This is a genomic window from Clostridium sp. CTA-17 (assembly GCF_054767895.1).
Window position 1 is genome coordinate 403,700 of record NZ_BAAABF010000002.1, and the last position, 57,671, is coordinate 461,370.

Sequence of the window (57,671 nt, forward strand, 5' to 3'; positions counted from 1 at the left end):
ATTAGGAATACCTAAAGTTGGACAAGAAGTTTTAGAGGATATAAATAATAATCTTGGAGAAATTGTTACTTTTAAAGATTTTAAGATTTTAATAGATGATAAGAGTGTTAAAGATATATTACCTATTGGATCAAAGGGGATTATTCACGAAATAAGTGAATTAGAAAAGAGTAATAAAATAAGGATAAACTTATCCTATGAAGGCGATTATTTAAGAAAATCAGCAGGACCTGCTACAGCTTTATTATTTATTTGCAAAAATAATTCTTTAGAAGATATAAAGAACAAAATAAAGACTTCTATAATGGAAATAGGAAATATTATTTAAATTAAATATAAAAATAGTAAGGGCATTTATCAAAGATTAATAAAACTTATGAAATATTCTTAGAATCAGTAGATTTTTCTAAGAATTTTTGTGAGAGTTTTATTAAAAATTATTTTGGTATATGCCTTTCTTTTATAATTAGCTAAAATTTTAAATTATTGAAAAATAATTTTATTTGATGGATAATTATATAAGAAAGGTTAAAAGATAAAAGTGAATAGATTAGAATTAGATAATTTTAGGTGATATATATATGTTAATGGATTTTAATTTGAATTTAACTCAAGAGCAAAAGCTTATTATGACCCAGCAAATGCAACTTTCAATAAAACTTTTGCAAATGTCAACATATGATTTAAGAGAATATATTGAAAAAGAATTTTCAGAAAATCCTGTATTAGAAGCTCAGTATGAGGATACTAAAGAGGTATCAAAAGAGCAAGATAGATTAGAATATAAAGAGTTAGTAAAATATTTAGAGTCAGATAACTATGGCTCTCAAAGTTATGGTGAATATGATCAAGAAGGAATTTCACCTTTTACTTTCATAAGTAAGCCAGAATCTTTAACAGATTATTTAGAAGGGCAAATATTAGAATTACCAATAGATGAATATATGAGAAGTGTATGTAGTTATATGGTTGAGTGCTTAGATCAAAAGGGATATTTAGATATAAAAAAAGAAGAATTAATGTGGGAGCTAGATTGTTCTGAAGAGACTTTTAATAGGGCTTTAATAGTTCTTCATAATTTAGAACCTGCTGGTATAGGGGCAAGAGATTTAAAGGAATGCCTAGAAATTCAGTTAGAAAGAAAAGGTGAAAATGATCCTATAGTTAAAGAGATTATAGATAATCACTTAGATAACTTAGCAGATAATAAATATCAAGTTATTGCAAAGGATTTAGGAATTACTCCTAAAAAAGCACAAGATTATGGAGATTTAATAAAAACTTTAGAACCAAAGCCATCAAGAGGATTTTACACTGGTGATGAAGTAGGTTTTATAATTCCTGATGCAGAAATACGAAAGATAGATGGAGAATTTCTTATATTAATGAATGATGGAGTTTTACCTATGCTTTCAGTTAATCCTTTATATAAAGATATATTAAAAGATAGTACTAATGATAAAGAGGCTACAGAGTATGTAAAGGAAAAAATAGAAAAGGCTATGTTTTTAATTAAAAGTATAGAGCAAAGAAAAAGTACTTTATACAAAGTTCTTGAAAAAATACTTGAAAAGCAAAAGGATTATTTTGAAAAGGGAGAGAAATATTTAAAGCCTATGACTTTAAAAGAAATAGCTGAACAATTAGAAATGCATGAATCAACTATTTCAAGAGCTATAAGGGATAAGTATATTTTAACTTCTATGGGAACAATAAAAATAAAGAATCTCTTTGTAAACTCAATAAGTAATAAAGAAAAAAATGACGGAGAAGAAGATGTTACAGTTATAAATATAAAAAAAGCTTTAGAAGAAGTAATTAAGGAAGAAAATAAAGCAAAGCCATTATCAGATCAAATCATAAGTGAAATTCTAAAAGAAAAAGGAATGGTTATTTCAAGAAGAACTGTAGCAAAATACAGAGAAGAGTTAGGCATAAAGTCATCTAGCAAGAGAAAAAGATTTTAAAAGAGAAGAATTTCTATCTTGTGGTAAATGAGGTTATAAAGTGCTTATTTTGAGTGAAAAATATAGAGAGACTGGGTAATCTCTCTATATTTTTTTATATTTTTTAAAAAAATAAGAAAAAATTTTCTAAAAACCCTTTAATTTTTTCTTAATATGTTTTATAATAAACGTGCGGGACATTTGAGAAGCGAGTGGGACTTAGAGTGTCCAAAGGAGTTGTTAAATTTGCTAGAGATTTTAAAATTGCAAAAGATAATAGTTCCTGAAATGGTAGAACTATTAGTTAAAAGATACAATATAATCAGAACAATTTATTATAATCAGCCAATAGGTAGAAGAGCTTTGGCAAACAATTTAAATTTAGGTGAAAGAATTGTAAGAACAGAAATAGGTTTTTTAAAATCTCAAAACCTTATACAAATAAACACTCCAGGTATGTCTGTAACCCAAGAAGGAGAGTTCATGTTAGAATCTTTAAAAGGATTTATACATGAAATAAAAGGGCTATCTAATCTTGAGAAGCAATTATGTGATATGCTTCATGTAAGAAATGTAATTGTTGTTCCAGGAGATTGCAGTGAGGATGAAAACACTATAAAAGAGCTTGGAAAAGCCGCTGCAAATTATTCTAAGAATATCATTAAAGATGGCTATACTATTGCTGTTACTGGTGGAACTACTGTAAAAGAAGTTATAGATGAATTACCAGAAATGGCAAACCTACGTGATGTGTTAGTGGTGCCTGCAAGAGGTGGTATGGGTAAGAAGGTTGAGACGCAGTCAAATACATTAGCTGCGAATTTAGCTAAAAAGTTAAATGGAACCTATAAAATGCTTCATGTTCCTGATAATATAAGCAAAGAAGTAATGGATGCTTTAATGAAGCAGGAAGATATGAAGGAACTTATACAAAATATTAAGAATGCAGATATGCTAATATATGGTATAGGTCAAGCTAAAAAAATGGCTAACAAAAGAGGGGTGCCTAAAGATCAAATAATAAAGTTATTAGATTTAGGTGCTATAGGAGAAGCTTTTGGATGCTACTTTAATGATAAGTCAGAAGTTGTTTATGTAATGCCAACTTTAGGGGTTACAATAAATGATCTTAGAAAAATAAAAAATCACATAGCTGTAGCGGGTGGTAAGAATAAAGCAGAAGCTATTTTAACTACTGTTTATGGCAATGAAAATGCCATTCTTATTACTGATGAAGGAGCAGCTAATGAAATTTTAAATTTTTTAAATAGAGATGAATAAAAAAATATGAAATCTCTAAAAATAACTTTGTTTAAAATATTTTTAAATATTTTATATATAAAAAACAACATCTTTTAGGAGGTATTTATAATGGTAAAAGTAGCTATTAACGGATTTGGAAGAATAGGAAGATTAGCGTTAAGATTAATGATCGACAACCCTGAGTTTGAGGTTGTAGCAATCAACGACTTAACTGATGCTAAGACTTTAGCACACTTATTCAAATACGATTCAGCACAAGGAAGATTCAATGGTGAAATAGAAGTTAAAGAAGGAGCTTTCGTAGTTAACGGAAAAGAAATCAAAGTAACTGCTAAAAGCAACCCTGCTGAATTACCATGGGGAGAATTAGGAGTAGACGTAGTATTAGAGTGTACTGGATTCTTCGCATCAAAAGAGAAAGCTTCAGCTCACTTAACTGCTGGTGCTAAAAAAGTTGTTATCTCAGCTCCTGCTGGAAACGACCTACCAACAGTTGTTTACAACGTAAACCACGACATATTAGATGGAAGCGAAGACGTTATCTCAGGTGCTTCATGTACTACAAACTGCTTAGCTCCAATGGCTAAAGCTTTAAATGATAACTTCGGATTAAACAAAGGTTTCATGACTACAATCCACGCTTACACTAACGATCAAAACACTTTAGATGCTCCACACAAAAAAGGAGACTTAAGAAGAGCTAGAGCTGCTGCTGCTAACATAGTTCCAAACTCAACTGGAGCTGCTAAAGCTATCGGTTTAGTTATCCCAGAATTAGCTGGTAAATTAGACGGAAACGCTCAAAGAGTACCTGTAATAACTGGTTCATTAACTGAGTTAGTTTGTACTTTAGATAAAAAAGTAACAGTAGAAGAAGTAAACGCTGCTATGAAAGCTGCTTCAAACGAGTCATTCGGATACACTGAAGATCCAATAGTATCATCAGACGTTATCGGAATAAGCTTCGGATCATTATTCGATGCTACTCAAACTAAAATAATGGAAGTTGACGGACAACAATTAGTTAAAGTTGCTTCATGGTATGACAACGAAGCTTCATACACTAACCAATTAATCAGAACTTTAAAATGCTTAGTTTCTAAGTAATTTTTAAAATTAAATATTTAGACTGATTATATAAAAGGGTCTGGTTTTATAGTTAAAGCTATGAGGCCAGACTACTTTAACATATAAATGATTTTTGTTTATATTAAAGGTAATTATAAAATATTATTTAAGAGGTGAATATAATGAACTTCAATAAAAAGACTATAGAAGACGTTCAAGTAAAAGGTAAAAAAGTATTAGTAAGATGCGACTTTAACGTTCCATTAAAAGATGGTGTTATAACTGATGAAAACAGATTAAACGGAGCTATGCCAACTATAAAATACTTAGTTGATAATGGCGCTCAAGTAATCCTTTGCTCACACATGGGTAAACCAAAAGGAGAAGCTAAACCAGAATTCTCATTAGCACCTGTAGCTAAAAGATTAAGCGAAATGCTTGGTAAAGAAGTAGTATTTGCTGCTGACGACAACGTTGTTGGAGAAAATGCTAAAAAAGCTGTAGCTGAAATGAAAGATGGAGACGTAGTTTTACTTCAAAATACAAGATACAGAAAAGAAGAAACTAAAAATGGTGAAGAGTTATCAAAAGAATTAGCTAGCTTAGCTGAAATGTTTGTTAACGATGCATTCGGTACTGCTCACAGAGCTCACTGCTCAACAGTTGGAGTAACTGAATACTTAAAACCAGCAGTATGTGGATACTTAATCCAAAAAGAGCTTAAGTTCTTAGGAGATGCTGTAGAAACTCCAGAAAGACCATTCGTTGCTATCTTAGGTGGAGCTAAAGTTTCAGATAAGATAAACGTTATAAACAACCTTTTAGAAAAAGTTGATACTTTAATAATAGGTGGAGGAATGGCTTACACATTCTTAAAAGCTCAAGGATATACTGTAGGAAGTTCATTAGTAGAAGAAGATAAAGTTGAATACGCTAAAGAAATGTTAGCTAAAGCTGAGGAAAAAGGTGTTAAATTATTATTACCTGTAGACCACAGAGTAGCTAAAGAATTCAAAGATATTGAAGCTGTAGTTACAGAAGATCAAAACATCGCTGAAGGATTCATGGGATTAGATATCGGGCCAAAAACTGAAGCTATCTACGCTGAAGCTATAAAAGATGCTAAGACAGTTATCTGGAACGGACCAATGGGAGTATTCGAATTCGAAAACTTCAACAAAGGAACAATAGCTGTTGCTAAAGCTATGGCTGAAGCAGATGCTACTACTATAATCGGTGGTGGAGATTCAGCTGCTGCTGTAAATATCTTAGGATTCGGTGACAAAATGTCTCACATTTCAACTGGTGGTGGAGCTTCATTAGAATTCTTAGAAGGAAAAGTATTACCAGGAATAGCTGCTTTAAACGATAAATAATATTATAAACCTTAAAGTAGATATTTAGATTGAAGTATAAAGATTGTTGTTTTATAAAAAAATAAGACTAAGTTCAATGAAATTTATTTTTCATTGAATCTTAGCCTTGTTTTACTAAAAGTTAAGAAAATATTAGGGTTATTATTTAATATTTTCAGAGCTTTTAGAAAAATAGTATATTATAGGGGATTAACCTTATATATATTATTTAATATTTAAAATATTAATAGAGGTGAATATAGATGAGAACTCCAATAATCGCAGGAAACTGGAAAATGCACTATACAATAGACGAGGCTGTTAAATTAGTTGAAGAATTAAAGCCATTAGTTAAAGATGCTAAATGTGAAGTTGTTGTTTGCCCAACTTTCGTTTGCTTAGATGCAGTTAAAAAAGCTGTTGAAGGAACAAACATAAAAGTAGGTGCTCAAAACATGCACTTTGAAGAAAAAGGAGCATTCACTGGAGAAATAGCTCCAAGAATGTTAGAAGCTATGAACATAGATTACGTTATAATTGGACATAGTGAAAGAAGAGAATACTTCAACGAAACAGATGAAACTTGCAACAAAAAAGTTAAAGCTGCTTTCGCACACAACTTAACTCCAATCCTTTGCTGTGGAGAAACTTTAGAGCAAAGAGAAAACGGAACTACTAACGACGTTATAAAAGCTCAAATCACTGCTGATTTAGAAGGATTAACTAAAGAGCAAGCTGAGAAAGTTGTTATAGCTTACGAACCAATCTGGGCTATCGGAACTGGAAAAACTGCTACTTCAGATCAAGCTAATGAAACAATAGCTGCTATAAGAGCTATGGTTGCTGAAATGTTCGGACAAGAAGTTGCTGATAAAGTAAGAATCCAATACGGTGGATCAGTTAAGCCTAACACAATAGCTGAACAAATGGCTAAATCAGACATCGATGGTGCTTTAGTTGGTGGAGCTAGCTTAGTTGCAGCTGACTTTGCTCAAATCGTAAACTACTAATAAATATTAGTAATTAAATAGTAGCAATAGGCAAGTAATACCAATTGTCTATTGCTATTGTTTTTTAATTAGGTACACATTATAATAAATGTATAAATAGAAATTTAGTTTTTGGAGGGTTATTATGAGTAAAAAACCTGTAATGTTAATGATATTAGACGGATTTGGAATTTCTCCAAACAAAGAAGGTAATGCAGTAGCTGCTGCTAATAAACCAAATTATGATAGATTATTTAATAAATATCCACACACTGAATTACAAGCTTCAGGATTAGAAGTTGGTCTTCCAGAAGGACAAATGGGTAACTCAGAGGTTGGTCATTTAAATATAGGTGCTGGTAGAATAATATACCAAGAGTTAACTAGAATAACTAAAGAAATAAAAGAAGGAACTTTCTTTACAAATAAAGCTTTAGTTAAAGCTATGGATGAAGCTAAAGAAAATAATACTTCATTACACTTAATGGGATTATTATCAAACGGAGGGGTTCACTCTCACATAGATCACTTAAAAGGTCTTTTAGAGTTAGCTAAGAAAAAAGGACTTCAAAAAGTTTACGTTCATGCTTTCATGGATGGTAGAGACGTTGCTCCATCATCAGGTAAAGACTTCATAGTTGAATTAGAAAATGCTATGAAGGAAATTGGTGTTGGTGAAATAGCTACTATAAGTGGTAGATATTACGCAATGGACAGAGATAACAGATGGGAAAGAGTAGAATTAGCTTATAACGCTATGGCTTTAGGAGAAGGTGAAAAAGCTTCTTCAGCTGTTGAAGCTATAGAAAAATCTTACCATGATAACAAAACTGACGAGTTCGTTTTACCTACAGTAATTGAAGAAGATGGACACCCAGTTGCTAGAATTAAAGATGGAGATTCAGTAATATTCTTCAACTTTAGACCAGATAGAGCTAGAGAAATAACTAGAGCTATAGTTGATCCAGAATTCAAAGGATTTGAAAGAAAGCAATTACACGTAAACTTTGTTTGTATGACTCAATATGACAAAACTTTAGAGTGTGTAGATGTTGCTTACAGACCAGAAAGTTACACAAATACTTTAGGAGAATATGTTGCATCTAAAGGATTAAACCAATTAAGAATTGCTGAAACTGAAAAATATGCTCACGTAACATTTTTCTTTAACGGTGGAGTAGAACAACCAAACACTAATGAAGATAGAGCATTAATAGCTTCACCAAAGGTTGCTACATACGATCTTAAACCAGAAATGAGTGCTTATGAAGTAACTGATGAATTAATAAATAGATTAGATCAAGACAAATATGACATGATAATCTTAAACTTCGCTAACCCAGATATGGTTGGACACACTGGAGTACAAGAAGCAGCTGTTAAAGCTATAGAAGCTGTTGATGAGTGCTTAGGAAAAGTAGCTGATAAAGTATTAGAAAAAGAAGGTACTTTATTCATAACTGCTGACCATGGTAATGCAGAAGTAATGATAGATTACTCAACTGGTAAACCAATGACTGCTCATACTTCAGATCCAGTTCCATTCTTATGGATATCAAAAGATGCTGAAGGAAAATCATTAAAAGATGGTGGAAAATTAGCTGATATAGCTCCAACTATGTTAACTGTTATGGGATTAGAAGTTCCATCAGAAATGACTGGAACATGTCTTTTAAACAAATAATATAAGTTTGTTATATATTTTAAATAGTATTCTTCTTAATGAAGGATACTATTTTTTTATAATAAAATAAGTTTTGAACTTGTAATTTTATTACTCATATAGGTCTTTATTTTTTTATTAAGGAAGCTCTATAGATAAAGGTTTAATTGCTATTTATTTTTTATTAATATTCAAATTTATATGACTTAAGCTTAAGGCTTTCATCTTTTAAGATTAATATTTATTTTATTAACACTTAAATTTGATTATTAATATTGATTATAAAATAATTTTAATATAAGAAAAGTCAATATGTTAAAAAATATATCTTTATTTTATATTAATAGTAATTTAAATCATTTAATTTGTCTTATTTTTAAGGATTAAAATTAAATAATAGAAGTTTGAAATATTTTCAAAAAACATTTAACAAATAAGAAGTAAAGAGTTATAATATATATAAACAAAACGTTAACAAAATGTTAACTATATTTATAACTCAAAAATTTAAAAGTTTCTTACTTCTCTTTGAAGCAACTAACTTTTTAATTTATTTGAGCTAATCAAATAACTTAAAAGGAGTTGAATTTAAATGAAACAAGAAGGAACAACAAAAAAATCATTGACACTTTTTGGATTCTTCGCAATGACAGCCTCTATGGTTATGGCTGTATATGAATATCCTACTTTTGCAACATCTAAATTGCACTTAGTATTTTATCTACTTTTAGGCGGTTTTTTATGGTTTATTCCAGTTGCTTTATGTGCTGCTGAAATGGCAACAGTAGATGGCTGGGAAAAAGGTGGAGTTTTCACTTGGACTGGAAAGAACTTAGGTAAAAAATATGGTTTTGCAAACTTATTTTTTGAATTCTTTGAAATAACAGTTGGATTTGTAACCATGATTTATTTCATCCTTGGGGCTTTATCATATGTATTTGACTGGCCAGCACTAAATAGTAACCCAATGATAAAATTTATAGGTGTATTAGTAATCTTTTGGATTTTAGCATTATCTCAATTTGGAGGAACAAAATATACTGCTAAAATAGCAAAGATAGGTTTTATAGTAGGAATACTTTTACCAGCAGCTATTTTAATAATCTTAGCTCTTGTATATATAGTTCAAGGTAACCCTATATACATATCAAGTAAAGATACTTTTGTTCCAGACTTTACAAAGGTAAATACCTTAGTTGTATTTGTATCCTTTATATTATCTTACATGGGTGTAGAAGCATCAGCTACTCATGCAAATGAAATGGACAATCCAAAGAAAGAATATCCATTAGCAATGCTTTTATTAGTTATAGTAGCAATCGTTGTTAGCACTTTAGGAGGCCTTGCAATAGCAGCAGTTATTCCTCAAGATCAAATAAATTTAAGTGCTGGAGTAGTTCAAACCTTTGCGGTTTTATTAGGTCACTTTACAGCTAACAATACAATTTTAGTTAAGATAATAGCTTTATTACTTGCCTTTGGTGTAATTGCAGAAGTAAGTTCATGGGTTGTAGGACCAACAAGAGGAATGATTATAGCAGCTGAAGAAGGTGCTATTCCAAAATTATGGGCTAAAACAAATGAACATGATGTACCAGTTTACTTAGTTATAGCACAAGGTATAATTGTTAGTATATGGGATGCTGTTTTAACCTTTGGAGCAGGTGGAAGTAACCTTTCATTCTTAGCAGCAATGTCATTAACAGTTGTAATTTATTTAAGTGGATATATTCTATTCTTTGTAGGATATATAAAAGCTATATTAGGAGAAGGATTAAATGGAGCTTATCAAATGCCTGGTGGAAAACCAGTTAAGATTATAGTAGCCATAGTTGGACTTGCAACTTCTATATTTGCATTCTTTATATCTTTTGTTCCACCTACATCAATTGCAGGAAATGTAGTTCAATCACATGAGTACATGTGGATGCTTATTATAAGCTATGTAATATCATTAATATTACCATTTGCTATTTATGATTTATGTCAAAAATACATGCATTCTCATGAAGGAAATATCTATCATGCAGTAGCAGGTCATAAACACTAATTTAAAGAAGGCTGTCCTAAAGAGTTGATAACTCAGCTTGTTTAGGAGAGCCTTTTTTATTTAGTTATAACTTAAGTTTATATAAATTATTTCTGCAAAATAATATTAAAGTAAAATTTAAAAATTAATTTATAAATTCCTTTATAAGTGTAAATAATAAAACTAGAATTTAAATTACTTAATTACAAAGGACAAGGAGAATAGAAAATGAGCAAGAAAAAAACCTTAAATGGAATACAACAAAGTATGAAACAGCACAATGCTGAATCTTCAAATTCAAAAACTGGATTTAATGAGAGAAGTAATACAGCTAAAGAACCAGGAATAGCAAATACAAAAGGACTTTAAAATTAGAAAAATGAGCTTTTAAATAGCTCATTTTTCTTTTAAGGAATTTAAATTAAATAGTATTTGAATTTAAAAAATAAGATTTTATAAAAATTTTTTTGGTAGTATTAATTAATAATATTATAGTTAATTAATAATAAAAGACTAGTCTATTAAGTATAATAGAGATTTATTTAATAAATTATAAATTTTAAAGGTATTTAAGGATTATTTTTCTAAAAAGACAAAAAATGATAATCATTTTCAATAAATGTGATTTAAATCATATTTTTAATATGAAAAATAGATTAGAATTAAAGCATAAAATTTATTAGAAAAGTAAAGAATAAAAAATAATTGAGTATTAACTTGAATTTTCTTAAGGAGGAATTTAAAGATGAAACAATATATTGAAATAATTGACGTGGTAGCAAGACAAATTTTAGATTCAAGATGCTTCCCAACAGTAGAAGTTGAAGTTTATTTAGAAGATGGAACAGTTGGAAGAGCAGCAGTACCTTCAGGAGCTTCAACAGGTATATATGAAGCTGTTGAATTAAGAGATGGAGATAAAGATAAATACCTAGGAAAAGGTGTTGAAAAGGCAGTAGCAAATGTTAATGATACAATTGCAGAAGAAATAATAGGATTAAATGTATTAGATCAAGCTTACATAGATAAAACTCTTATAGAGTTAGATGGAACTAAAAATAAAGGTAAATTAGGAGCTAACGCAATCTTAGGAGTTTCTTTAGCAGTAGCTCAAGCAGCAGCTAACTATTTAGGAATGCCTTTATACCAATACATTGGAGGAGTAAATGCTAAAGTTTTACCAGTTCCAATGATGAACATAATAAACGGAGGAAGCCATGCTGATAACTCAGTAGATATCCAAGAGTTTATGATTATGCCAGTAGGCTTTGATTGCTTTGAAAGAGCTGTAAGAGCTTGTGCAGAAGTTTACCATGCATTAAAGAAAACTTTAAATTCAAAAGGATACTCAACTGGTGTTGGTGATGAAGGTGGATTTGCTCCAAACTTAAAATCAAATGCAGAAGCAATAGAAGTTATATTAGAAGCTATTGAAAAAGCAGGTTATGAGCCAGGAAAAGAATTCTTCATAGCAATAGATGCAGCTTCATCTGAGTACTACAAAGATGGAAAATATGTTTTAGAGCATGAAGGAAAAACTTTAACAGCTGCTGAAATGGTTGACTTCTTTGAAGATTGGGTTAACAAATATCCAATAATCTCAATAGAAGATGGTATGGCCGAAGAAGACTGGGAAGGTTGGAAGCTAATGACTGAAAGACTTGGTAAAAAAGTTCAATTAGTTGGTGATGACCTATTCGTTACAAATACAGAAAGATTAAAAACTGGTATAGAAAAAGGAATTGCTAACTCAATTCTAATAAAACTTAACCAAATAGGAACATTAACAGAAACATTAAATGCTATAGAAATGGCTAATAGAGCAGGATATACAGCTGTTGTTTCTCATAGATCAGGAGAAACTGAAGATACAACTATAGCAGACTTAGTTGTTGCAGTTAATGCAGGTCAAATAAAAACTGGTGCTCCAGCTAGAAGTGAAAGAGTAGCTAAATACAACCAATTAATCAGAATAAATGAAGAATTAGGTGAAGTAGCTGAATACAGAGGAAGAAATGCATTCTTCAACCTTTCAAAATAATTATATTAAAGAGTAAAAATAAAAGTTTAATAGATAAAAACCTCTAAGTTTTCTTAGGGGTTTTTTATTTTGGCATATTTATAAGTTAGTTTTATATTAAAAATTAGTTCTACATTAGAAATTACTTCTATATTAAAATTTAGTTTTATAGTATTTTTTTATTGAGAAAATAGAACTTTTTATTTGAATAAATAAAGCTAAATAATATGGAATATGAGAAAAAAATAATTAGGTTATTTTAAGTCTTATAACTTTAGTGGAACATAAATATTTTTTAGGTTGTCATGACTTTAAAAGTTTAAGATTTATTAAAGCTATATTAATTATAAATAGCAACTTATATATTGATTATTCTTAAATAATATACTCGTAAATAATAACAAATAAAATAGTAAAGAAGAAAAAGTAAAAATAACAAAAGGTTTGTATAAAAAATAAATAGCTTTAATAAATAAAAAGAAAATTAAATTTTTTATTTTAAATAGAGGGTATAACAAAAGGGAAGTAACATTTATCATTTGTTTATTATATTATAATAATAAACGATAAAATAATTTTAACTATTGAAAATAATACATTAATAAAGTAATATAGGAAAAAAGAAAATATTAAATAATCCTTTGAAGAGGAGTAAGTAGTTAAACTTAGTTTCAATAAAGAGAGTCAATGGTGGTGGAAATTTGGCAAGAAAGAGTTTGATGAATGGACCTTGGAGGAATAAAATGAAATCTCTTTAAGAGAAAGTAGTGGAATGGTGTGCTGCACCTTATAGCAGATAGAGTATGTTAGTACTTGAAAATGAGAGATATTAGTAAGTATTTTAAGTTTAAAACCCTAGCTAGGTCTATTTAGTTATAATTAAAATACAATACTAATATAAATTAGGTGGTATCGCGGATTCAACTTCGTCCTATTTTTAGGGCGGAGTTTTTTTATTTGTTACAAATAAAACTAGAAATTATTTGGCTAAGGAGTAACACCATATATTTAGCTGAATGATAAAGTTTATATTTTTAGCTAAAAAGAAAAAGCTTACATTTAGCTAAAGGGGGAAAACTTATATTTAGCTAAAGAGTAAAATCTTATAGAACTAAGAATATACAGATAAGTTTAAAAATAGTTTTGATTTTTAAATGTTCTTTAGATAAGTAAACATAGTTTCATATAAATAGAAAGCTTTAATAATTAATAAAGGTTTTTATTGTTTTTATGAGACAAAATTTTAAAAAGAGGGAGTAATATACTTCTTAATTAGTAAACCTACTTAGCATTTTTATTACTAAACTTTTTGTACCCTCACTTAAATTCTATAAACAGTAGTAAACCTACTTATTATTATGACGCATTGATTATTTTATGAATTAAGGAGCTTTAAAATGTAATAAATCTATTTATTATTTTATTACTATAACCTAATAAATATTATGTTTAGTCTTAGTTAAGAGATTTAATTAGGGAGTTAGGACCTTATTAAGTATGGTAATTGAGTTTGAATTTGATAGGGGGAGTTAATTATGAAATGAAGTTTAAAAAATCAATATAAAAAGAAAATAGAAAATTTAAAGTTAAAAACTCCCTTGAGGAGAAAATAGATTATTAGGAGGATTTTAAAATGAACGTAAGAAATAATACAAAACTTATAACAATAAATGCTTTATTATTAGCCATAGGAGTAATATTACATCAAATAACACCAGTATTAGGCTTGCCAATGCAACCAGACTTTGCTCTTACTATGTTATTTATAATAATTATATTAAATGATAACTTTAAGATAACTATGGTTTCAGGAACTTTAATGGGGATATTTACAGCTATGACAACTAAGTTTCCAGGTGGACAATTACCTAACGTAGTAGATAAGATTTTTACTGCACTTATAGTATTTTTATTTATAGCTTTAATAAAAAAATCTAATATATTAGGAAGATTATCAGTAGAAAAGAGAAATAATATATTAATGGCAATTATTTTACCTTTAGGAACTTTAATAAGTGGAGTTTTATTTTTAGGAACTGCTCAAATAATTGTGGGACTTCCAGCAAGCTTTTCTATATTGTTTTTAACTGTTGTAGTGCCTTCAGTTGCTTTAAATACTGTTATAGGACTAGTATTATATAGAATTGTAGAAAAGTCTCTAAGAAGAGCCTCTTATAGTATAAGAGGATAGAAAATTAGATGAGTTATATAATTATAGAAAGAGGAAAAGTATATAAAAGAAAAATAGGTAAACTATATAATATGCATTGTTTTATAAAAGTGTGATGGACAAGGATATAAATATTGTAAATTTTTCATTGGTGTGATATGATAATTGCATGGAATTATGCAACTATACAAAGCTTAGGAGGTTTTCTTATGAACACAATTTTAGTAGTGGTCCAAACTATTTTAGCTATAGTAATTTTGGTTTCAATAATGATGCAACCAAGTAAAGCAGATGCCTTAAGTGGATTAATTCAAGGAAGTCAAGACAGCTTCTTTTCAAGAAATAAAGGTAGAACAAGAGAAGCTAGACTTATAAAAGTTACTATCTTTGCATCTGTATTATTCGCTATAAATACATTAGCTATAAACTTAGTTAAATAGTTATTTTTTGGCCACCCATATAATTAGGGTGGCTTTTAAATTATATTGGATTGATTAAAAAATTCATATTTAACATTTTGCAAGAATGGTTTTTAAGCTAATACTGGATTGAATTTCCTTAATCAAAGATAGGATTTAAACATATCATATTAGTAGAATGATAAATCAATGTTTCCTGGCAGTATCTTAGATAATTAGGTGAGTTAATCCATTAGAATTTAAGAGAAACAGGCTTTGAGCTAAAATATAAAAGTTGCATTTAAATCTATATATAGAACGGAGGAAAAAGCATGAAAATAAAAGATATAATTTTAGGTCTTATGAAAGAAGAAGCATACAGACCAATGACAATGTTAGAATTATCAAAGATATTTAACATAAATAAAGCTGAATATAAACAATTTAAAAAAGTCTTTAAGGCCTTAGAAGCAGAGGGTTTAATAGCAAGAGATGAGGAAGATAGATTTGGCTTAATAGATAAAGTAGGTTTAATACCTGGAAAAATTCAAATACATCAAAAAGGTTTTGGTTTCTTAATACCAGATGAAGAAGGTGTAACAGATGTATTTATACCTAAAAATGCTTTAAATGGTGCTATGAACGGAGATAGAGTATTAGGTAAGGTTATAAAAGAAAGCCAAGAAGGCAAAAGACGTGAAGGTGAAATAGTAAGAATAACTGAGAGAGTTAATACAAAGGTAATAGGAATATATGAAGATAATAAGAGTTTTGGATTTGTACTTCCACAAGATCAAAGAATTCAAAATGATATATTCATATCTAAGAAGGATAGAAATGGAGCTAAAAAAGGCAATGTAGTTGTTGTTGAAATAACTAAGTGGCCAGATGGTAGAAGAAAGAATCCAGAAGGAGTAGTAGTAGAAATACTAGGAAACAGAGGAGATTTAGGCTTAGATATTATAACTGTAATTAAGAAATATGCTCTTCCAGAAGAATTCCCTCCACAAGTTTTAGCCTTTGCAGAAGAAATTTCAGAGGAAATCCCAGAGTCAGAAATTAAGAGAAGAACAGATTTAAGAGATGTAAAAATGGTTACTATAGATGGTGAAGATGCTAAGGATTTAGATGACGCTGTATCTATAGAAAGACTTCCAAATGGAAACTATAAATTAGGAGTTCACATTGCAGACGTAACTCATTACGTAAAAGAAAATAATCCTTTAGATAAAGAGGCCTTTAAGAGAGCTACTTCTGTTTATTTAGTTGATAGAGTTATTCCTATGCTTCCTAAAAAATTATCAAATGGAATATGTTCATTAAATCCACAGGTGAACAGACTTGCCTTAACTTGCTTTATGGAAATAGATCATAAAGGAAATGTGGTTAACCATTCAATACATGAAAGTGTAATTAAAACTAATGAGAGAATGACATACACTGATGTAACTAAGATTTTAAGAGATAATGACCAAGAGTTAATTGAAAGATATAAAGATTTAGTAGATGACTTTAAGGCTATGGAAGAGTTATGCAAAATCTTAAATAAGAGAAGAATGGGAAGAGGAGCTATTGACTTTGAATTTGCAGAGAGCAAAATAATCTTAGATGAAAAAGGAAAGCCAATAGATATAAAACCATATGAAAGAGCTATAGCAAACAGAATCATAGAAGAATTTATGCTAGTATGTAATGAAACTATAGCAGAATATATGAATAAGGCTGAAATACCTTTTGTATATAGAATACATGAGGAGCCAGATAATGAAAAACTTCAAAGATTTAAAAATTTTGCATATAGCTTAGGATATTCATTTAACTTTGGAGAACTTATTGAACCTAGAGATTTACAAAAGGTTGTTGAAGAAGTTAAGGGCAAAAATGAAGAGATGGTAATAAACACATTACTTTTAAGAAGTATGATGCAAGCTAGATATTCTCCAGACTGTGCAGGTCACTTTGGATTAGCAGCTGAATACTACTGTCACTTTACTTCACCAATTAGAAGATATCCAGACTTACAAATTCATAGAATAATAAAAGAATATATAAATAAGAAGATTGATCCTAAGAGAGCTAAGAGACTTTTAAGCATTGTTGATTCTGCATCTAAGCAATCTTCAGAAATGGAAAGAATAGCTCAAGAAGCTGAAAGAGAAACAAATGACCTTAAGAAAGCTGAATATATGAAAGATAGAATTGGAGAAATATTTGATGGTATTATTTCTTCAGTTACTGGATTTGGAGCATTTGTTGAACTTCCAAATACCATAGAAGGTCTTGTTCATGTAACAAGCTTTAGAGATGATTATTACATCTATGATGAAGAAAATCTTCAATTAATAGGTGAAAGAACTAAGAAGGTTTATAAACTTGGAGAAAAGGTTAAGGTTCTTTGCTCAAGAGTAGAAATGGATACTAGAGAAGTTTATTTTGAAATAGTTGAAGATAAGTATACTATTGAGGAAAAAGAAGCTGAAACTGAAGAGAGAGAAGAATTACTTGATGAAGTAAAAAAAGAGCTTGAAGCAGAGGGGAAAGTTGAAATAATAGAACCAAGAGAAGCATCTGCTGAGGAAGAGCTTTAATAATAGGAAGATAAAAAACTTATAGATAGATTTCGAGAATTACTACATTTCATTAAGAATTTATAGTATTCACTCCAAGTAAGTTACTAAAACCTGAAAACTTGCTGCGCTTCGGACATTCAGGTTTATTGACGTAACTTACTTTACGTGACTACTTAAATTCTAAAATTCATGTAGAGATTCTCTACATTCTATCTATAAGTTTTATTAATATCTTTTTATTAAATTAATGAACTTAGTATTTAATATAATAGGAGTAGCTATATAAAAAGTAATTTAGTTTTATTTTATATAGGAGCTGTTTAAAATTACTATTTAAATTGTAAAACTTATCTAGATATTCTCTTCATATTGTTTGTAAGTTTTATTAATATCTATATAATTTCTTAAGGTCTAAAACTTATATAGATATTTTCTATATTATATTTATAAGGTTTATTAATCTCTTCATATGTTTAAAGGCTTTTAGGAGATAAACTTGTTTAATAGGATAAAATCTAAAATTAGACTATTTATTAGCTTATTAAATATTAGAATAATTCACATAGAAAATTAGTATGTTTAATAGTTATTTAGTTAAAGCGTAAGGTGATTTGAAACTTTTTATGTGGAAAAGTATGGAGGGACATGATAACGTGATTTGAAGATTTTATGGGGAGGATATAGGGGGCTATTAGCTTAAGGTTAATAAGTATAGTTTTGTGAATTTACATTTAAATAGTAAATATGTTAAAATAATAAGCAAAGAAAAGAAATAAGAGGCATTTTGCTTTGGGTAAGTAAAATTGCTTTTAATATAACCATAGTAGGTGAGAAGTATGGCAAAGAGAAAAGACAATAAGACATTAGCAGAGAATAGGAAAGCTAGACATGATTACTTTGTTGATGAGGCTATGGAAGCAGGTATAGCTTTAGTTGGAACAGAGGTTAAGTCTATTAGAAACGGAAGAGTTAACTTAAAGGATTGTTATGCAGATATAAATAATGGAGAGATATTTATAAATAACATGCATATAAGTCCTTATGAGCAAGGAAACATATTTAATGTTGATCCTTTAAGAAAAAGAAAATTACTTCTTCATAAAAGTGAAATTCAAAGATTAATAGGAATAGTTCAACAACAAGGGGTTGCTTTAATACCACTTTCTTTATACTTAAAGAATGGAAGAGTTAAGGTTAACTTAGGAGTTTGTAGAGGTAAGAAAAACTACGACAAGAGAGATACAATGCTTGAAAAGGCTCATAAGAGAGAGATGGATAGACAACTTAAGGAAAGAAATAGATATTAGATTCTTTTCTAGAAGGTGCTTAGAAGAAAAAGTTATTATTTTAATTTTAAAACTTTATCTTTTAAGTACCTTTTTTATATTTAAGTCAAGGAACTTTTGTTTATTATTAATTTATAAAGTTTTAGATTAAATTAGGCTATTATATGTTTTTATTAACTTATGTAAAGGAGAAATTTTATAAGGGGGGAGGAGGTTAAAGTTTAGAGAGGTAGTAATTTAGGGAATTTATAAATTTAAAATAGTCAATTTTCTAGAAGATCCTTGAAAATTAAAAATATAAGAGGCTTTAAGTAAGAATAAATTTTTAAAAGCCTAGGTTACAATTAGAAATTGATCATATAATATAAAAAAATAGTTACAATTAATATAAATAGGGATTTGCAAATTATAATATAAAATTTAATATAGGGGTGTTTTAATGAGAATTTTAAAAGGGGTAATTTTAGCTATAATTCCAGCATTCTTATTTATGGGATGTGGAGACTTTTCTAAAAATGATGTTGCAAAGGTAAGTTTTGAGAAGCTTTCAGAAAAAGAGGAGCAGATTTTAAATTTGACTGAAAATAGAGTTTTTTTCTATAAGGTGAAAAACATTTCTAAAGGTAAGGGGTATAAGATTGATTTAAATTATGAGGTTTATAAAGAGGGGAAAGAAGTTAAAAATGAACCTATTTTAACAAGTGTAAGTGAAACATATGAAAAGGGGAAAGAGAATATAACCTTAGGAATAAACTTTAAAGATGATAATAGGATAAATTGTCTTTTAGGTGGAGATGGAGCTTATAGTCGTCATAATTACAAGGCTGAGGAAAATATAAAGGACTATTTTAGTGCTAATTTTGCTGGTGATTATGATTTAGAGCTTGAAAAAGGAAAGAGAGTTTGTCTTTATTATGCAACTTCAGGAAATGGAATTAGTAGTAATGTTATAGGAATGGACATGGATTCAGAGGAAATAAAAGAAACTATTAATAGAAATAATGACTGTATTTTCTTAAGTATAAGTGTAGATGATTTTAGTGAGTAGTTTATAAATAGAATTTAGAGCCTTAATAAAGTTAGTATAGAAACTAAGTATTATTAAGGCTCGTATTTTAAACTTATTATATAAGATTTTTCTGTATAAATTTAAAAAGGAAGTATAATTAAAAATTAATAGTTAAAAAATTAATCAGTATAAATTTATATTAACTCTTAAAGTTTTAAAATTAATAGGTGTAATTTTTAAGATTTAAGAGTTTTTTTAGATTGATTCTAAATCTATGAAAAAATTAATTAGAATAATTTTTAGCTTTTCACTTTAAAAGTTAGTTTTGTATATTATGAATCTCTAATAATTCACTAAACTTTGAGAAAAATTTTAAGTTTGTAAGCATCTCATCCTTAAGAGCTATTTCTTTTAAGGAGTCACAATAGTTAAAGGCTCTTTCTAAATAATAAAAGGCATTATCAAAATCTTTTTTTAATGAATAAGCTCTTGCTTTATAATAAAAGGCCATAAAGTTATATGGGGATATGGCAAGGGCCTTATTTAAATTGTTTAGGGCTTTATCATAGTGACCTAAGCAAAGAAGTACATTTGCATATTCACAATAAGAAGCATCATTTTCTTGATCTATTTCTAAGGATTTCTCATACATTTTAGAACTGTTTTTTAAGTCATTTGAAAGAAAGTAACATTCTCCTAGCTTTTTATAGGCAGAGGCATTGGATTTTTCAATTGAAACAAAATCTTCAAGATATTTAGTAGCAAGAAGATAATCCCCCTTTTCAAAAGCACAATATGCCTTCCCAGATAAGGCGTTTTTAAAACAAGGGTTAAACTCAAGTGCTTTATCAAAAGATTCCTCAGCTTTAGAGTATTCTCCTATTTCAATATAAGAGAAACCTTTATTACTTAAAGCAAAGGTATCTATAGGATTTAATTTTAAGGCTCTTTCTGAAAAATCTATGGCTCTATGGTAAAGTTTTAGATTATAATATACAAATGCAATATTATTGTAAAGTTCATAGTTAGGTTCTTTAAGGTTTTTTATTGCCTCTATGGAAAGTTCATAGGCTGCATCAAAATCTTTTTGTTTTGATAGTACTAAAATTTTATTATTATAGAAAAATAGAGGATCTAATTTTGCTGAATACTTGTCTAAAAGATAAAGAGCATGTTTAAATTTCCCTAGAGAGACATATTTCCTTATTTGTTTTTCTGGCAGAAAATTATCTGACTCGATTAAATATAAAATTATAATTATGGATAAAATACATATAAGTATTATTATTAATGATTGAAATGAAGTCATATTTATCTCTCCTAAATATTCTTCTACTATTATTATATAAAGAATTACTAAAAAGGATTACATGAATAATAAGAATACTGTATAATAAAATTAGATAGCAATAGGTTTTCCTATTATGATATAATATAGGAAGTTAATACTATAAATTAATAGTAAGAAAGGATGTAACCAAATGGAACTATTAAAAGATAAGATAAAAAAAGAAGGTAGAGTTACAGAAGATAATATTTTAATGGTTGATTCTTTTTTAAATCACCAAATGGATGTAGAATTTTTTAACGAAGTAGGAAAAGAATTTAAAGATAGATTTAAAAATGATCAAATAGACAAAATCCTTACAATAGAATCAACAGGAATAGGATTAGGAATAATAACTGCTCAATACTTTGATAATGTACCAGTTGTTTTTGGTAAGAAAATAGAAAGATTACCAAGAAACAAGAGAGAAGAGGTATTTAACTCAGAGGTTTATTCATTTACTAAAAAAACAATATACAATGTTGTTGTTGATAAGAAATTCATAAAACCAGGAGAAAAAATCCTTATAGTTGATGATTTCTTAGCAAATGCATGTGCAGTTTTTGGATTAATAGATGTTGTTAAACAAGCTGGAGCTGAAGTTGTTGGAGTAGGAATAGTTATAGAAAAAGGATTCCAAAGCGGAAGAGCTCACTTAGAAGACAAAGGAATAAGAGTTGAATCTCTAGTTACTATAGATAAGATAGAAGATGGAGAAGTTTACTTTAAATAATTTTTTTAAGATTATTTTTATTAGCTAAATAGGGCTAAAAAGTAACATTTTAAGCTTAAAGAGAGCAAAAGATAAGAAATTTTAATTTAGGTAAAATTAACCATTGATATTTTAAGTAGAATTAGGTATTATATAAATTGTCTGTTTTAGAATGTTAAAAGTTAATTAATTAGTCAAGGAATTTATCTCTTACAAACAAAAATATATGTCCCTTGACTAAATTAATTAATTAATATATAATGAGAACATAAGTTTGATTAAAACTTTATAATTTAAAAATTGAATATGGAATTTAGCGTTTAGACCATATTATTATCTCATACATGGGGGCGTTTTGGCTTCGACGGGGGTAAGATGGGTTTGATAAGCGAGTCGAGGGAAGCATGGTGCCTCGATAATAAAGTATGCATTAAAGATAAACGCAGAAGATAATTTTGCATTAGCAGCTTAATTTAGCGCTGCTCATCCTTCCTCAATTGCCCACGGTTGAGAGTAAGGGTGTCATTTAAAAGTGGGGAACCGAGCCTAGCAAAGCTTTGAGCTAGGAACGGAATTTATGAAGCTTACCAAAGAGGAAGTTTGTCTGTGGACGTTCTCTGAGGGAATTTTAAAACACAAGACTACACTCGTAGAAAGTCTTACTGGTCTGCTTTCGGACACGGGTTCGACACCCGTCGCCTCCACCATAAAAAAACCACGAAAATCATATTTTTTGATTTTTGTGGTTTTTTTATTGTTTAATGAAAATAACTTGCTATGTGAGTATGTTCACAAGACCTTTAGCGATGTAAGAAAAAACCTCCTTTTTGTTACTAAAACTGGCTGTGAGCCTATTTTTATTTTAACAAAAGGAGGTTTTTAAATGTATACTAACAGCTTAGCAAATACAAAATGGAGTTGTAAATATCATATAGTTTTTTCGCTGAAATACAGAAGAAAAGAAATATATTGAGAGAAAAATCAAGAAATAAGTAAGATATTAAGGCAACTTTGTGAATGCAAAGGAGTTAGGATAGTATGAGCACACGTTTGTGTAGACCATATATACATATTTGTTCAAATATCACCTAAAATAAGTGTTTTAAGTTTTATTTGATTCTAAAAGGTAAGCGGATGGCTGACGGTTTAAGCGTCTTAAGACTCAACGCAGAGCAGGTTGTATGCCTTTATTATAGGGCTAAGGAAATACCACCAGCTAAGTAGAGCGATTTTATTCTATGCTTAAAATAATAAAGGAGGTAAGTTTTTAAGTAAAATTAAAAGATATGATTTATATAAAAAATATGATAATGATTTCCATATAAAAGTAAGTTGGATTTTAAATTATAATAATTTTATTAAAATATTATCCATATTTGAAGTTAATTATTATGTATGGTAAAATAATGAAAATATTAATTGAAAATTTAGAAAGATTTTTAATTAATATAAGATTAAAAAATTAATACCTAGTGAGGTGGTTGAATTTATTAATAATAGTTGAAATCTTAGTTTAAAGATGCATAAGTAGTTAAAAATATGATTGATTTACTTTGAAGTATTAAAAATAGCATTGAATGGTTTAAAGAAATTGAATTTGATTATAGTGAGGTTTAATAGAAGTAGTTTAGGACAGGCTAACACAGATTAAATTATTGAAGAAGCTTTTAAATTCTATAAAGTGAGATATGAGATTTATGTTAAATGTTTGAAGAAATAGATTCTTTAATAAAAGGAAATTTTGAAGGTTAAAAAGTTTCAAGATTATTTAGATGAAATAAAGAATATTCTACAAAAAACATATGAATTATATAAATAATTAAAAACAAGGAGAAGAATTTTATGTCAGTAGAAAATTATATAAAAGAAAACGTATCGTTAATAGGGGATAGAGTATATATAGCTCCAGATATACCTGAAAAGAAATTAAATAATGCTATTCTATCAATTGCAGAAGGAGTAAACCCACAATATGTTTTAGCTATTGTAGATTCAACTTTGTTTGGAAGTGCAAAAGAAGGAATTGTATTATTAGGAGATAAAGTATTTGTAAAAAATACATTTGAAAAATCTACTATATTTAATTTTTCTGATATATCTGAAGCTGAATATGTATGTGAAGAAATTATTAAAGATAATGGAAAAGTTGTAAAAAGTGAAAAAGTAATTTTAAAATTAAATGATGGCACTAAAAAAGAACCATCATTATCTTCTGTTAGTATTAATTTTAAAGAGTTTGCTAATTTTATTAATGGAATAATAAATGAAGGTGGAGAAGAAAAATTGTTTGAAACAACATCTCAAACACTTCCTCTTTCAGATATGGATAATGAAGTGAAAAGTGCATATATAAAGATAATTTGTAATTATGCTTATTCAGACGATGATGTCATTGATGCAAAAGAATATGCTGAAATTATATCTTTGATTGTAAGAATAGATTACAATGTTAAAGATAGATTAAGTCTAAGAAGTTATATGTGTGATAAGAATAGTATTGAAGATAGTAAAAGTTTAATAGAGTATCTATCTGCAAATGTTCCAAATGGATGTATTGATATAGTAAAAAAATCTTTGATGAAAGATATAATATATATTTATAAATTAAAGAGCGATATAGAGCAGTGGAAAAATGATAGATTTATAATTGAATTACAAAATGAATTAAATATTAATGATGAACAAATAGAACTTATTATATCAGTAATTAAAAATGATGAAAATATATTAAATGAGAGAAAAAATGATTCTGAGATTGTTAAATCAATGAAAGATATAGGGGCTAAGGCTGGAGCTGTAGGGGTACCTCTTGCGGCTGTATATTTTTCTGGATCTGTTATTGGAATGTCTGCTGCGGGATTAACATCTGGACTTGCAACTCTTGGCATGGGAGGGCTTCTTGGATTTTCTAGTATGTTTACAGGGATAGGTGTTGTTGCATTACTTGGAGTAGGAACATATAAAGGAATAAAAAAGGTTACAGGACTTAGTGAACTTGAAAATAATAAACAAAGAGAACTTATGCTTCAAGCAATAATTAAAAATTCTCAAAAATCTCTTAATTATTTAATTGAAGATGTAAATGAAATATCAAAGCAACTTACAGAAGAAATAAATAAAGGTATGGAAGCGACAATAAAAATTAAAAAATTATCTAAAATTCTAGAAATGATGAGTAATGGTGCTAAAGAAACAAGTAGCAAAATAAATTATGCTGAAGAAGAAGCAATCATTGCAAAACTTCCAAAATATTTAGATAGAACTAGACTTGAAGAACTTACAAATGAGCCAACAAAAGAAAAATTACGTTTATTTGTATTATCATATTACATTGAAAAAGAAATTACAATTGAAAATTCAGATAACATGCAAGAAATTAAAACTGTACTTGAGTTAGATGATAAACAAGAATTAAATGTATTAGATCAATTATATAGTGCACTTGAGTCTATTGGTTATATGAATATTAAAGATGCAACTTTAGCAAGTGCTAAAGGAGTAGCAAAAAGTTTTGTTAAAAACTTTCTAAATTAAAAAATAAATAGTATTACAATTTAAGGATGGAAAAATACAATGTCTAAAAAAAATATAAGCAATGATAAGATTAGTGAAGCTGGGAAAGTAATGCTTATTCAAGATAATCAAAAGAAAAAGGTACAGAGTGCATTAGGGGATTTTCAAATAGAAATAGATAAATTGTCTAATGTTAATGATGAAAATCTAAATAACTTAGATTTACTTATCGAAATGGCTGAATCAATGTGTTTAGACAGTGGAATTGATATAGATAATATTAATTATGATATAGATAATTTTGAATCAGATTTATGTGAACTTACACAAGAAGAAAAGAATTCCATAAAAGCATATGAATTTGAAAAAATTGATATTGTTGAATTAAATGAGCAGACAAGCTGGAATGAATATATAAATAATATAGAAAAATATGCATTAGACAATAGTGTAGATTTATCGAAAGATCCATTTGAGAGTTTATTATCACAAGAACAAAAAGGGGAAATAAGTGAAAGAATAAAAAATGATTACACTATGAAAAAAGCTAATTGCGATAAGTATGATTATTTAATTGGAGCTTTAAGTGGAGTGGCGTGTGGCCTTATTGATAGCTTTTTTGTAGGAATGCCAGGGGCAAGTAAGCTTGGTAAATGGACAGATAAAAAAACAGATGATCTAGTTCAAGTGTTTGCAGGAAAGGTATGGGATTCAGATAAAAAAGGTGGTGCTAATTTAAAGAAGAGACCAGATAGTATTGGTTCAGCTATTGGATATTTAGAAAAAAGATTTAAAGTAAATTATGATGCAAGATATGCATCTGATATTGGCTTAGATAATGAAATGTTTAAGATGAGTGCATCAAATCATCATTTAAAGTCACTTGGACATTCTCCAGATTTAATAGGATTATTCTTTTCAGTTTTGGATCAATTTACAGGAACATCTAGTTTTATAAGCAATGGAAGAATAATCAGAGTTGAAAGCAATGACAGCAAATTTAAACTTCAAGGAGAAACTTTTACATCAAGATTGTTTTGCGGGTTCTGTAACTGGATTGGCCATATAATGTCAGATGTTGCAGGTTCAAGCGGGACAAGGGGGCATAAAGATGGAAAAAGAGGAGCAGGAGTATCAATTCCATTTTTTGAGATGTTTCAATTTTGTGATTTTGGATCTTTAAATATTAATGGAGAAAGTAAAACTTTTGCAGAGCTATCAGTCAAGATTTTTGAAGAAGGATATGATGCAAGATATGGGGCTGCTATGGCAATACCTGTGTTTTTAAACGAAGTTATTATAAGATTCTTATGGATGTTAAAAAGCAGATTTTATCATAAGAACACTTGGAAAGAATCTATTCCTTTTGGAAATAACCCTGAACTAAGAAGAATGTTACTAGTAGGGCATGGAAGTTTATGTATCGTAGACGGTATAGATGCAGGAATACGTTCTGGAGGAAATATTTTAACTTTTGCACTTCATTTGAATTCAGTAGCATGGTCAAGGTTGGCATTTGCAGGATTGCAGGAAATTCGTATGTTATATAAAGAAAGTTGTTTAGATATTGGAGCAATGGACAGAGATTTAGAAACAGAATGGAATAGATTATATAATGACATAATTTAAAATTTATTGGTGGCTTTCAAAGCTCATGATCCTCCTCTACCAAAAAAATCCACGACAGAAATTACTGTTGTGGATTTTTTTGTCGTAATTATGAATAGTTTTAAAGTAATAAAATGATATTAGTAAATATGAATAAAGTATAAATTTATAATATTAGCACTAAAATGGTAGAATAGATATTGTGTGATTGGATAATATTAGGAGGATTTGTTATGGATATTAATACATTTAGGAAATTCCCAGAGGTGTTTGATGAATATGTAAATAGTAATGATATTGATGCAGAGATAGTTATAAATTATGATTTACCATATTATTTAAATAGTAGGGATGCATGTTATAAATTTTCATTAAGTGAAAATTTTTTTGACTGTTTACCGAATAAAAAAAGAGCATTATTAATTAATATAGAAAGAAAATGGCATGAGCATCAGTCTATTGCTTTAAGGGAATCTACATTTTCTGTTGGAGGAGGAGAATATGGTTTTCAAAGTACATCAGTACAGATATTTATTGAGATATTTAAGGAAGAGATTGAAGAAATAGATAAGGTATTTAATAAAAAAGAGTTTTTTAGTGAATTAATGCAAAAAACCTTAGAGTTATTAATTATAAAATATAATATAAATAAAAATGGAAATTATTTTATAAATGCTTCTGCATCTGATTGTAGTATGATTTGTATATTCTTATATAAAAATTGGATAAATTTAAAAGAAACTATTAATGGATATATTTCTCCTAATACAAGTAATAGTCAGATTTATGAAATCGGTAATGAGAAATATGAGGATTCGTTAGATATAGATATATATAGATATTTCTTCAATAAAGCCAAATATTCAAGTAATAAATTTGATTATATTGATACAATCGTTTCTGGAGCAATAGCATTAGAATCATTCATATATTATGTTCTAAGAAATAATATATCTACAGATAGAGATATAGAACTATATACATTTGATAGTGAAAACAATAAATATTACTCAGCTTTTCAATTAATTAGAAAATTAATAGAGGATGGATATTTAATTAATAAAAATAATATAAGTTATTCGAAAATAAGACAATATACAAGTGATGTATTATCACCAAGAAATGATTTAATGCATGGCAAACTAAGGGAATTTACGAATCTGAAAAATAAGAGTATTAAGTCACGTGATGGTTTAATAGAATTATTTAATAATCTAGAACAAGCTAACATAATAATTAGTCAGGGGATAGAAAAAGAGATAACCATAAAACATGAAAAAATAATATTAAAAAGAATGATTAAAGAAGCTTTAAAACATAATGGTGAAGAGCGAGAAAGGAAACTTAAAGAAGCTTTGGAGTATGATAAACAGAATTGCTTTATATATTTAGAATTAGGAAGTATAGAGATGAATAAAGGAAGATTTGATATGGCTATTAATTTTTATGAAGAGGCTTTAAAGTATACAACTAGAAAGGATGAATTATTAAATAATATAGCAATAGCATATACAAGAAAAGGAGATTATAGTATAGCGATAGAGTATTTTGGCATGGTAACTGATACTCCAAAAAGTGATAATTATTTCTGTAAAGATAGATATTTAAAAGAGTTTGGTGAATGCTATCTTTTAGCATCTAGAAGTAAAGTTGAACTTGATAAATTAGGAATGAATAAGAATTCAGCATTAAAGGAAGCTGAGAAATTGTTTAAAGATATAAGTAACATAAAGTATAATGAATCTACATTTATGAACTTAGCTATTGTAAATATGGAAATGGAGAGATTTGAAGAAGCAATAGACTATTATGATAAAATTTTAAATATAGAAGGTATAAAGTCAAAATATAATATTTTGAAATATAAAGCATATTGCTATTTAAGAATTAACAATATTAAAAAATCAATTGAAATAATAGAGCAGATTATAACAATATATAGGACAGAATTAACAAGTAATGATATAAAAGAAATAAACGAATTATTGCAAATAGTAAATTTAAATACAAATCATGAAAAAGAAGTTAAAAGTTAGAATTAGAACTATAATATGAAGGTATAAGTAATAATTTCTTATATAATTTTTAAGTTAGTAATTTTAGTGTCGGATTTTAAAGGTAACGTATCGCCTCCACTAAATTAGTAATTGTAGAATAAAACAAATGTAGTAACTTATTTTAAGCATGAATCTTTGTTTTTTGTTAATTTATAAAATAAAAATAGAGAAAATATAAAAGCATTGCTTCTATATCTTCTCTATTAATTTTTATCTCATAGTATTTAATTCTTACTAAATACTTTATGACAGTAGATTCCTATCTTTTGTGATATATATCCTAATACGTTTCCACAAAGTAGTGCTGGTATTACAGCTTGCCAATTTCCGTTTAATCCAAAGGTTGAGAAGCAGCCACAGAATGCTCCAGAGATAAATTCGAATTTTTTAAGCTTGGCTTGTATTACCATCATAAAAGAGAAAAAGGCTGTTAAAAAATAAGACCAATATTCATTTGGAAAAATAGATGATCCTTTTATAATAAGCAGGGCGTAAATAATTCCTGTTGCATTTGAGCAAAGAGATCTAAAAAGTCCTTTAGCCATTCCACCTGAGGAATAATAACTAGTCCAACCAACAAAGCCAGTCCAACTTACCATTCCAAATACTGCTGCCATCCATGCCCAAACTCCAGATAGTACACCAACGCTGATAGCCACATATACAAGTACGTCCATAGAAAAATATCCTCCTCATTAGTATCTTATAAACTTAATCTTAATGTTTTGTATCGTACCTTAATATTTTATCCAAAAGTAAACCTTTAATCAACTTATTAATGTGTTAAAATATAAATAGTTTACAATAGATATTTTGAAAAGGAGACGTAGATTGTGTCTTAGAGGACTTAAGCGGATTTTAGTTTAGAGATTTAGAAAGAGAAGTAGTCTTAAAGAGATTAAGAGATAAATAAAGAATTAAAGATAAATTTAAAATAATATATATATATTTGAAACATAAATTTATAGTATTGGTATTTTAATATTATCTGCAAAGGAGAGCTTATGGAAAATACATGGGAGAAAAAGTGGGTAGAGGACATTGAATATTTAAAAGAAGAGCTTAAGAAAAGGCATAAAAATCTATTTGCTTATACAGAGGAAGAAAGTTTTAATGAAAAGATAGAGAATTTAAAAAGCATTGTTAATGAGTTAGATTATGAGGAGATGAAGGTTGAAATATCAAGGGTTGTGGCTTCTTTAAGAGATGCCCATACTTCACTTATATTTCCTGCTAAAAGGTTTATTCCATTAAAGTTTTATTGTTTTAATGATGGAGTATATATTATAAATACATGCAAAGGATATGAAAACTTGTTATTTAAGAAGGTTTTAGCCCTTGGTGATATGAAAATAGAAGAGGTTCTAGAGGAACTTTCTAATATTATTTCCTTTGAAAATGAGTATTTCTTTAAGGCTCAAAGCATGAAATATATGCAAATAGCAGAGGTTTTATATGGGCTTTTAATAATTGATACCATGAAAAAAGTAAAAATAACCTTAGACGAGGGAGAATATGAGGTTTTAACCTGTTCCTTTGAGGACTTAGTTTATACAAATAAAAGACTGCCTATGTATGCTAAAAATGATTCTGAAAATCTTTGGTTTAAAATTTTAGGGAGTGGAGAGTTATACATAAAATATAATAGCTGTAGGGAGAATGGAGAGGAAAGCATAGGGAAAAAGATTGAAAATATAATATGCCTAATTGAGAAGGAAAACATAGAAAAGGTAACTGTAGATTTAAGAAATAATTTAGGTGGAGATTCAACACTTTTTACTCCTTTAATAGATTATTTAAAGTACAATGAAAAGATAAATAAAAAGGAAAATTTAAAAGTTATAATAGGAAGAGAAACTTTTTCTTCAGCCCTTTTAAATGCTTATACCTTTAAAAATAGTACTAATGCAAAAATAATAGGGGAACCTAGTGGAGGAAAGCCTAATTGTTATGGGGAAATCTTAAGGCTTACTCTTCCTAATAGTAAGTTTTTAATTACTTATTCTACAAGATTTTATAAACTTATAGAAGATGATTTAGTTATGGCCCTTTATCCAGAGGAGGTTGTTTTAGAGTCAATAGAAGATTATATAAATGTATAATTTTTTATAACCACATGAATATGTTGTATAAATATATTCATGTGTTTTTTTTATGGAAGTTTGATTCTTATAAATTAAGGTGATATAATTACCTAGGTAATTATTACTTAGGTAACTAAATAGAAGGAGGAATAAAATTGAATTTATATGGGCATAAAGTGAATCAATTAGCTAGAAATTTTACTAAGAAATTAAATGAAAAGATTGCTCCTCTTGGGCTATATTCATCACAGTGGAGTATTATATTGTATTTACATGAAAAGAAACAGTGTACCCAAATAGAAATAAGTCAATATCTTGGGGTAGAGGCTCCAACAATTACTAGGACATTAACTAAGATGGAGGAAATGGGCTTAGTTATTAGAACTGAGGGGAAGGATAAGCGTGAAAGAATTATAAATTTAACAGAAAAGGCTTATGAAATGTTTCCTAAATGGTTTGAAGAAGCCAAGAATATAGAAGTAGAGGCTATAAATAATATTAATAAAGAAGAATTAGAGATTTTTAATAGTGTTTTAGAGAAAATGATGAACAATTTAGATTAATAAATATAAAGTTTAGTAGAAAATATAGACTTTAAAAAGGAGTGTACATGGATAAAACTATAATAAAGCAATTATTTAAAATTAATAAAACTCCTTTTCCTTGGCAAAAAGCAATAAATGCTGGAATCTGTGCAGGATTTCCAGTACTTATAGGAGTTCTAATAGGTCAAATTCCTTTAGGATTATTAGGTGGAATAGGAAGTTTTTCATATTTATATGTTATAAATGAGCCTTATGCTCAGCGTGGTAAAAAAATATTTTTTGCAGCCCTTGGTATTAGCTTGTCAGTTGCTTTGGGAACTTTATTAGCTCCATATCCAATACTTATTATATTAACGGTAGGTTTAATTGGAGGAATTGCAATTTTTATATTTGGTCTTTTAAAAATACCAGGACCTTCTTCAATGTTCTTTGTATTAAGTTTTTTAGTGTCAACAGGAATGCCTGTTAATCAGTCAGAAGCGTTTATAAGATTTTTTGTTGTTCTTATGGGAGGACTTTTTGCATGGTTAATGAGCATGAAGGGATATTTTTTAAATCCACATGGTCCTGAAATAAAAGTTATTAAAAGACTTTATTTAACCTTAGCAGATTTTAGTGAAGCCATTGGAAATGAAGATATTAATAATATAAGAAATAAAACTGTAAATGCTTTAAGGGAAGCGGAGGAAATTCTTTTAACTGGATATATTCCATGGAAGAATTCATTCTTATTTAATAGATTATACCTTTTAAATGAAGAGGGTAATAAATTATTTTTAGAAATGCTTGAGTTGCATGTTAACAAAAATAAGAAGTTGCCAAAAGAATTTAGTAATATGATAAGAAAGTTAGCTATGGCAATTGACTTTAAGGATGGAGACAAGCTTAAGATAGATTCTTATGAAAACTTAGATATGGATTACCATAAGCTTTTACAAATAATTTATGATACTGAAGCTATCATAAATTTGCCATTAACATACATTGGAAGAAGTATTAAAATTTCAAAAACTTCATTAATGAGTAAGGTTAAAAGAGCTTGTAATAAAGATTCAATAGTATTTATTAATGCAATTAGATATGAGGTTGTTCTTTCTATATCAGCTATAATAGCCTTTAGTTTTCCTTTTTCAAGGCCATACTGGATACCTTTATCCTGTGCTGCTGTCATGTCAGGTTCAACTATTATATCAACCTTTCATAAATCAATTCAAAGATCCTTTGGTACAATTATTGGAGTAATAATAGTTACTATTATTTTAAAAACAAATCCAAATGGTTTTATAATAGTTATAATTAATATGATTTTAACAGCTTTAACAGAGCTTTTTATTGTAAAAAATTATGCCATAGCAGTAATGTTTATTACGCCAAATGCTTTACTTATAGCAGAGACTTCAACACAAATACATAATATTACTTATTTTGCAACAGCACGTATTACTGATATAGTGGTAGGTTCTTTAATAGGTTTAATAGGTATTTATATTTTTGGACGACGCTCAGCTTCTAGTAGATTAAAGGATTTAATAGTAAAGTTAATACATAGTCAAAAAAATTTATTAGTTCTTCTATCAACTAATGATAAAGAAATTAATAATAAAAAGATAAAAAATATGAAAGAAAAAATGAGTATAGACCTAATGAATCTTAAGGTGGCATATAACACTGCCTTAGGGGAAGTTCCTCGTAATGAGGAAATGCTTGAAATGCTATGGCCTGTATTCTTTTCTTTAGAGCATATTAGTTACTTACTAGATAAGTATTGTACAACTAAGAAATATTTAAATTTATCTGATGATGAATTAGCCCAATTATTACTTGTATTAGAGAAAATAGCAATATCTATTGAGCAGGGAATAGATATAAAACCTAAAAAGGTTCCTAATATAAAGGAAATATCTCAAATTTGCGAAGAATTTAATTCTATACAAAGGGTATTTTATATTAAATCTCATAAATAATAGAGTTTATTTATTATGTTCAACCTTAACTTTTAAATTAAAATTTGAGGTTGAATATTTTTTTATAAAATTTTAAAAATGCATAAAAATGCGTATTTGGATGTTCGAAACGTATTCATATGGTTAAAATTAAAATAAGTTTTATTTCTTCTTTCAATTTTAATATTATTAAGCCTTTACATATATTTAAAAGAAATTTATAATTGAAATGTTTATAAATGTGTCGAAAAGATGTACGAATTAATATTTTTTTAAAAAATAAAACTGAATAAGGATTTTTTTGAGAAATATTAAAAACAATCTACTAAAAGTGTATTTATTGTACCATATGCACAAGATAATAATATTAAACTTATGGTATGTAACAAGGAGGAAAAAATGAAATATATTATTGGAGTTGTAGGATTAATTGTTATTTTAGCACTTGCGTGGATTGGAAGTAGTGATAAGAAGAATATAAAATATAAACCTATATTTTTAATGCTTATTTTACAATTCGTATTAGGATTTATACTGCTAAATACTCAAGTAGGAAATTATTTAGTTGGAAGTATAGCAAATGGTTTTGATGTGCTTCTTGCATGTGCAGGAGATGGAGTAAATTTTGTATTTGGTGGACTAGTTAATAATGATCAATTTTCATTCTTTATTAGTGTTCTTTTACCAATAATCTTTATTTCTGCCTTAATTGGTATTTTACAATACTTAAAAATACTTCCTTTTGTAATTAAATACATAGGCTTAGTTTTAAGTAAAATTAATGGCATGGGTAAATTAGAGTCTTACAATGCTGTAGCATCAGCTATACTTGGCCAATCAGAAGTATTTATTTCTGTAAAAAAAGAACTTGCTTTATTACCTAAACATAGATTATATACTCTTTGTGCATCAGCAATGTCAACAGTATCAATGTCTATAGTTGGTTCTTACATGGTTTTATTACAACCTAGATATGTTGTAACAGCAATTGTTCTTAATTTATTTGGTGGATTCATTATAGCATCAGTTATAAATCCATATTCTGTATCAGAAGAAGAGGATATCTTAGTAGTTGAGGATGAAAAGAAACAAACTTTCTTTGAAGTACTTGGTGAATATATTTTAGATGGATTTAAGGTAGCGGTTATAGTAGCAGCTATGTTAGTTGGATTTGTAGCAATCATTGCTGTAATAAACATGATTTTCAGATCAATCTTTGGAATGAGTTTCCAAGAAATACTAGGATATGTATTCTCACCTTTTGCATTCTTAATGGGTGTACCTTTAAATGAGTCAATACAAGCTGCCAGCGTAATGGCAACTAAGTTAGTATCTAATGAATTCGTTGCAATGAATTTATTAGCAAGTGGAGACTTACATTTATCAGCAAGATCAATTGGTATTGTTTCTGTATTCTTAATTTCTTTTGCAAACTTTTCATCAATTGGAATTATTTCAGGAGCAGTAAAGGGACTTAACCAAGAACAAGGAAATGTAGTTGCACGTTTCGGACTTAAATTACTATATGGTGCAACATTAGTAAGTATGTTAACAGCAACTATTGTTGGATTAATTATATAAATAAATTAAGTTTTTTAGTTTATATAGTAAAATGTAATGAGAAATGAAAACAGCAATAATATTTAAAATATTATTGCTGTTTTTTATGTAGAAATATTTTTAAAAGTTTAAATTATTCTTTTTTTCTTGCTTTAATTTTAAAAGTACTATATTGAGAAGGAATATAGTATTTGTTAAATAATATAGGAGGAGAATAATCATTAGCATATAATGTTTCTAAGACTAAATCGCATTGATTTCCTCCAACGAGTTTATATTTTGGATTTAATGAATTACCAGCAGAGGAATGCTTTATTTCTAATATAGAACTTTCTGATATTTCATAGGATTTTTTCTCAAGAAAATCTAATAGCTCACCTTCATTATTTAAATCTATTTCCATTTCTTTTATGGTTTCAACAGATATAAAGGTAAAAGCGTAGGCTAAAACTTTATTTTTACTTTTATAATAACGTTCACAAGCAACAACTGCTGTGGAATCCTTTTCTAAAACTTGTTTAGTATAATCACTATCAAGTTCTAAGCGAAATACAAATTCAATGTCATCAATTTTTTCTGTGTGGCATTTGTATATAGGATTACCTATTAACTCTAAGAAATCTCTTTGAGTATATTTTTCTGGAGATATTATAAAATTCCCTTTGCCTCTTACGTTTTTTACCAAACCATCATCTTGAAGTAAAGCGAGTGCTTGACGCAAAGTCATACGGCTAACCCCAAAGGTTTTTGCAAGTTCAGGCTCAGAGGGTAATTTTGAATTTAAAGGATATTCCCCATTAATAATCATTTTATATAACTTATCATATACAGATGCATAGAGCAATTTTTTGGAAGTTTTAGTATTTTTTGTAGTGAGTTTCATCTTAACACCTTACTTATTTATAAAATTTATATTATATACAACCTTTAATAGGAATAGTATATCATAAATTTCTATTTATTTGAATTAAGAGAAAGTTATTTTAAAATAGATATGATAAAAATATACAAGTTAAAATAAGGTAAATTATAAATATTATAGGATAAAATATAAAAATAAGGGAGAAAACAAAGCTTTATAAAGGGTATTGAAATTGAAATAAAGATGTGATAGTATTAACTTGTCTAAAATATAAGCAAAACTTAGACAAGTTTACTTGTGCTAAACAAGTTGATTTTATTATAGTTTGTAAACGATTATTGAGAGAGGATGAAGTAAAAAGAGTAGACAAGTTTATAATGATTATTGGTAAGCTATTATTTAAGAAGCACAAATGAAAAAAGAAAAGAGAGGATTTAAAATGGACGTTTCAATTAATACTTTAGAAAATGTTGAAGAAGTAAAAATAAAAAAAGCGGTACCAGCAGTATTAGCTTTAATGATTTTTGCTTTAGTTATCGACAACTCGTTTAAAATTATTTCACCAGATTTGGCTAAAGCTTTTAATATATCAGCTACTGCTGTTAGCTGGCAAGTAACTTTAGCTGGACTAGTTATTGGTATTGGAGCAGTTGTATACGCTTCTTTATCTGATTCAATAAGTGTTAGAACACTATTAGTATTAGGAATTATATTAATATGTGTTGGTTCACTATTAGGATTTATTTTTCAGAAATCATTTTTAATTATTGTTATTTCAAGAATAATTCAGTCAGCTGGATTAGGAAGTGCAGAAACATTATATGTAATATTTATAGCAAAGTATTTTAAAGAGAGTGAACATAAAAAATACTTAGGATTTAGTACAAGTAGTTATGCTATCTCACAGGTAATTGGTACAATTACTGGAGGATATATCTCAACATATTTAAGTTGGCAAGTACTATTCTTAATTCCATTATTAACTTTAGTAATATTACCTTTTATATTAAAATATATTCCTAAGGAAAAAGCTAAAGCTGGTAATGTTGATTTTATAGGATTTATATTAGTTGCAACAGTTGCAGCAACATTAATGATCTTTGTTTCAGGATTCCAATGGGGAGTTTTTATAGGATTTATAGTTGCGCTTGTGTTATTCCTTATATACATAAGTAAAAATGAAAATGCTTTTATAAGCATTAAGTTTTTCACAAATAGAAACTTTATATCAGTATTACTTGTAGCATTTGTTATATATAGTGTACAACTTGCATTTATATTTATGTTTCCATTTTTAGTTGAATCTATATACAATTATAGATTAGACCAAATTTCATTACTTTTAGTTCCTTCATATGTTTTAGCTGCTACTGTAGGAGCTTTATCAGGAAAGGTTTCTAAGAGAATAGGAAGTAAGCAATGTATTCAAATGGCTATAATAGGTATAATAATTAGCCTTGTTTTAGGAGCTTTATTTGTAAAAACATCAGTACTAGTATTTATTTTTATAATGATATTATTCTCAAGTTCATTTGCTTTAATGTATGCACCTATGATTGATACATTAACAAGAACAATACCTAAAGAAAAAACAGGAACTGCTATTGGTTTCTATAATTTCTGCCTAAATATAGCTACTTCAATAGGAATAACATATGTAGCAATATTTATGGAAACTAAGTATTTAGGAAAGAACTTTACTGGACTTTTTAATGATTCAATAGCTATACAATATAGTAACGTTTTACTAGTGTTAGCAGTTATATCCTTAGTTGCATTTGTATTATACTGGACTTTAATCGGAAGAAGAGAGAAAAAGTAAAATTACAAATGAAATTTTAGAAGTTTATAAAGAATAGTTTAAAAAACTAAATATTAAAAGCCTATAGGGTGGTCAATATAAAAAGGCTATCTTATAGGTTTTTTATTTGTAAAATTTAGAATATTATAAATATGTTGAGTTTTTTAATAAAATATTAAAAGGATTATTTTTAATATTAAATTTATTATAAACACTATAAAATTAAAAAAATTTATGATATTATAACTTTAAAAAATGGGCAAAATTAGAGAAATCTAATGACGCAAAGCTATAGGGACTAAGGTTTATAACTATGTCAGCCAGTTGCCAAAGAGTGCATTAAGCTTTTTGTTTTATAATAACTAGAGAGGAGGTTGTAGATTAAAAATTTATTTTGTACAAGCTTATATTAAATTGTAAGTAGAAATGCACTTCTGAGGGGAAAGTCAATCAGGAGGAGAGAAAATGAATAAGAGAAAAATAGCGGCTATAATTTTAGCTACAATGATTACAAATCTTTCTGCTACAACAATGGATGTTTTAGCACAGGAATTAAACACTAAAAACAATTCTAAGGTAGAAGCTAGTCATAATGATGAATCACATCAAGCAAGAGTAAGTAAGTTTGATTTATATAATAGTGATAAATTAGACGCTTATAATCAAGAATTTCAAATCAGCAGATCAAATATAAAATCCATAACTAATAATGGTGGAAAGTATAATAGTTCTACTATTGATAAAGCTATAGATGGGAATCTAGATACCCATTGGGAAACGGGAAAACCTAATGATGCAAATTTCACAAACGAAGTAGTAGTTACATTTAATGAAATAACTAATATAGATAGAATTGTATATTCTGCAAGAAGAGACTCTGCAAGGGGAAAAGGCTTTGCAAAGGAATTTGAAATATATGCTTCTCTTACAGATGATGGAGATGATTTTAGCTTAGTAAGCAGTGGAGAATATACAGAATCAACTAGAGATTTAGTTGAAATAAAGTTTAATCCAACTGATTTTAAAAGATTAAAGTTTAAATTTAAAAAGGCTGACCAGAACTGGGCTTCATCAGCAGAATTCATCTTCTATAAAGAAGATAAATTAAATGAAAAGTTTAATGGATTATTTACAGATTCTAGTATGAATAAAGTATCTGAGGAATTTAATACATTAGAGAAATTAAATGCCTTTGAGAATGAATTAAAAGATCATCCAATGTATGATTTATACAAGGAAGGACTAAATAATGCTAGAGCTATTTTAACAGAAACTTCTGAGAATCCTACTAAGGCAACTTTAGGACAAATAACATATAATCTTAATGATGATTATAATAATCAATATAGAATGCCTTATACAAACATAAAATCAATAAAAAATAATGGAAGACATTATGCTGCTCAAAATATTGAAAAAGCTGTTGATAATGATGTAAATACTTATTGGGAAACAGGAACATTAAACAATTCTTCATTTAACAATGAAGTTGAAGTTGAGTTTAATGATTTAGTAACTTTAGATAGAATAGTTTATGGTTCTAGACAAAGTGACCTAAAAGGCTTTGCTGAAGAGGTTGAAATATATGCTTCTAGAACAAGTAAAGGGGATACATATAAGTTAGTTGCTACAGGAACCCATGAAGCTACTAAGGGATTAGTTGAAGCTAAATTTGAGCCTACGGAATTTAAAAGAGTTAAGTTTAAATTTAAGAAGTCTAAGCAAAATTCTGCAACTTTAAATGAATTAATGTTTTATAAGCCAGATGAAGTTTATTCTTCAATATCTAAGCTTTTTACAGACGGTACTATGAGCGAGGTTAGTGAAAAGTTTAATAGTTTAGAAAAAATAAATGCCTTTAAAGAAAAAGCTAAAAATCATCCATTATATAATGACTTTAAAGAAACTATAGACTTAGCTGAATCATTAATTTCTAATTCAAGAAAAGAGGATGTACTTGAATTAGAAATGAGAGGAGACTCTATAAGTGAAGCTAAAAAGAGAAAGGTATGGAATTTTCAAGACTGGCAAATAACAGGACTATCTGCTAGAGCTGGAGATAAAATAAATGTATATGTGGATGTGGCAGAAGGGGAACCTACTCCAACATTATTATACAAACAATCTTTAACTCAACATGGTGGAGCAACAAGCTTTCAATTAAAGCCTGGTAAAAATGAAATAACTATACCAGAAATAAATTATGAATCTAATGGAATACCTAAGGATGTTATTCAAGGAGGAGATTTATTCTTTACAAATTATAAAAGTGATAATCAAACAAGAGCACCAAAGGTAAGAATAGAAGGAGCAAGTAAATATCCTGTATTTATTCTAGGAAAATCAGATGAAAATGAAGTAATGAAAGAGTTAGAAGCCTATGTTGAAAAGGTTAAAGCAGAACCTAATACTACTCCAAATATTTTTGCAGTAAGTTCTAATAAGTCATTAGAATTTGTACAAGCTACTTATGCCTTAGATTGGTATAAGAAAAATAATAAAACTCCAAAGTACACAGCTGAACAATGGGATCAATATATAGCTGATGCTATGGGATTCTGGGGATTTGATAACTCAAAGGAAGTACATTCAGATTTTAATTTTAGAATAATGCCTATGGTTAAAAATCTTAGTGGTGGAGCTTTCATGAATGCTGGGAATGGTGTTATAGGTATAAGACCAGGAAATCAAGATGCAATACTTGCAGCTAATAAAGGATGGGGTGTTGCCCATGAACTTGGACATAACTTTGATACAGGCGGAAGAACAATAGCAGAAGTAACAAATAATATGATGCCATTGTTTTTTGAGTCTAAATTCAAAACTAGAACAAGAATAACTGAACAAAACATATGGGAAAACAATACCTATCCTAAAGTTGGTTTAGATGATTATTCTAATAATGAGTTATATAATAAGGCTGATAGCACTCATTTAGCTCAGTTAGCTCCATTATGGCAGTTATATTTATATGATAATACTTTCTATGGAAAGTTTGAAAGACAGTTTAGAGAAAGAGATTTTGGAAATAAAAATAGAGAAGACATATATAAATCTTGGGTTATAGCAGCATCAGATGCTATGGAGTTAGATTTAACTGAGTTCTTTGCAAGACATGGTATTCGTGTTGATGATAAAGTTAAAGAGGATTTAGCTAAGTATCCAAAGCCTGATAAAAAGATCTATTACTTAAATGATTTAGCAATGAATTATAAAGGTGACGGATTTACAGAGAATGCAAAGGCATCTGTAAGCACAAGTGGTTCAAATGGTAATATAAAACTTTCATTTTCAATAGATGATGAAAATAAAGATAATATACTTGGATATGAAATACGCAGAGATGGAAAGTATGTAGGATTTACTTCTAATGATAGCTTTGTTGATACTAATTCTAATTTAGATGAGGATGGTGTATATGTAGTAACACCATATGATAGAAAGTTAAATACCTTAAAGCCAATAGAGGTAAATGCAGTGCAGCCAACTTTATCTGTAAATCCAGTGATTACATTAGCTTTAGGTGAGGAGTTTAAGCCAGAAGAATATATTGTGGCTAAGGACATAAAAGGCAATTCTCTAAGTGAATCTGTAAAAGTTAAATCAAGCAATGTAAATACTTCTAAAGTAGGAGAATATGAAGTTGTATATAGTTTAGAAGATTCGAAAGGTAATGAATATACTAAAGCTTCTAAGGTTAATGTGGTAAGTAGAAAAGAGTATATGAGTGATTTAACCCCTAAACAGGCTTCAAATGGATGGGGAACTGTTAGAAAGGATAAGAGCATAAGTGGAGGAGTAATAGGTCTTACAAGAGATGGTGATTTTGTTGACTATAATAAGGGATTAGGCCTTCACTCAAATGCGGAGTATGTATATGATTTAGAAGGAAAAGATTATGACTACTTTGAATCTTATGTAGGTGTTGATAAAGCAATGGCATCTAGATCAGCCTCAGTTATTTTTAAAGTTTTAGTTGATGGGGAAGAAAAGTTCAATAGTGGAGTAATGAGAGGCACAACACCTCAAAAATATGTTAAGGTAGATTTAAAAAACGCTAAAGAGCTAAAATTAATAGTAAGTGATGCTGGAGATGGAAATACTTCAGATCATGCAAGCTGGGGAGATGCTAAATTAGCTGTTTTATCTTCAAAACCAGTAATTAAAGGTGAGAATTTAGCTTATAGTATGGATGAGAAAGTAGATTTAATGAAAGGAATAACTGCAACAGATATTGAAGACGGAAATATAACTTCTAAAGTACAAATAAAATCTTCAGACTTTGTTGAAGGAAAGTCAGGAATATTTACAGTTGTGTACTCAGTAACAGATAGTGATGGATTAACTTCTGAATGTTCAAGAACTATAGCAGTTACAGATAAAGAAACTCAATTATCTGATTTAAATTGGAAATCTGCAACTATAGGCTCAGGCAGTGTAAGAAAAGATAGAGCAGTAAGTGGAAATCAAATAAGATTATTAAATGAAGATAATTCTGTTGAAACATTTGCTAAAGGAATAGGAACTCACTCATATTCAGAAATAGTTTATAATTCAGAAGGATATGATGTCTTTGATACTTGGGTAGGTATTGATAGACATGTTTCAGAGAAAGAAGTTTCTAGTGTTAAGTTTAAAGTATATGTTGATGGAGAATTAAAGGCTGAAACAGATGTAATGAGAATTGATACTCCAAAGAAACGTTTAGTTGTAGATGTAAGAAACTCTAAAGAGATTAAATTAGTAGTAGATGTAGCTGATAATGGAAACACTTGGGATCATGCAGACTGGGCAGATGCTAAGTTTAGAAATTTAGCAGAGTATGATGCATCAGAGTTAAATAAGGCACTAGAAGAGGCTAAAAAATTAGACTTAAATAATTACACTGAAGAAAGTTCAGAAGCTTTAAAAAATGCAATATCAAAGGGAGAAGAAGCCCTACTTTCTAAGGATAAAGAGACAATAAATTCTGCCCTTGAAGAGTTAAATAAGTCAATGGATTCTTTAGTAAAAGTAGATTTAAATGCTGCTATTAATATACCAGATAAATATTTGCTTAAGTCTATTCAAAATCAATTAAATAAAACTGGAAATATAACTTTAGGGGATATGTACAGTTTAACTACTTTAACATTAAGTGGAGTTGAAGACTTAACAGGTATTGAAAATGCTATAAATTTAGAAACTTTAGAGATGAATTATAATGAGGTTAAGGATTTAAGACCTTTATCAAAATTAAAGAAACTTAATAAATTAAATGCAAAAGAGCAATCTATTGCAGCTGGAGAGTTAAAACCTTCTAATGGTAAAGTTATAGGTGACTCTAAAGTATATAATAGAGAAGGAAAAAATGTAGCTAAAACTGTTAAAGTTGTTGATAAAAATGGAAATACAATTTTAGAACAAGAGGCTAAAGATGAATTTACTATAAACACTGAAAATTTATCATCAGGATTATATGGTGTTCATGTATTATTTGAAGATGAAGGTTTTAGTGGAGTAATGTTCTATTTATTTAATGTACAATAAATAGAAAAAATATGAAATTATTTTATTTACAAATTAATTTTATAATGTAAAAGAAATAACTTATTAAAATCATTTTAATAAAAGGTATATTATAGAGTAGAGTCTATAGAAATAGATTCTACTCTATATTTTTTGTTTATAATACAATTCTAAAGCTTAATATAAATTAAGAAGGTGTTTTGAATTTTATTTATAATTTTTAAATATTAATCTAAGAATAATAGGGTATCTAATAATAAATATAACTTTTATAGGAGGTGATAAAAATGGGTAATAAAAATAGAAATAGCAAAAAGAAAATGGCATCCTTAGGTCTTAGAAAAGATGAAAATGGAGATTATAAGTATATTGATCCTAATGATACAACTTCAGAATTTGTTCCAGTAAGGAATCATACAAGAAAGTCTTCTGATAATTAAATACAGCCTTTAAACCATTAGAAAGTGCACCTAAATCTGGACAATTAACTTATAGAATTTCTGACAAAACAGATATTAAGAAATTCACAATAGTACAAAATCCTAATACAATTTCTAATGCAATTGTATCTATAAGAAATGAAAATGGATGGAAAGAGATAGGAAGCTTAGGAAAGAGCTTTAATGAGTTTAATACAGAAGCTTTTGAAAATGTCTTTGAAATAAAGGTAGAGTGGGATGGGTTTGCACCTACTATTCAAGAAATAGGACTTTCAACAATTAAAGAAGAGGTTCAAGTAGATAAGTCTAAGTTAGAAGAGGTAATTAAAGAAGTAGAAAATCTTAAAGAGGAAGATTATACAAAGGAGTCTTGGAGTAACTTAATAGAAAAATTAAATTTAGCTAAAGGGGTGTTATCTAAGGAAGAGGCTACTCAAGATGAGGTGGATAATGCTATAAAAGCTTTAAATGAAGCAATTTCTGGATTAGTTAAAAAAGATGAGACTGAAGGGCCTGTAGATCCAGAAAAACCAGAAGGACCAATTGATCCAGAAAAGCCAGTTGATCCTGAGAATCCAGATAATACAGAGAAACCTGAAAATCCTGAAGGTACAGATAAACCAGAAACTCCAGACAAACCAGAGGGTAATTTACCAAACACTGGAGGAGCTTCATCATCAATATTCTTACAATTAGGAGTAGTAATGATGGCTTCAGGAGCTTTTGTATTAAAAAGAAAGAAAAGATAATTTGATAAAAGGTAGAAAAGCTTAGGAAATAGTTATATGAGAAACTGCATAGATTATAGTTCTATGCAGTTTTTTAGTTTAGTTTTAAGATGAATTTATTTAAGGATATAGATATTTGTATAGTTTTTATATAAGGTTTATGATAACATGTTAAATTTTAAAAATTTGAATATTATTTAATAATAAATGTAAAAAAATTGTATATGTGAAAGAATTATCATGGATTTTTTTAAGTCAAAATGGTATTATTATAAACATGATAAAAATATTTTAATAGTAAAATACACCATAAAAATACAAAAAAATCTAATTCTTAGAGATAGATTTAAGTAAGGTATTAATTGATTTAAACAATGAAATACCTATTATAGATATTTCTTCTTTATGTATTTAGAAAATTCTAAAATTTTTTGAAAATATAGTAATAATAAATTACTATATAAAAGGTTAACTTAACTGACAACTTTTTTATTGAGCCTGTCTTTTAAGTGAAAATTTAAATATAATATGCACAATAATTAGTTTAAATAGCATTATAACTTTTGTTTTATGTGGATATAGTATAATATTTGTGCATTTTATAGAAAATATAACAAGAGAATATATCAATAGAGATTTTTATCTGTTGGTATGAATAAACGAAAGGAGAGATTAGGTGTATGAAAAAGAAATTACCTAAGGAAGCTTATGGTGGTGTAAGTGGTAAAGATTATGTTCCTTATTTCACTGGTAAATCCAAAAATGGAGTTAATCTTCCTGTACTAATAATAGGTATAATATTAGCTATTGTTTTTGCTGCTTCTACTGCTTATTCAGGTATGAAATCAGGATTAACTGTTGCTGCTGGTATACCTGGTGCTATCATAGGATCAGTTTTTGTAGGAATATTTGCACGTAGTAAGGGTATTCTTGGAAAAAATATAACTCAAGGTATGGCAAGTGGAGGAGAATCTATAGCAAGTGGTATGATATTTGTATTACCAGCAATTATACTAATAGGAAGTAAGTTTACTTTCTTAGAGGGTGTAATTGCAGGTGTAGGAGGAGTTCTATTTGGTATAGGATGTCTATCACTAGTTTATAACTACCTAATAGTTGAGGAACATGGAAAACTTATGTATCCTGAATCAATGGCAATATCTGAAACTCTTGTTGCTTCTGAAGGAAGTGAAGACTCAATTAAATTCATGGGTATTGGATTTGTTATAAGTGGTATCATAAATGTTTTAACAGGATCATTTTTAAACTTAATAAACAATACTGTTACATATTTGGGAAGCAAATTTTATAAGTGGAAGTTTTCTACTGAAGTAAACCCACTTTTACTTGGTATTGGATTTATAGTTGGATTAGAAGTATCACTTACTATGTTTGCAGGATCTATACTTGCTAACTTTGGTATAGCTCCATTAATAGGATATTTCAGTGATATGGCAGAGAAGAGCATGCATTCATGGAACGATGCTTCAATGTTAATTCATCAAATGGATGTAAATGCCATATCAGGAAGTTATGTTAAGTACATAGGAGCAGGAATGATGCTTTGTGGAGGTATTATAGGTGCTATAAAACTTATACCAACTATAATAGTTTCTATAAAAGAAACATTAAAAGCAAGTCCTGTTAATGAAGAGAATGCTGAAAAAAATAGCGGATCTATAATAATACTTTTAGTAGGAGCTGTATTAGCTTTTGTTATAGGATTCTTTATTTCTAATAGCATTGCAATGGCTATAACAGGAGCAGTTGTTTCAATAATCCTATCATTACTATTCGTAATAGTTGCAGGACGTTTAACTGGTACAATAGGAACATCAAACCTTCCTGTATCAGGTATGACAATAGCTTCATTAGTAATATTAACACTAGTATTCGTTATAATGGGATGGACTGGAAAAGCTGATAACAAAGCATTACTTTTATTTGCTACATTCATGGTTGTTTCAATCTCTGTAGCAGGTGGATATAGCCAATCTCAAAAAGTAACATATATAATTGGTGGAAGCAAAAAAGAAATGCAAAACTCTTTCATGATTGCAAGTATAGTTGGTGTTGTTGTTGTTACTGGAACAATATTAGTACTTTCTAGTCAATTATCAATAACAGGAGCAGATGCACCTTTTGCGTTACCACAAGCTAACTTAATGTCAACATTAACTTCAGGTATAATGGAAGGAAACTTACCTTGGCCTATGATAATTGTTGGAGTAGTTATGGCTTTATTCTTATACTTAGTAGACTTACCAATAATGACTGTTGCAATAGGATTCTATTTACCTATATCAACAACTTCTATAATTTTAGTAGGTGCATTAATACGTGTATTTATTGAAAAAATGAGCAAGAGTGATCATGAAAAAGAAGTTAAGGTTTCAAATGGAATAAGTTTATCTTCTGGTCTTGTTGCTGGAGGATCTATTGTGGGATTAATAGGAATAGTTCTACAAGTAACAGGAATAATAACACCTGGAACACCAACTGGATTTGTAGCTAGCAATGGAATGGCAATAATAGTACTTATTCTTTTAGTTTTAGCAACTACATTGCCTATTATGAAATCTAAGGTGAAACATTAAGGTGAATTATAATGGATAATGATGAACTTTTAAATATGCGATTTAAAATCTGTGATAATCTTCAGTATGAAGTTGATGAAGAGGGAATAGTTACTATTTTAGAAAAACAAGACCATAAGATTCAAAGGTTTTTTAGAAAATTGAAATTTAAGATTCCAATGTATAAAAGAACTTCTTTAGATGAATATGGTAGTGAAGTGTTTTTACAAATCAATGGAACTAATACCGTTAAGGAAATTGGTGAAGCTTTAGAGGCTAGGTTTGGTGAAAAAGTATATCCACTTTATGAAAGATTATTAGTTTTTCTAAACCACATATATTTAAATTGCAAGTATATTGAAAAAGTAGAATAGATTTTATCTTGTAACCTACAAAAGTCTTTTTATAGATTTTTGTAGGTTATTTTAATTTTAGGATATATTTTAAGTGAGTTGTAATTTTGAAAAGATTTAATTTGAGGGAGGTTTGGATTCTTAACTATAGTTATTATTTTTTTCTTAAATAAGGAAAGTTATTTTAAGTTTATAATAAACCATCCATATAATCATATTTATTGTTTTTTAAGTCATGGAAGAAATATTTAATATTTTTAAAACTATGCACAGAAAATATTGACTAAGAATAAGTAGATGCTATAATAAACAAGACTTGATAATAATTATTAATAACAAATGAAATGATTATTCATCAGAAGAAATATAGGACATTAGGAATAGGGACATTATTATGAAAAATCAATATGAACTAAAGAATGAAAAAATTGGGAGATTACTTTTAAAATATTCAGCTCCAGCTATACTATCTATGATGGTAACTTCTTTATATAACACTGTAGATAGAGCTTTTATAGGGTCTATTAAGGATATAGGAGCCCTTGCCATATCTGGTTTAGGAGTAACTATGCCCTTGTTTACAATACTAGGAGCTTTCTGCGTAGCCATTGCTGTAGGGGGAAGTACTAATATATCAATAAAGCTAGGTGAAGAGAATAGGGAAGAAGCTGAAAGAATATTAGGAAATACTTTTATATTATCCATAGTTGTTGCTTTAATGATTATGGTATTTGGATTTTTATTTTTAGAAAAAATATTATATTTTTTTGGTGCAAGTAAGGAAACTATTATATATGCAAAGGATTATATGAGGGTAATACTTATAGGGACATGGTTTAACTTTCCTGGATTTGCTCTTAATAATGCAATAAGAGCTGAGGGAAATCCAAAGTTAGCTGGTAAAATTATGATAATAAGCTGTGTTTTAAACATAATTTTAGATCCAATATTTATATTCTTATTTCATATGGGGATTAAGGGAGCTGCCTTAGGAACTATAATCTGTCAATTCATAGTTTTTCTTTGGACGATGTATTATTTTACCTTAGGAAAGTCAAACTTAAAGCTAAGGATTAAAGGAAGGATATTAAATAAGAATATTTTAAGGGCAATAATCTTAATTGCTTTAACTCCATTTTTTATGGAGCTTGCAGCAGGATTTATACATTTAATAACAAATAGAGTGCTTAAGGATTATGGTGGAGATTTAGCCATAGGAGCAATGACTTCAATAACATCTATATACTTGTTATTTTTGATGCCAGTCTTTGGATTAAGCCAAGGAATGCAAACCATAGTTGCATATAATTATGGAGCAAAGGAGTATAAACGTGCTAAAAAAACTTTATTAATGACTATAATAATTGCAACTTCAATTTTAACCTTAGGACTTGTACTTATTAGAATTTATCCAAGGGAGTTTATTAATATATTTACAAAGGATAAGAAGCTAATAAATATAGCACTTAATGGGTTAAAAATATATACCATTGCCCTACCTACCTTAGGAGTTTCAATTTTAGGGGCAGTATATTTTCAGTCTATAGGAAATGTTAAGAAGTCAATTTTTCTAAGTTTATTAAGACAAGTTATACTATTTATACCTATTGTATTTATAATACCTAGAGTATATGGACTAAATGGAGTGTGGATTTCACAACCCTTAGCTGATATTTTAGCTACCATCTTAATACTTATATTTTTAATAAAAGAATTTTACATAAGAGATAAAAGTTATGCAATTTCCATAGAAGAGAGTGCATAGCTAATTAAAGAAGTTTACATAAAAATACTTTAATTACTAAGTGGATAAGAAGAAAAAAGCCTGTTATAATATTTTTTAGAATCTTTAAAAAAAGGAGAAACAAATGAAGTATTATTTAGCACCAATGGAAGGGATTACTGGATTTATATATAGAAATTCTTATGAAAAGTTTTTTGGAGGAATTGATAAATACTTTGCCCCTTTTGTTGTTCCAAATAGTAGTAAAAGTCTTAAAACTAAAGAATTAAGAGATGTTTTGCCAGAGAATAATGAAGGAATCAACCTAGTTCCACAAATACTTACTAATGATTCAGAAGGGTTTATTTCAACAGCTAGGAAGCTTAAGCAGTTAGGATATAATGAAATAAATTTAAATTTAGGATGTCCTTCTGGAACAGTTGTTGGTAAGAAAAGAGGATCAGGTTTTTTAGCTCATAAGGAAGAACTTGATAAGTTTTTAGAAGAAATATTTAAAATAGATGATATGAAACTTTCAATAAAAACTAGATTAGGAATGGATAAGCCTGAGGAATTTTATGAACTTATAGAAATTTATAATAAGTATCCTATGGAGGAGCTTATTATTCATCCTAGAACAAGACAAGATTTTTATGGAAATAAACCTAATTTAGAGGTTTTTAAAGATGCCATTTCTTTAAGTAAGAATCCAATTTGTTATAATGGAGATATTTTTACTGTGGAAGATCATAATAAATTAATTGAAGAATTTCCAGAAGTAGATAAAATAATGTTAGGAAGAGGGGTTTTAGCTAACCCAGCCTTAATGAATGGAATTTTGAACAATGAATTTATGGACAAAAAGATATTAAAAGAGTTTCATGATGAAATATTTAATAAATACAGAGAAGTATTTAATGAAGATAGAAATGCAATGTTTAGAATGAAAGAGCTATGGGGATATATGATTTATATGTTCTCAAATAATAAAAAATATGCTAAGAAAATAAAGAAAGCTCAGAAGGTGGTTGATTATAACCAAGCTATTACAAGTCTTTTTGCAGAACAGGATATAGTTAAGGGAGCTGGATTATTTAGTAGTGAAGAGTAAATGAAATAAAACTATTTTAATTAGTATTACTATTTAGTAAATATATTATAGCTAAATAAAAGGGTTTTTATATATAACTGGAAATTAGAAATGATTTAAAATAGCATCATACAAAAAACATATAAGAATTTAATAAGTACTTAGAACTAAACAACAATTTAAAATCTATCAAAGTATAATTTTTATGCTTTGGTAGATTTTTTATGTTTAGAGGGTTTATTAAGAAGTAAGCATAAAAAATAATAGGTTTAACAATGTGCTATAATTAAAGAGAGTTTAATTATAAAATACTAAAATTAAGTGATAAATAGTTAGGAAAAGAAGGCTAAAGACAAATTTATTTAAAAGGAAATTAAAGGAGAACTGTTGCTTAATAAGTTAGCCTTAAATAATAGGTTCTAAATTAATATAATAAAAATTGGAGATAAATTATAATGAATAAAGAAATAAATATGTTGAAAATTTCAGGATACAATGATTTTAAGTGCACTGCAAATAAGTGCAAGTTTACTTGCTGTGAAGGATGGGACATTAACATAGATAAAGATACCTATGAAAGATGGGAGAAGGATGAAAAGGACTCTATTTATCTTTTAAATGGGGTTAAAACTAAAGAATGTAATGGTAAAGAAGAGTATTTTATAAAGAAGGAAACCTTTAAAAAATGTCCATTTTTAGATGGAGAGGGATTATGTAATATAGTTAAAAGTCATGGAGAAGGATATTTATCAAAAACATGTCATTCATTTCCTAGGATGAACAATAACTTTGGACATAAGAGAGAGTTATCTCTATCATGTGCATGTCCAGAGGTTGTAGAAATATTAGATAAAATCCATGAGAAGATAGGTATGGAGCCTGAAAGTAGTAATGATGAAGAGGAAGATTTATTAGAACTTAAAATAAGAGAGTCCTTAATAGATATAGTAAGTGAAGAGGAATTTTCCTTAGATGAAAGACTTTTAATAGGTTTTGATATGCTTTTAAATATCTTAGAAGACGAAAGTTATACTAGTGAAGAAATATTATTAGAGGAACTAGAGAAGTATAGTGATAATGAATATAGAAAAGAAGTAGCATATGTTTATAATGAAATAGAATTAAATAGAGTTGATTCATTATTAGAAATAAATTCTTTATTTTTAGATATGGTAGAGAATTATAGAGAAGTTTCAAATTTAAAATGCATATTAGAAGAAATATCAAATTTTGCAGAAGAAGCTAATATTGAGTCTTTAAGTGAAGAATGGAAGGAATATAAAGAGAATTTTAAAGAATTTCATAAGCTCCTTGAAAAATGTATTGTCTCTAAGATTTATAGCAATTGTATTAGTGATGATATGGAAGATATGATACTTTCTTTTCAGCTAATTATACTAGAATATTTATTAACAAGATATGCTGTATTTTTAAATTATTGTATTAATGGTGAAAAAATAAAGAATGAAGAGGTAAAAGATTATATTGTTATCTTTTCAAGAATTATTGGAAATAATGCAGAAGCGGTTTTAGAATTCTTAAGTGATGGATTTGAAGATCCAATCTTAGAGATGGGGTATTTGTGTTTTATAACATTATTTTAAATTAGAATATGGTAGAGAATAAAAGTTTGCTATAGGGGCATTTATCAAAATAGCTTTTTATAAAACTTACAAACAGTATGAAGAGAATGTGTTTGTAAGTTTTATTATTATATTTTGATACAGCCAAATTTTTATATTATTTTAAAGAAAATAGTTCTTTTATAACTATTTTTATTATAGATTATAGTGTGATTTTATTATTTATTCATAATAAATAATAGGTTGATAATATAATTAAGTAGATTTGGAATAATAAAATATTTTCCATATGTTAAAAAGTTTTTATTACTTTACCATAAAATTGTTAAATGTTATTATTATACATATAAGTTAAAATAAGTAAAATAGCTTATATGTATATTTAATAAGGGGGGAAATTAATATGCAATCATTTAACAAAAGGGGGACAGCTTTAGGAGCAGCAATTGCATTTGCTTTAACCTTAGCGCCTACTTTAGTAATGGCTGAGACAAGACAAATTCCTGAATCAGAAACAGTAAATGTTGGATTCATAAAAGATGGAGAGAGATCAACAATATTCAATCAAAACTGGAAGTTTTTTAAGGGAGATCCTTCTGGTGCTGAAGGAGTAGATTTTGATGATTCTTCATGGAGAGGGTTAAACTTACCTCATGATTGGAGTATTGAAGGAGACTTTACTGTTGAAGGAGAAGCAGAAAGTGGATTCTTATTAGGAGGAACTGGATGGTATCGTAAAGCATTTGTAGTTCCTGAAAAGTATAATGGTAAGGATTTCACGTTGAACTTTGATGGTGTATATATGAATGCTGAGGTATATGTAAATGGTAAGAAGGTTGGTGAACATAATTATGGATATACATCTTTTGCCTTTGATATTACTGAAGCTTTAGTGTGTGATGGACAGAGTGAAAATATAATTGCTGTTAAGGTATCTAACCCTGTACCAACTAGTAGATGGTACTCAGGTAGTGGAATTTATCGTGATGTAACTTTAAGTGTAACAGACTCTATTCATGTTGCACATTCAGGAACAACAGTAACTACTCCTAAGCTTGAAGAACAAAAAGGTGGAAATGTAGATGTAGCTATTGAGACTATAATTGAAAACGAGTCCAAGGATAATTCTATGGTTACTGTAAAAAGTACAGTAGTAAATTCTAGGGGAGAAGAAGTTAGTGAGGCAGTAATAAATGAACAAAGTATAGGAGCTAATGAAAGTTATACTTTCAATCAAACTGCTATTGTAAATAATCCAGATTTGTGGTCAGTTGATAATCCAAATATGTATAAGGTAAAAAGTGAAGTATTAGTAGATGGAAATGTTATAGATACTTATTTTACTGATTTTGGTTTTAGATATTATAATTTTGACAAAAACACTGGATTCTCTTTAAATGGAGAAAATATGAAATTAAAAGGTGTTTGTATGCACCATGATCAAGGAGCTTTAGGAGCAGCATCTTATTATCGTGCAGTAGAGCGTCAAATGGAGAAAATGAAGGAAATGGGAGTAAATGCAATCCGTGTTTCTCATAATCCAGCTAGTGAAATGTTATTAGAAATTTGTAATCGTTTAGGTTTGTTAGTTATTAATGAAGCCTTTGATACATGGACAAATCCAAAGAACGGAAATGTAAATGACTTTTCTAAGTATTTTAATGAAGTAATAGGAGAAGATAATGAAGTTTTAAATGGTTCTCCAGAAATGACATGGGGAGAGTTTGAAGCTAGATCTATGGTTAAAAACTCTAAGAATAACCCATCTATAATAATGTGGTCAATAGGTAATGAGGTATTAGAAGGAATTAGTGGAAGTGCATCTAATTATACTAACGTAGCTCAAAATATAATTGATTGGATAAAGGATGAGGATGAAACAAGACATGTTACTATAGGAGATAATAGAACTAAAAATGGAGATAGAACAGCAGTTGCTATTTCAGAGGTAGTTGATGACAATGGTGGATTGGTTGGATTTAACTATGCAAATGAAGGACAATTTGCACAGCAAAGAGCAAACCATCCAGATTGGACATTATATGCATCTGAAACCAGTAGTGCAGTTCATACTAGAGGATACTACAAAACAAAGGGAATAGATTATAGTAATCATCGTATTTCAGAGTATGATAATAATCAAACAAGAGTTGGTTGGGGACATTCAGCTAGTGATGCTTGGAAGTTTGTAATCAAAAATGATTATAATGCTGGAGAATTTGTTTGGACAGGATTTGACTATATAGGAGAGCCTACTCCTTGGAATGGTACTGGTACAGGTACAGTTGGTGGAGGAAATGGAGCAGCTCCAAAATCAAGTTACTTTGGTATAGTTGATACTGCAGGATTTGAAAAAGATATTTATTATTTATATCAAAGTCAATGGAATGATGATGTAAATACATTACATGTACTTCCAACATGGAACAGAGAAGATATAGTTATAGAAAATGGGAATGTTGAAGTAAACGTATTTACTGATGCTCACAAAGTTGAATTATATTTAAATGATGAAAAGATTGGGGAGCAAACTTCAACTGAGCATACAACTGATGCAGGATATAAATACTATACTTTTGGAAATGATTCTTTATATCCAGTATTTAATGTTCCTTATGAGGAGGGTACATTAACTGCTAAGGCATATGATAAAGAAGGAAATGAAATCACAAATACAGAGGGAAGAAATACAGTAAAAACAACTGGAGAGGCTTCTACTGTAAGATTAAGTGCAGATAGAGATACTATTGATTCAGATGGATATGATTTATCTTATATTACTGTAGATATTGTTGATGAAAATGGCAATATAGTTCAAAATGCAGATAACAGATTAAATTTTGAGTTAGAAGGAAATGGAAAAATTGTAGGTGTTGACAATGGAGATCAAACTGATACAGATTCTTATAAATCTACAAGTGATACAGAAGCTTCTAGAAAAGCATTAAGTGGTAAGGCCTTAGTAATAGTTCAATCAACTAAGGATGCTGGAAATATAAGATTAAATGTTTCAGGTGAGGGATTACAATCTCAATCTATAGAAATTAATACTGTAAATAATGCTGGAGAAGATAAGTTCTTAGAATCTTATGAAATAGTTAAAGATTACTATGTTAATTTAAATGAAAAGCCAGAGTTACCAAGTACAGTAGAAGGAAGATATAGTGATGGAACAACTGAGACTTTTAATATTTCATGGAATGATTATGATGAATCACAATTAAATACTCCTCAAGTATTTAAGATAAATGGTAAATTAGAAGGAACAGATGTGGCTGTAAATGTAAATGTCCATGTAATTGGTGATGTGGTTTCAATGGAAAATTACTCAACATTTACTTATGCTGGACAAACTCCTACACTTCCTAAGACTGTTAAAGGATATTTAGCAGATGGAAATGAAAGTGAAGAGTTTAAAGTGGATTGGAATTTAGAGGGCGTGGATTTCTCTGAACCTAATACAACAGTTGAAGTTTTAGGAGAAGTATCCTTATTAGGCAAGACATATACTGTTACTTCAACAGTACGTGTAGTTGAGGCTTTAAAATCTGCTGCTAACTTAGCTATAAATAATTCTTCTAACAAAGATATTCCTGCTTTAAGTCAAAGTTGCGTTTCTACAGCTGATAACTTAAATTCTATTAATAATGGAATAACTAATAATAGTTCAAATACAGGAGAACGTTGGACAAACTGGAATGAAAGAGATTTAATAGAGAATGGTGAACCTAAAGGGGCATATGTTCAATTAGACTGGAAAAACAAATATAATATAGATAGATTAGATTTATGGTTATTTACTGATAATATTTATGGAAGAATTCCTAAGAAGGTAGAAATAAGTTATAAAAATGAAGCTGGTGAATATGAGGTAGTTACTCATTCAAATACAACAGAGGTATCATACCTTGCTGGAGAAACAACTTATTTCTTAGATAAAGTAATAAATACTGATAGTATTCGTGTTTATATGCAACAACCTGAAGTAGGTAAGTGTATTGGATTATCAGAGGTTGCAGTATATGAGTATGTACCGCAAGTAAGTGCTAATGAAGGTAATAAATTATCTGAAATAAAATTAGATGGAGAAGCCTTAGAAGGATTTAATCCTGATACTAATGAATATACAGTTAATTTAAAAGAATTACCTAAAACTGTAGAAGCTTCAGGAGAAGAAAATGTGGCTGTAACTATATTACCAGTTCATAATAATAAATCAATAATCATTGCTCGTTCAGAATCTGGGGCTAAAAACATCTATACTGTAAATTATGTATTAGAAGAATCTGAAGGTTCAGCAGATATTAATGAGGATGGTTCTATAAATGTAGGAGATTTATCCATAGTATCTAAATATCAAGGAGAGGTTATATCAGGAAATGATTTAAGTGAAAAATCTGATATAAACAAAGATGGTATAGTAGATAAAGCTGATATCCAAATAGTTATGGATAAGATCTTAGGAGAATAATATTTTAAATAAAAAATAAGTTGTATAAAAGGGTCTTTATCAAAATTTATTTTGATAAAGGCCCTTTTTATTATAAAGAGTAAGGTTTGTTAAGTGTACAGGTATATTAGAGATAATATTTTTTATAATATATAATGAGAAATAGATTTTTAAATATATATTAAAAAAATAAGTTGAATCTTATTAAGAAATACTTTAAATAAAAATTAAATTAGGTGAGGATAAAAATGAGTAAGGTAACTAGAAGAGGATTTGATGAAAATGATAGTAGGTGGTTTTCTAATAAGGAGCAAGCAAGATTAAAAAAGTCCAAAGAAGAAATTGAATGGTTAATAAGTAGGGAATACAAAATTGAGCATGTTATAAAATTTGTTGGTGATAGATATCAATTTTCAATAAGACAACGTAATGCTTTAAAAAGAGGAGCTTGTTCTTTGAAAAGTAAGATTTTAAGAAGCAAAAAAAGACTATCATCAGATGAATTAAAAAGTGGGTGTATAAATATAGATGGGTTTAATTTATTAATAACTCTTGAGGTAGCATTATCAGGAGGAACATTAATTATAGGTAGTGATGGATGTATAAGAGATTTAGCTGGTCTTAGAGGAACTTATAAAATTATAGATAAAACAGATATTGCTTTACAATTAATAGGAAAGTTTTTAATTAAGCATAATTGTAATAGAGTTATATTCTATCTAGACTCTCCTGTATCTAATTCAGGAAAACTAAAGAATAAAATTTTAGAGCATTCTAGAGTTTGGAATATTAATACAGAGGTTAATTTAGTTAATAATGCGGATGTAATTTTAGAAAATTTAGATAGAGTTGTTAGTACTGATGCTGTAATTATTGATAAATGTAAAAGTTATTTTAATCTAGCTTCAGAAATAATAAGGGATTACATAAAAGATGCTAATATAGTAGATCTAGAAGACTAAAATTTATATTATATTTGAAAATATAATATATAAAAGCCCTATTCTTAATCCATTTAAAGAACAGGGTTTTTATACATTAAATTTTTATCTTGATTTCCTTAAGGTAATATAATCTTTATTAGAAACTTTACCATTACTATTTTAGCTACTATTTTTAAATTATAGTGTTTTTCTCTTTTTATGAAATAAATTCTCTTGCAAAGTTATTTATGCCTTTTTTCATTCTCTTTGTTTCTGAGAGAGTTAAATCTCTATCTTCCTTAGAAGCTGCTACTGCAGAGCCATAGGCATTTTCTCCTTTATTAGGTCTTTTTAGAGAGTAGATTAAATTTTCTATAGAGTTTTTTAAGTTTGGAGCATTTTCCATAAGATATTTAGCTTTGTTTATATCTCTTATACCTTCCTTTAATTTTTCTAATCTAGGAGTAGAGTAGAAGGTTTTACCTATACTATCCTTTTCTGCTGGATATATAAGAAAAG

37 protein-coding genes, 1 other RNA gene, 2 pseudogenes and 1 riboswitch (2 of these 41 running past the window's edge) are annotated in these 57,671 nt (G+C 28.3%); of the genes and pseudogenes, 36 read left to right on the forward strand and 4 right to left on the reverse strand.

What is annotated here, in order from left to right; translation table 11 throughout:
• From ACYUCG_RS06210 to ACYUCG_RS06280, 15 genes are all read left to right on the forward strand, one after another.
• Positions 1–328, forward strand: the end of a protein-coding gene (locus ACYUCG_RS06210) for a hypothetical protein (RefSeq protein WP_283704496.1). 440 nt of this gene lie to the left of the window's left edge; the window shows 328 of its 768 coding nt (coding positions 441–768); its start codon lies beyond the left edge, outside the window; its stop codon occupies positions 326–328.
• A 253-nt stretch (positions 329–581) separates the two neighbouring features.
• Positions 582–1,967: an RNA polymerase factor sigma-54 gene (gene rpoN, locus ACYUCG_RS06215; protein ID WP_283677697.1), complete on the forward strand. Its 1,386-nt coding sequence runs from the start codon at positions 582–584 to the stop codon at positions 1,965–1,967.
• 225 nt (positions 1,968–2,192) lie between these two features.
• Entirely contained in the window at positions 2,193–3,227 is a 1,035-nt protein-coding gene (locus ACYUCG_RS06220) for a sugar-binding transcriptional regulator (protein WP_060796333.1), read from the forward strand.
• A gap of 90 nt (positions 3,228–3,317) precedes the next feature.
• Positions 3,318–4,316 carry a type I glyceraldehyde-3-phosphate dehydrogenase gene (gene gap / locus ACYUCG_RS06225; protein ID WP_003460339.1) on the forward strand — a complete coding sequence of 333 codons (999 nt, stop codon included), beginning with the start codon at positions 3,318–3,320 and terminating at the stop codon, positions 4,314–4,316.
• A gap of 143 nt (positions 4,317–4,459) precedes the next feature.
• Positions 4,460–5,653: a phosphoglycerate kinase gene (locus ACYUCG_RS06230; RefSeq protein ID WP_460268305.1), complete on the forward strand. Its 1,194-nt coding sequence runs from the start codon at positions 4,460–4,462 to the stop codon at positions 5,651–5,653.
• 242 nt (positions 5,654–5,895) lie between these two features.
• The gene (tpiA, locus tag ACYUCG_RS06235; protein ID WP_003450470.1) at positions 5,896–6,642 is read left to right on the forward strand and encodes a triose-phosphate isomerase; all 747 of its coding nucleotides are present in this window, start codon (positions 5,896–5,898) and stop codon (positions 6,640–6,642) included.
• A gap of 124 nt (positions 6,643–6,766) precedes the next feature.
• Complete coding sequence (gene gpmI / locus ACYUCG_RS06240) at positions 6,767–8,305, forward strand: 2,3-bisphosphoglycerate-independent phosphoglycerate mutase (protein ID WP_060796332.1); 1,539 nt, start codon at positions 6,767–6,769, stop codon at positions 8,303–8,305.
• 571 nt (positions 8,306–8,876) lie between these two features.
• Positions 8,877–10,334: a glutamate:gamma-aminobutyrate antiporter gene (gene gadC, locus ACYUCG_RS06245; RefSeq protein ID WP_240298312.1), complete on the forward strand. Its 1,458-nt coding sequence runs from the start codon at positions 8,877–8,879 to the stop codon at positions 10,332–10,334.
• Between the two features lie 207 nt (positions 10,335–10,541).
• The gene (locus ACYUCG_RS06250) at positions 10,542–10,682 is read left to right on the forward strand and encodes a hypothetical protein (RefSeq protein ID WP_003450461.1); all 141 of its coding nucleotides are present in this window, start codon (positions 10,542–10,544) and stop codon (positions 10,680–10,682) included.
• A gap of 376 nt (positions 10,683–11,058) precedes the next feature.
• On the forward strand, positions 11,059–12,354 hold the full coding sequence (eno, locus tag ACYUCG_RS06255; protein WP_003460354.1) for a phosphopyruvate hydratase: 1,296 nt from the start codon (positions 11,059–11,061) through the stop codon (positions 12,352–12,354).
• A gap of 1,612 nt (positions 12,355–13,966) precedes the next feature.
• Complete coding sequence (locus tag ACYUCG_RS06260) at positions 13,967–14,524, forward strand: tryptophan transporter (RefSeq protein ID WP_060796330.1); 558 nt, start codon at positions 13,967–13,969, stop codon at positions 14,522–14,524.
• A 188-nt stretch (positions 14,525–14,712) separates the two neighbouring features.
• Positions 14,713–14,943 carry a preprotein translocase subunit SecG gene (gene secG, locus ACYUCG_RS06265; RefSeq protein ID WP_003477916.1) on the forward strand — a complete coding sequence of 77 codons (231 nt, stop codon included), beginning with the start codon at positions 14,713–14,715 and terminating at the stop codon, positions 14,941–14,943.
• Positions 14,944–15,233: 290 nt separating this feature from the next.
• On the forward strand, positions 15,234–17,489 hold the full coding sequence (gene rnr, locus ACYUCG_RS06270) for a ribonuclease R (protein WP_060796329.1): 2,256 nt from the start codon (positions 15,234–15,236) through the stop codon (positions 17,487–17,489).
• Between the two features lie 818 nt (positions 17,490–18,307).
• Complete coding sequence (gene smpB / locus ACYUCG_RS06275; protein ID WP_003456486.1) at positions 18,308–18,778, forward strand: SsrA-binding protein SmpB; 471 nt, start codon at positions 18,308–18,310, stop codon at positions 18,776–18,778.
• A gap of 418 nt (positions 18,779–19,196) precedes the next feature.
• Positions 19,197–19,805, forward strand: a complete 609-nt coding sequence (locus ACYUCG_RS06280) for a hypothetical protein (RefSeq protein ID WP_283704491.1) — start codon at positions 19,197–19,199, stop codon at positions 19,803–19,805.
• A 280-nt stretch (positions 19,806–20,085) separates the two neighbouring features.
• On the opposite strand, the gene ACYUCG_RS06285 is transcribed toward ACYUCG_RS06280, so the two are convergent.
• Positions 20,086–21,075: a tetratricopeptide repeat protein gene (locus ACYUCG_RS06285; RefSeq protein ID WP_460268306.1), complete on the reverse strand. Its 990-nt coding sequence runs from the start codon at positions 21,073–21,075 to the stop codon at positions 20,086–20,088.
• 172 nt (positions 21,076–21,247) lie between these two features.
• Between ACYUCG_RS06285 and ACYUCG_RS06290 the strand changes: the two genes are divergently transcribed.
• The 6 genes and pseudogenes from ACYUCG_RS06290 (at position 21,248) to ACYUCG_RS06315 (ending at position 28,962) form a co-directional block, all read left to right on the forward strand.
• Positions 21,248–21,826, forward strand: a complete 579-nt coding sequence (locus ACYUCG_RS06290) for a xanthine phosphoribosyltransferase (RefSeq protein WP_003465824.1) — start codon at positions 21,248–21,250, stop codon at positions 21,824–21,826.
• 325 nt (positions 21,827–22,151) lie between these two features.
• Positions 22,152–22,512: a transfer-messenger RNA gene (ssrA, locus tag ACYUCG_RS06295) on the forward strand.
• A 176-nt stretch (positions 22,513–22,688) separates the two neighbouring features.
• Positions 22,689–22,919: pseudogene (gene tnpA, locus ACYUCG_RS06300) on the forward strand (IS200/IS605 family transposase); the annotation flags it as partial.
• A gap of 728 nt (positions 22,920–23,647) precedes the next feature.
• Positions 23,648–25,339, forward strand: coding sequence for a hypothetical protein (locus ACYUCG_RS06305; protein ID WP_460268307.1), 1,692 nt, complete (start codon positions 23,648–23,650; stop codon positions 25,337–25,339).
• Positions 25,340–25,378: 39 nt separating this feature from the next.
• A complete protein-coding gene (locus ACYUCG_RS06310) occupies positions 25,379–26,947 on the forward strand; it encodes a hypothetical protein (protein ID WP_460268308.1) in 1,569 nt (522 codons plus the stop codon).
• A gap of 212 nt (positions 26,948–27,159) precedes the next feature.
• Positions 27,160–28,962: a tetratricopeptide repeat protein gene (locus tag ACYUCG_RS06315; RefSeq protein ID WP_460268309.1), complete on the forward strand. Its 1,803-nt coding sequence runs from the start codon at positions 27,160–27,162 to the stop codon at positions 28,960–28,962.
• Between the two features lie 245 nt (positions 28,963–29,207).
• On the opposite strand, the gene ACYUCG_RS06320 is transcribed toward ACYUCG_RS06315, so the two are convergent.
• Positions 29,208–29,660: a DUF1097 domain-containing protein gene (locus tag ACYUCG_RS06320; protein WP_003477908.1), complete on the reverse strand. Its 453-nt coding sequence runs from the start codon at positions 29,658–29,660 to the stop codon at positions 29,208–29,210.
• Between the two features lie 327 nt (positions 29,661–29,987).
• Between ACYUCG_RS06320 and ACYUCG_RS06325 the strand changes: the two genes are divergently transcribed.
• The 4 genes from ACYUCG_RS06325 (at position 29,988) to ACYUCG_RS06340 (ending at position 35,136) form a co-directional block, all read left to right on the forward strand.
• Positions 29,988–31,085, forward strand: coding sequence for a peptidase S41 (locus ACYUCG_RS06325; protein ID WP_460268310.1), 1,098 nt, complete (start codon positions 29,988–29,990; stop codon positions 31,083–31,085).
• A gap of 137 nt (positions 31,086–31,222) precedes the next feature.
• Positions 31,223–31,630 (forward strand): MarR family winged helix-turn-helix transcriptional regulator, encoded by a 408-nt coding sequence (locus ACYUCG_RS06330; protein ID WP_087325733.1) that lies wholly within the window; start codon positions 31,223–31,225, stop codon positions 31,628–31,630.
• Positions 31,631–31,677: 47 nt separating this feature from the next.
• Positions 31,678–33,576 carry an FUSC family protein gene (locus ACYUCG_RS06335; RefSeq protein WP_460268311.1) on the forward strand — a complete coding sequence of 633 codons (1,899 nt, stop codon included), beginning with the start codon at positions 31,678–31,680 and terminating at the stop codon, positions 33,574–33,576.
• Between the two features lie 378 nt (positions 33,577–33,954).
• Complete coding sequence (locus ACYUCG_RS06340) at positions 33,955–35,136, forward strand: NupC/NupG family nucleoside CNT transporter (RefSeq protein ID WP_460268312.1); 1,182 nt, start codon at positions 33,955–33,957, stop codon at positions 35,134–35,136.
• Between the two features lie 112 nt (positions 35,137–35,248).
• Here ACYUCG_RS06340 and ACYUCG_RS06345 read toward each other — a convergent pair whose 3' ends face one another.
• Complete coding sequence (locus ACYUCG_RS06345) at positions 35,249–35,998, reverse strand: GntR family transcriptional regulator (protein ID WP_460268313.1); 750 nt, start codon at positions 35,996–35,998, stop codon at positions 35,249–35,251.
• 418 nt (positions 35,999–36,416) lie between these two features.
• Between ACYUCG_RS06345 and ACYUCG_RS06350 the strand changes: the two genes are divergently transcribed.
• The 11 genes and pseudogenes from ACYUCG_RS06350 (at position 36,417) to ACYUCG_RS06400 (ending at position 57,191) form a co-directional block, all read left to right on the forward strand.
• Complete coding sequence (locus ACYUCG_RS06350) at positions 36,417–37,799, forward strand: MFS transporter (RefSeq protein ID WP_060796355.1); 1,383 nt, start codon at positions 36,417–36,419, stop codon at positions 37,797–37,799.
• Positions 37,800–38,026: 227 nt separating this feature from the next.
• Positions 38,027–38,110, forward strand: a riboswitch (cyclic di-GMP riboswitch).
• Positions 38,111–38,243: 133 nt separating this feature from the next.
• On the forward strand, positions 38,244–43,307 hold the full coding sequence (locus ACYUCG_RS06355; protein WP_460268314.1) for an NPCBM/NEW2 domain-containing protein: 5,064 nt from the start codon (positions 38,244–38,246) through the stop codon (positions 43,305–43,307).
• A gap of 266 nt (positions 43,308–43,573) precedes the next feature.
• Complete coding sequence (locus ACYUCG_RS06360; protein ID WP_181159610.1) at positions 43,574–43,726, forward strand: hypothetical protein; 153 nt, start codon at positions 43,574–43,576, stop codon at positions 43,724–43,726.
• A pseudogene (locus ACYUCG_RS06365) lies at positions 43,723–44,475 on the forward strand (LPXTG cell wall anchor domain-containing protein); the annotation flags it as partial. The gene ACYUCG_RS06360 and the pseudogene ACYUCG_RS06365, both read left to right, overlap by 4 nt.
• 659 nt (positions 44,476–45,134) lie before the next feature.
• On the forward strand, positions 45,135–47,051 hold the full coding sequence (locus ACYUCG_RS06370; protein WP_060796317.1) for an OPT family oligopeptide transporter: 1,917 nt from the start codon (positions 45,135–45,137) through the stop codon (positions 47,049–47,051).
• Positions 47,052–47,062: 11 nt separating this feature from the next.
• On the forward strand, positions 47,063–47,404 hold the full coding sequence (locus ACYUCG_RS06375; RefSeq protein ID WP_060796316.1) for a PqqD family peptide modification chaperone: 342 nt from the start codon (positions 47,063–47,065) through the stop codon (positions 47,402–47,404).
• A gap of 373 nt (positions 47,405–47,777) precedes the next feature.
• A complete protein-coding gene (locus ACYUCG_RS06380) occupies positions 47,778–49,148 on the forward strand; it encodes an MATE family efflux transporter (protein ID WP_460268315.1) in 1,371 nt (456 codons plus the stop codon).
• 103 nt (positions 49,149–49,251) lie between these two features.
• Positions 49,252–50,217, forward strand: a complete 966-nt coding sequence (locus ACYUCG_RS06385; RefSeq protein ID WP_460268316.1) for a tRNA dihydrouridine synthase — start codon at positions 49,252–49,254, stop codon at positions 50,215–50,217.
• Positions 50,218–50,651: 434 nt separating this feature from the next.
• Positions 50,652–51,800 carry a flagellin lysine-N-methylase gene (gene fliB, locus ACYUCG_RS06390; protein WP_460268317.1) on the forward strand — a complete coding sequence of 383 codons (1,149 nt, stop codon included), beginning with the start codon at positions 50,652–50,654 and terminating at the stop codon, positions 51,798–51,800.
• Positions 51,801–52,182: 382 nt separating this feature from the next.
• Positions 52,183–56,250 carry a glycoside hydrolase family 2 TIM barrel-domain containing protein gene (locus ACYUCG_RS06395; protein WP_460268318.1) on the forward strand — a complete coding sequence of 1,356 codons (4,068 nt, stop codon included), beginning with the start codon at positions 52,183–52,185 and terminating at the stop codon, positions 56,248–56,250.
• 227 nt (positions 56,251–56,477) lie between these two features.
• Positions 56,478–57,191 carry a DUF434 domain-containing protein gene (locus ACYUCG_RS06400; protein WP_460268319.1) on the forward strand — a complete coding sequence of 238 codons (714 nt, stop codon included), beginning with the start codon at positions 56,478–56,480 and terminating at the stop codon, positions 57,189–57,191.
• Positions 57,192–57,369: 178 nt separating this feature from the next.
• Here ACYUCG_RS06400 and ACYUCG_RS06405 read toward each other — a convergent pair whose 3' ends face one another.
• Positions 57,370–57,671, reverse strand: the final stretch of a protein-coding gene (locus tag ACYUCG_RS06405; RefSeq protein WP_460268320.1) for a DUF4091 domain-containing protein. 1,444 nt of this gene lie beyond the right edge of the window; 302 of the gene's 1,746 nt are visible here — the last part of the coding sequence; its start codon lies off the right edge, out of view; its stop codon occupies positions 57,370–57,372.

Bases quoted from the DNA above. Each gene is read 5' to 3' on its own strand.
- ACYUCG_RS06280 (WP_283704491.1), top strand. From the start codon at position 19,197: ATGAGAATTTTAAAAGGGGTAATTTTAGCTATAATTCCAGCATTCTTA.
- ACYUCG_RS06380 (WP_460268315.1), top strand. From the start codon at position 47,778: ATGAAAAATCAATATGAACTAAAGAATGAAAAAATTGGGAGATTACTT.
- rnr (WP_060796329.1), top strand. From the start codon at position 15,234: ATGAAAATAAAAGATATAATTTTAGGTCTTATGAAAGAAGAAGCATAC.
- ACYUCG_RS06400 (WP_460268319.1), top strand. From the start codon at position 56,478: ATGAGTAAGGTAACTAGAAGAGGATTTGATGAAAATGATAGTAGGTGG.
- ACYUCG_RS06370 (WP_060796317.1), top strand. From the start codon at position 45,135: ATGAAAAAGAAATTACCTAAGGAAGCTTATGGTGGTGTAAGTGGTAAA.
- gadC (WP_240298312.1), top strand. From the start codon at position 8,877: ATGAAACAAGAAGGAACAACAAAAAAATCATTGACACTTTTTGGATTC.
- tpiA (WP_003450470.1), top strand. From the start codon at position 5,896: ATGAGAACTCCAATAATCGCAGGAAACTGGAAAATGCACTATACAATA.
- ACYUCG_RS06335 (WP_460268311.1), top strand. From the start codon at position 31,678: ATGGATAAAACTATAATAAAGCAATTATTTAAAATTAATAAAACTCCT.
- gpmI (WP_060796332.1), top strand. From the start codon at position 6,767: ATGAGTAAAAAACCTGTAATGTTAATGATATTAGACGGATTTGGAATT.
- ACYUCG_RS06310 (WP_460268308.1), top strand. From the start codon at position 25,379: ATGTCTAAAAAAAATATAAGCAATGATAAGATTAGTGAAGCTGGGAAA.
- ACYUCG_RS06315 (WP_460268309.1), top strand. From the start codon at position 27,160: ATGGATATTAATACATTTAGGAAATTCCCAGAGGTGTTTGATGAATAT.
- ACYUCG_RS06260 (WP_060796330.1), top strand. From the start codon at position 13,967: ATGAACGTAAGAAATAATACAAAACTTATAACAATAAATGCTTTATTA.
- ACYUCG_RS06355 (WP_460268314.1), top strand. From the start codon at position 38,244: ATGAATAAGAGAAAAATAGCGGCTATAATTTTAGCTACAATGATTACA.
- ACYUCG_RS06250 (WP_003450461.1), top strand. From the start codon at position 10,542: ATGAGCAAGAAAAAAACCTTAAATGGAATACAACAAAGTATGAAACAG.
- ACYUCG_RS06230 (WP_460268305.1), top strand. From the start codon at position 4,460: ATGAACTTCAATAAAAAGACTATAGAAGACGTTCAAGTAAAAGGTAAA.
- rpoN (WP_283677697.1), top strand. From the start codon at position 582: ATGTTAATGGATTTTAATTTGAATTTAACTCAAGAGCAAAAGCTTATT.
- ACYUCG_RS06350 (WP_060796355.1), top strand. From the start codon at position 36,417: ATGGACGTTTCAATTAATACTTTAGAAAATGTTGAAGAAGTAAAAATA.
- ACYUCG_RS06340 (WP_460268312.1), top strand. From the start codon at position 33,955: ATGAAATATATTATTGGAGTTGTAGGATTAATTGTTATTTTAGCACTT.
- ACYUCG_RS06395 (WP_460268318.1), top strand. From the start codon at position 52,183: ATGCAATCATTTAACAAAAGGGGGACAGCTTTAGGAGCAGCAATTGCA.
- gap (WP_003460339.1), top strand. From the start codon at position 3,318: ATGGTAAAAGTAGCTATTAACGGATTTGGAAGAATAGGAAGATTAGCG.
- ACYUCG_RS06290 (WP_003465824.1), top strand. From the start codon at position 21,248: ATGGAACTATTAAAAGATAAGATAAAAAAAGAAGGTAGAGTTACAGAA.
- smpB (WP_003456486.1), top strand. From the start codon at position 18,308: ATGGCAAAGAGAAAAGACAATAAGACATTAGCAGAGAATAGGAAAGCT.
- ACYUCG_RS06325 (WP_460268310.1), top strand. From the start codon at position 29,988: ATGGAAAATACATGGGAGAAAAAGTGGGTAGAGGACATTGAATATTTA.
- ACYUCG_RS06285 (WP_460268306.1), bottom strand. From the start codon at position 21,075: ATGACTTCATTTCAATCATTAATAATAATACTTATATGTATTTTATCC.
- ACYUCG_RS06320 (WP_003477908.1), bottom strand. From the start codon at position 29,660: ATGGACGTACTTGTATATGTGGCTATCAGCGTTGGTGTACTATCTGGA.
- eno (WP_003460354.1), top strand. From the start codon at position 11,059: ATGAAACAATATATTGAAATAATTGACGTGGTAGCAAGACAAATTTTA.
- ACYUCG_RS06305 (WP_460268307.1), top strand. From the start codon at position 23,648: ATGTCAGTAGAAAATTATATAAAAGAAAACGTATCGTTAATAGGGGAT.
- fliB (WP_460268317.1), top strand. From the start codon at position 50,652: ATGAATAAAGAAATAAATATGTTGAAAATTTCAGGATACAATGATTTT.
- ACYUCG_RS06385 (WP_460268316.1), top strand. From the start codon at position 49,252: ATGAAGTATTATTTAGCACCAATGGAAGGGATTACTGGATTTATATAT.
- ACYUCG_RS06345 (WP_460268313.1), bottom strand. From the start codon at position 35,998: ATGAAACTCACTACAAAAAATACTAAAACTTCCAAAAAATTGCTCTAT.
- ACYUCG_RS06360 (WP_181159610.1), top strand. From the start codon at position 43,574: ATGGGTAATAAAAATAGAAATAGCAAAAAGAAAATGGCATCCTTAGGT.
- secG (WP_003477916.1), top strand. From the start codon at position 14,713: ATGAACACAATTTTAGTAGTGGTCCAAACTATTTTAGCTATAGTAATT.
- ACYUCG_RS06375 (WP_060796316.1), top strand. From the start codon at position 47,063: ATGGATAATGATGAACTTTTAAATATGCGATTTAAAATCTGTGATAAT.